The 57,671-nt window shown below is 45.0% G+C and carries 43 protein-coding genes, 1 pseudogene and 1 riboswitch (1 of these 45 running past the window's edge); of the genes and pseudogenes, 42 read left to right on the top strand and 2 right to left on the bottom strand.

Annotated features, from left to right (window positions below):
* The 40 genes and pseudogenes from NE671_RS09825 to NE671_RS09630 all read left to right on the top strand — a co-directional run.
* On the top strand, positions 1-925 hold the end of the coding sequence (locus NE671_RS09825) for a hypothetical protein (protein WP_256163928.1). The gene continues 1,970 nt to the left of window position 1, outside the view; 925 of the gene's 2,895 nt are visible here — the last part of the coding sequence; its start codon lies off the left edge, out of view; the stop codon is at positions 923-925.
* A gap of 27 nt (positions 926-952) precedes the next feature.
* The gene (gene rsmA / locus NE671_RS09820; protein WP_015526558.1) at positions 953-1,828 is read left to right on the top strand and encodes a 16S rRNA (adenine(1518)-N(6)/adenine(1519)-N(6))-dimethyltransferase RsmA; all 876 of its coding nucleotides are present in this window, start codon (positions 953-955) and stop codon (positions 1,826-1,828) included.
* Positions 1,829-2,253: 425 nt separating this feature from the next.
* Positions 2,254-2,721 (top strand): DUF1002 domain-containing protein, encoded by a 468-nt coding sequence (locus NE671_RS09815; protein WP_015526559.1) that lies wholly within the window; start codon positions 2,254-2,256, stop codon positions 2,719-2,721.
* A 988-nt stretch (positions 2,722-3,709) separates the two neighbouring features.
* Entirely contained in the window at positions 3,710-4,612 is a 903-nt protein-coding gene (locus NE671_RS09810; protein ID WP_256163927.1) for a 30S ribosomal protein S1, read from the top strand.
* Positions 4,613-4,641: 29 nt separating this feature from the next.
* Complete coding sequence (locus NE671_RS09805) at positions 4,642-6,312, top strand: putative manganese-dependent inorganic diphosphatase (protein WP_044961512.1); 1,671 nt, start codon at positions 4,642-4,644, stop codon at positions 6,310-6,312.
* 13 nt (positions 6,313-6,325) lie between these two features.
* Positions 6,326-6,913: pseudogene (locus NE671_RS09800) on the top strand (flavin reductase family protein); the annotation flags it as partial.
* A gap of 299 nt (positions 6,914-7,212) precedes the next feature.
* A complete protein-coding gene (locus tag NE671_RS09795) occupies positions 7,213-7,725 on the top strand; it encodes a shikimate kinase (protein ID WP_044961515.1) in 513 nt (170 codons plus the stop codon).
* A gap of 199 nt (positions 7,726-7,924) precedes the next feature.
* Positions 7,925-9,217: a UDP-N-acetylglucosamine 1-carboxyvinyltransferase gene (locus NE671_RS09790; RefSeq protein ID WP_092073580.1), complete on the top strand. Its 1,293-nt coding sequence runs from the start codon at positions 7,925-7,927 to the stop codon at positions 9,215-9,217.
* A 1,051-nt stretch (positions 9,218-10,268) separates the two neighbouring features.
* On the top strand, positions 10,269-10,973 hold the full coding sequence (locus tag NE671_RS09785) for a DNA-binding response regulator (RefSeq protein WP_256163925.1): 705 nt from the start codon (positions 10,269-10,271) through the stop codon (positions 10,971-10,973).
* Between the two features lie 80 nt (positions 10,974-11,053).
* On the top strand, positions 11,054-11,272 hold the full coding sequence (locus NE671_RS09780; RefSeq protein ID WP_044961618.1) for a helix-turn-helix transcriptional regulator: 219 nt from the start codon (positions 11,054-11,056) through the stop codon (positions 11,270-11,272).
* Positions 11,273-11,635: 363 nt separating this feature from the next.
* Positions 11,636-17,464, top strand: coding sequence for a SpaA isopeptide-forming pilin-related protein (locus tag NE671_RS09775; RefSeq protein ID WP_256163924.1), 5,829 nt, complete (start codon positions 11,636-11,638; stop codon positions 17,462-17,464).
* Between the two features lie 68 nt (positions 17,465-17,532).
* Positions 17,533-18,933 carry a SpaH/EbpB family LPXTG-anchored major pilin gene (locus NE671_RS09770; protein ID WP_256163922.1) on the top strand — a complete coding sequence of 467 codons (1,401 nt, stop codon included), beginning with the start codon at positions 17,533-17,535 and terminating at the stop codon, positions 18,931-18,933.
* Positions 18,934-19,074: 141 nt separating this feature from the next.
* Positions 19,075-19,935 (top strand): class C sortase, encoded by an 861-nt coding sequence (locus tag NE671_RS09765; protein ID WP_244095965.1) that lies wholly within the window; start codon positions 19,075-19,077, stop codon positions 19,933-19,935.
* Positions 19,936-19,938: 3 nt separating this feature from the next.
* On the top strand, positions 19,939-20,856 hold the full coding sequence (locus NE671_RS09760) for a class C sortase (protein ID WP_173740574.1): 918 nt from the start codon (positions 19,939-19,941) through the stop codon (positions 20,854-20,856).
* Positions 20,846-22,426 (top strand): pilin N-terminal domain-containing protein, encoded by a 1,581-nt coding sequence (locus NE671_RS09755; RefSeq protein ID WP_173740575.1) that lies wholly within the window; start codon positions 20,846-20,848, stop codon positions 22,424-22,426. Before NE671_RS09760 ends, NE671_RS09755 begins: the two co-directional genes overlap by 11 nt.
* Before the next feature lie 188 nt (positions 22,427-22,614).
* A riboswitch (SAM riboswitch) is annotated at positions 22,615-22,716 on the top strand.
* An 86-nt stretch (positions 22,717-22,802) separates the two neighbouring features.
* On the top strand, positions 22,803-23,990 hold the full coding sequence (metK, locus tag NE671_RS09750; RefSeq protein WP_015526574.1) for a methionine adenosyltransferase: 1,188 nt from the start codon (positions 22,803-22,805) through the stop codon (positions 23,988-23,990).
* A 474-nt stretch (positions 23,991-24,464) separates the two neighbouring features.
* Positions 24,465-25,622, top strand: a complete 1,158-nt coding sequence (locus tag NE671_RS09745) for a sensor histidine kinase (RefSeq protein WP_173740576.1) — start codon at positions 24,465-24,467, stop codon at positions 25,620-25,622.
* Entirely contained in the window at positions 25,615-26,304 is a 690-nt protein-coding gene (locus NE671_RS09740) for a response regulator transcription factor (protein ID WP_015526575.1), read from the top strand. Before NE671_RS09745 ends, NE671_RS09740 begins: the two co-directional genes overlap by 8 nt.
* A 100-nt stretch (positions 26,305-26,404) precedes the next feature.
* A complete protein-coding gene (locus tag NE671_RS09735) occupies positions 26,405-26,941 on the top strand; it encodes a Uma2 family endonuclease (RefSeq protein WP_022426158.1) in 537 nt (178 codons plus the stop codon).
* A gap of 66 nt (positions 26,942-27,007) precedes the next feature.
* Positions 27,008-28,447 carry an aminotransferase class I/II-fold pyridoxal phosphate-dependent enzyme gene (locus NE671_RS09730; RefSeq protein WP_173740577.1) on the top strand — a complete coding sequence of 480 codons (1,440 nt, stop codon included), beginning with the start codon at positions 27,008-27,010 and terminating at the stop codon, positions 28,445-28,447.
* Positions 28,448-28,459: 12 nt separating this feature from the next.
* Positions 28,460-29,047 (top strand): guanylate kinase, encoded by a 588-nt coding sequence (locus NE671_RS09725; RefSeq protein ID WP_092072411.1) that lies wholly within the window; start codon positions 28,460-28,462, stop codon positions 29,045-29,047.
* A gap of 101 nt (positions 29,048-29,148) precedes the next feature.
* Entirely contained in the window at positions 29,149-30,138 is a 990-nt protein-coding gene (gene holB, locus NE671_RS09720) for a DNA polymerase III subunit delta' (RefSeq protein WP_015526578.1), read from the top strand.
* Position 30,139: 1 nt separating this feature from the next.
* Positions 30,140-31,033 (top strand): PSP1 domain-containing protein, encoded by an 894-nt coding sequence (locus tag NE671_RS09715; protein WP_015526579.1) that lies wholly within the window; start codon positions 30,140-30,142, stop codon positions 31,031-31,033.
* On the top strand, positions 31,023-31,763 hold the full coding sequence (locus NE671_RS09710) for a tRNA1(Val) (adenine(37)-N6)-methyltransferase (protein WP_015526580.1): 741 nt from the start codon (positions 31,023-31,025) through the stop codon (positions 31,761-31,763). Before NE671_RS09715 ends, NE671_RS09710 begins: the two co-directional genes overlap by 11 nt.
* Before the next feature lie 830 nt (positions 31,764-32,593).
* Positions 32,594-33,457 (top strand): 16S rRNA (cytidine(1402)-2'-O)-methyltransferase, encoded by an 864-nt coding sequence (gene rsmI / locus NE671_RS09705; RefSeq protein ID WP_173740578.1) that lies wholly within the window; start codon positions 32,594-32,596, stop codon positions 33,455-33,457.
* A 379-nt stretch (positions 33,458-33,836) separates the two neighbouring features.
* A complete protein-coding gene (locus tag NE671_RS09700) occupies positions 33,837-34,790 on the top strand; it encodes a 3-isopropylmalate dehydrogenase (protein ID WP_173740579.1) in 954 nt (317 codons plus the stop codon).
* Between the two features lie 350 nt (positions 34,791-35,140).
* The gene (gene gyrB / locus NE671_RS09695) at positions 35,141-37,066 is read left to right on the top strand and encodes a DNA topoisomerase (ATP-hydrolyzing) subunit B (RefSeq protein WP_129975821.1); all 1,926 of its coding nucleotides are present in this window, start codon (positions 35,141-35,143) and stop codon (positions 37,064-37,066) included.
* Between the two features lie 14 nt (positions 37,067-37,080).
* Positions 37,081-39,633 carry a DNA gyrase subunit A gene (gene gyrA, locus NE671_RS09690; protein WP_092072417.1) on the top strand — a complete coding sequence of 851 codons (2,553 nt, stop codon included), beginning with the start codon at positions 37,081-37,083 and terminating at the stop codon, positions 39,631-39,633.
* A gap of 15 nt (positions 39,634-39,648) precedes the next feature.
* On the top strand, positions 39,649-40,278 hold the full coding sequence (locus NE671_RS09685; protein ID WP_021651690.1) for a hypothetical protein: 630 nt from the start codon (positions 39,649-39,651) through the stop codon (positions 40,276-40,278).
* Between the two features lie 23 nt (positions 40,279-40,301).
* The gene (locus tag NE671_RS09680) at positions 40,302-41,015 is read left to right on the top strand and encodes a lysophospholipid acyltransferase family protein (RefSeq protein ID WP_021651689.1); all 714 of its coding nucleotides are present in this window, start codon (positions 40,302-40,304) and stop codon (positions 41,013-41,015) included.
* Positions 41,016-41,198: 183 nt separating this feature from the next.
* The gene (locus NE671_RS09675) at positions 41,199-42,665 is read left to right on the top strand and encodes an alpha-L-fucosidase (RefSeq protein ID WP_256163919.1); all 1,467 of its coding nucleotides are present in this window, start codon (positions 41,199-41,201) and stop codon (positions 42,663-42,665) included.
* 67 nt (positions 42,666-42,732) lie between these two features.
* Positions 42,733-44,055: an alpha-L-fucosidase gene (locus NE671_RS09670; protein ID WP_059086493.1), complete on the top strand. Its 1,323-nt coding sequence runs from the start codon at positions 42,733-42,735 to the stop codon at positions 44,053-44,055.
* A gap of 95 nt (positions 44,056-44,150) precedes the next feature.
* Positions 44,151-45,449: a leucine-rich repeat protein gene (locus NE671_RS09665; protein WP_256163918.1), complete on the top strand. Its 1,299-nt coding sequence runs from the start codon at positions 44,151-44,153 to the stop codon at positions 45,447-45,449.
* Positions 45,450-45,658: 209 nt separating this feature from the next.
* Complete coding sequence (locus NE671_RS09660) at positions 45,659-46,201, top strand: helix-turn-helix domain-containing protein (protein WP_015526587.1); 543 nt, start codon at positions 45,659-45,661, stop codon at positions 46,199-46,201.
* Between the two features lie 2 nt (positions 46,202-46,203).
* Positions 46,204-47,010, top strand: coding sequence for a hypothetical protein (locus tag NE671_RS09655; protein ID WP_015526588.1), 807 nt, complete (start codon positions 46,204-46,206; stop codon positions 47,008-47,010).
* Between the two features lie 646 nt (positions 47,011-47,656).
* A complete protein-coding gene (locus NE671_RS09650; RefSeq protein WP_059086950.1) occupies positions 47,657-48,733 on the top strand; it encodes a LacI family DNA-binding transcriptional regulator in 1,077 nt (358 codons plus the stop codon).
* A gap of 257 nt (positions 48,734-48,990) precedes the next feature.
* Positions 48,991-50,016, top strand: coding sequence for a sulfate ABC transporter substrate-binding protein (locus tag NE671_RS09645; RefSeq protein ID WP_021651680.1), 1,026 nt, complete (start codon positions 48,991-48,993; stop codon positions 50,014-50,016).
* Between the two features lie 76 nt (positions 50,017-50,092).
* Positions 50,093-50,932 carry a sulfate ABC transporter permease subunit CysT gene (gene cysT / locus NE671_RS09640; protein WP_256163917.1) on the top strand — a complete coding sequence of 280 codons (840 nt, stop codon included), beginning with the start codon at positions 50,093-50,095 and terminating at the stop codon, positions 50,930-50,932.
* On the top strand, positions 50,932-51,768 hold the full coding sequence (gene cysW, locus NE671_RS09635; RefSeq protein ID WP_256163916.1) for a sulfate ABC transporter permease subunit CysW: 837 nt from the start codon (positions 50,932-50,934) through the stop codon (positions 51,766-51,768). Before cysT ends, cysW begins: the two co-directional genes overlap by 1 nt.
* Positions 51,758-52,816 carry a sulfate/molybdate ABC transporter ATP-binding protein gene (locus tag NE671_RS09630; protein ID WP_256163915.1) on the top strand — a complete coding sequence of 353 codons (1,059 nt, stop codon included), beginning with the start codon at positions 51,758-51,760 and terminating at the stop codon, positions 52,814-52,816. Before cysW ends, NE671_RS09630 begins: the two co-directional genes overlap by 11 nt.
* A 154-nt stretch (positions 52,817-52,970) precedes the next feature.
* Here the strand turns inward: NE671_RS09630 and NE671_RS09625 are convergent, their stop codons facing one another.
* Together NE671_RS09625 and NE671_RS09620 are read right to left on the bottom strand one after the other, a co-directional pair.
* Positions 52,971-53,918: a serine hydrolase domain-containing protein gene (locus NE671_RS09625; RefSeq protein ID WP_178688340.1), complete on the bottom strand. Its 948-nt coding sequence runs from the start codon at positions 53,916-53,918 to the stop codon at positions 52,971-52,973.
* A 22-nt stretch (positions 53,919-53,940) separates the two neighbouring features.
* Positions 53,941-54,777, bottom strand: a complete 837-nt coding sequence (locus NE671_RS09620) for a MurR/RpiR family transcriptional regulator (RefSeq protein ID WP_178688338.1) — start codon at positions 54,775-54,777, stop codon at positions 53,941-53,943.
* 259 nt (positions 54,778-55,036) lie between these two features.
* On the opposite strand from NE671_RS09620, the gene NE671_RS09615 reads away from it, so the two are divergent.
* Positions 55,037-56,383 (top strand): APC family permease, encoded by a 1,347-nt coding sequence (locus NE671_RS09615; protein ID WP_021653084.1) that lies wholly within the window; start codon positions 55,037-55,039, stop codon positions 56,381-56,383.
* A gap of 5 nt (positions 56,384-56,388) precedes the next feature.
* Positions 56,389-57,321, top strand: a complete 933-nt coding sequence (locus tag NE671_RS09610) for a serine hydrolase domain-containing protein (protein WP_165858209.1) — start codon at positions 56,389-56,391, stop codon at positions 57,319-57,321.
* Positions 57,322-57,671: the final 350 nt, after the last annotated feature.

Raw genomic sequence — 57,671 nt, 5'->3', positions numbered from 1 at the left:
CGCCTTTGACTTCCAGGAAGAGGATGATGAGGACTTTATCAGCAGTCTCATCGGTGATGATTCTGATGAAGCCATGGAAGAGGACGATGAGGAAGAGGAGCTCAGCGAGGAAGAGCAGCTTGAGAAATTTATCGCTACGATCCATCCGGAAAAGGATTCTACAAAGATCGTTTCCAGAAAGAAAGAGCTCACAGATGAAGAGAAACAGCTTTTCACCTATTTTGTTACAGTTCCCGGAATGAAGGAACAGCTGCTTGATGTACTCTGCGATGTGCAGATGGGCGCAGCAGACAAGACCTCCCAGACCGGAAATGTGATCGTTATGGGCGGCAGAGAAACAGGTAAGACGAGACTGATCTCAAGTCTGATCCCGGCAATCTGTAAAGAGCTGAATATCGAGGCTTCCAAGGTTGCCTATATATTTGCGGATGATCTCAACGGAAAGGATATTCCGGAGATCGTATCCAAGCTTGCCGGCGGTTTCCTTGTTATCGAGGATGCAAACCAGCTTTCCCAGGAAACAGCAGATGAGCTTGAGGAAGCTATGACCGGAAACACAAAGGGAATGATCGTGATCCTGGAGGATGAAAAGATCGGTATGCGTAAGCTGATCGCAAGATATCCGAAGCTTGCGAAGAAGTTTACATCCATGATCAACATTCCTGTATTTACAAACGATGAACTTGTTAATTTCGCCAAGGTCTATACCATGGAGAATGGATTCCGTATCGACCAGATGGGCATGCTTGCTCTGTATAATCTGATCGGGATCAACCAGAAGGAGGATCAGCCGATGTGCATCGGTACTGTGAAGACCATGCTGGATAAGGCTATGGAGAGAGCTCAGAGCGGATTGTTCAAGCGTTCTAAGAAGCGTGTGGACCGTGATGGCTACACGGTACTTTTTGAAAAGGATTTCAGCTGAAAATAAGAAAAAGCAGAGGTAAAAAATATGGCCAGACCTTATCTTGGTAACCCGAAATATACCATTGAAGTCCTTCAAAAGTATCATTTTGTTTTCCAGAAAAGGTTTGGTCAGAATTTTCTGATCGACGAGCATGTTCTGGAAAAGATCATTGAGTCTTCGGGTATCACGAAGGATGATTTTATACTGGAGATCGGTCCGGGTATCGGAACTATGACCCAGTATCTTGCGGAGGCTGCCAGAGAGGTGGCTGCTGTGGAGATCGACAGTTCGCTGATCCCGATCCTTAAGGATACGTTGAAGGACTGGGATAATGTTTCCGTGATCAATAACGATATCCTGAAAACGGATATCAAAAAGATCGCAGATGAGAAAAACGGCGGTAAGCCTGTGAAGGTGGTTGCGAATCTGCCGTATTACATTACGACTCCGATCATCATGGGGCTTTTTGAGAAGAATGTTCCTGTGGATTCGATCACTGTCATGGTGCAGAAGGAGGTTGCAGACCGTATGCAGGTTGGTCCTGGTACCAAGGATTACGGTGCGCTTTCCCTGGCTGTGCAGTATTATGCGAAGCCGGAGATCGTTGCGAATGTACCGCCGAACTGTTTTATGCCGCGGCCGAAGGTTGGAAGTGCGGTGATCAAGCTGACACGTTATGAGAAGCCGCCGGTGGATGTGAAGGATGAGGGGCTTATGTTCCGTCTGATCCGTGCATCTTTTAACCAGAGGAGAAAGACGCTTGTGAACGGGATCAGAAATTCCGGAGATTTTTCCCTGAGTAAGGAGGAGATCGAGGATGTGTTCAACAGGTGTGATCTTCCGCTGAATATCAGGGGTGAGGCGCTGACACTGGAGCAGTTTGCGATGCTTGCCAACTGTATTTATGATGAGAAAAATTAATATATGATAAATGCAAAAAGAGCCCGGGCAGCTGTTCCGGGTTCTTTTTGCGTTTCCGGACGGGAATGTTGGAGAGGTTTCCTGTCCGGACCTATATATTTGTCATAGAAAGGAGGTTATGTCTGAGGTGTCAGACATAAGTAAGTAATGAAAAATTTACATTTTTTATTTTACTGATGAGATGTTAGGAAAGTTTGTTTAAAATATGAAAATATTGTGAATATATTTTTGGCGATATACATAAAGTCTGAATGGTGTGGGTGGGAATGGGGAAAATTGAGGTTTACAGAGGGGTGGGGGTGTGTGGTATACTGAGGGGCGTCGAAAAGGTAATGATGAGGTAATAAAAAGGCAGTAAAAGATAATTAAAAATAGTAAAAGGTAATTTTTAATAAGGGCTGGTGCCCGTATGGAGGTTGAATATTATGAGAAGATTGAACAAGGTTACAGCTTTGGTTATTGCGGGTGTTATTTCATGTACATCTCCGATGATGGTTATGGCGTCTGATTCCGGTTCTGTTATGAGTCAGGCGGAGGAGATCCTGAAGGATAATGAGGTTGGGTCTCTTGCTTCTGATCCGGATAAGGTTGGGGATATCATTGTTTATGTGAAGGGGCTTTTTGATTCTAACCAGATCACGGATGATGAGATTTCTCAGGGGATCGATGAGGCTGCGGATCATTTTGGGGTGAGTCTTAATGAGGATGATAAGAGTTCGCTGGTTAATATTATCAGTAAGTTCCGTGGGATTGAGATGAGTGATGATCAGATCAAGGGGTATGTGAGTGATGCTTATAGTACTTTGAAGGATATGGGTGTTACGAAGTCTGATGTGAAGAATATTTTTGAGAAGGCGATTGAGTTTATTAAGGGGATGCTTTCACGGCGGTGATGGTGTTTGGATGGAACTTTTGATGAAGATTTAGGACATGGAGTTTTTGTTAGAGGGTGAGGGTTGTGGCTCTTTTGTTGGGGTTGTTGTTGGTTTGTTTGGTTGAGATGTACAATATGTACAATGTTTAGGGCTTTGGTTTTGTTTGTGAATGTGGTGTTTTTATAAATTGGGGGAGGGTGTTTTGAAAAAAAATTGTGCAAATGCGCTAATTGTTTACGAGATGTTCATTGTTTGTTCATATTTGTCTGGTAGTATAGGGATAGTTCGAAAGAACGTTACGAAAGACGCTGTAATGGTGTGTATCTGTATCATTACACATACAATTTTTTTCATAATAATCGCCCCGGTAAGCCACTACCGGGGCACTCCTCGTTTTTGGGCCTTTTTTGGGCTCTTTTTTTGTGGGTGGGAATGGATGGAGGGAGGGACGGACGGACTGCCGGAGGGGCGGCTGCATGGTCGTGCCTGGTGCGGTCGTTTCGCCGGGTCATACTAAGCGTCTGAGTCTTCTGCCGTGCAGGGCGCCCCATAACTCGCCATGTACGCTGATGCGTACCTGGCTCAGACAGATGGGGCTTACTCTGCGGCTTGTGGCCGCAGAGTACCTTCCCGTCAGAAGCCTCAGGCGCTAAGTATGACCAGCGGCTTACTCCGACGCACCGGGTCCCGACCATGTAGCCGCCCCTCCGGCAGTCCGTCCTGTGCGTTGGAGAGAAACAAAAAGGATGCACTACAAAGAAATTCTGGAATCGTACTAAGTCCGTCCTGTACGTTGGAGAGAAATAAAGAAAGCAACAAGGTTGTGATAAATGGGCTGATCTGAGTCCGTCCTGTGTGTTGGAGAGAAATAAAGGGGTTAAGAAATTTCCAGTGCAAAAAATATAGCGCGGGTGGGGTGTGCATGCTATAATGATTAGGATTATAGTGCTGTCGTCTGGTTTGGGGCGGCGGTGGTTGGGTTTTTGTTTGAATGGGAGGTCTGGATATGGCGGAGTCTATGAAGGATTTTGAGAGGGAGCTGGAGGCTTCTTTTAAGAGAATCGATGAGGGGGATATTATCTCAGGGACTGTTGTGAGTGTGGATGAGTCGGGGGTTGTTCTTGACCTTAAGTTTTATGCTGAGGGTTTTATTCCGGTGGAGGAGTTTTCCCGGGTGCCGGGGTTTAATATTAAAGAGGCTGTTCAGCCGGGGGATGAGGTTCAGGCGATGGTTCTTCGCAGGGATGATGGTCAGGGGAATATTCTTCTTTCTAGAGCGGATGCTGCGGATGTGCTTGCCTGGGACAGGCTGAAGGAGCTTCAGGATTCGGGTGAGGTGCTGGATGTTGTTGTGAAGGGGATCGTTAACGGGGGTGCCATTGCTTACGTTGAGGGTGTCCGTGGTTTTATTCCGGCATCCAGGCTTGCTTTGGAGTTTGTTGAGGATACTGAGGTGTTTCTGAATAAGCCGATCCAGGTGCGGGTGATCGAGGCTGATAAGGCGAAGAAGAGGCTGGTGCTTTCGGCGAGGGAGATTCTTCGTGAGAGGGCTGAGGTGGAGAAACGGAATAAGATTTCCAATATCCAGGTTGGCTTTGTGACTGAGGGTACGGTTGAGAGTTTGCAGCCGTACGGTGCTTTTGTGGAGCTTGGGAACGGGGTTTCCGGGCTGGTGCATATTTCTCAGATCTGTGATAAGAGGATTCGGAAGCCTTCTGAGGTTTTGAGTGTTGGGGATAAGGTTAAGGTGAAGGTTATCGCTATCAAGGATGGTAAGCTGAGCCTGAGTATTAAAGAGGCATCGGATCTGATGGCTAAGGAGGTTGAGGAGGAGTCTTTTGAGCTTCTGGAGTCGGGGGAAGAGGCTACTACTTCCCTGGGTGCTTTGTTTGCAAATATTAAATTATGATTATTTTGGATGAAAAAGGATGGATGTGTATGAAAAAACCGGAGAGAATATTTGTAATCGGACATAAGAATCCGGATACGGATTCCATCTGTTCGGCTATTGCTTATGCGGATATTAAGAACAGAACTACGCAGAATAAAAAATATATCCCGAAGAGAGCGGGGCAGATCAATGAGGAGACCAGGTATGTGCTGAACCGTTTTGGCGTACAGCCGCCGGCTTATCTGGGAAATATCGGTACGCAGGTCAAGGATATGGATATCCGGACCAGTCCGCAGGCGGATAAGAATATGTCGCTGAAGAATACCTGGGATCTGATGCAGGAGAACGGGATCGTTTCTCTTCCAATCCGGGATAAGGATGGGTGTCTGGAGGGGCTTGTGACGATTGGTGATATCGCAAAGACCTATATGGATACTACAGACAGTTATCTTCTTTCCAATGCGAGGACGCAGTATCAGAGAATTGCCGAGACTGTTGGCGGTGAAGTGGTGGAAGGTAACGGACACGGATATTTTGTGAAGGGGCGTGTGCTTGTCGGTACTGCCAACCCGAAGATGCTGGAGGGCTACGTTGAGGAGGATGATATGATCATCATGGGTGACCGTGAGGAGGATCATCTTCAGGCGATCAGCCAGAATGTCAGCTGTATCATCGTGGGGCTGAATATCGTGGTTTCCGAGAAGGTTATAAAGCTTGCTCATGAGAAGAATATCGTGATCATCCGGTCTCCGTATGATACGTTTAATATTGCGCGTCTGATCAACCAGAGTATTCCGGTCAGCTTTGTTATGAAGCGGGATAACATGGTTACGTTTAATACCGAGGATTTTACGGATGATATCCAGGATGTTATGATCAAAAACCGTCACAGGGCGTTTCCGGTGATCAATCCTCATGGTAAGTGTATCGGTACGATCTCCAGACGTAATTTTCTGGATATGCATAAAAAGAAAGTGGTTCTTGTGGATCATAATGAGGTGGATCAGGCTGTTGATAATATCGAGAAGGCGGAGATCCTTGAGATCATCGATCATCATAAGCTGGGTACCTTGCAGACCATGACGCCGGTTGCTTTTCGTAATGAGCCGGTGGGATGTACGGGTACGATCCTTTATGAGATCTACGGAGAGCAGAGACTGGAGATCCCGGAAAAGATCGCGGGGCTTCTCTGTGCGGCTATTATTTCGGATACATTGATGTTCCGTTCACCGACCTGTACGCAGACGGATAAGATCGCTGCCAGTGCTCTTGCGCTGATCGCGGGGATCAAGATCGAGGAGTTTGCCCGAGAGATGTTTTCTGCGGGAAGTAATCTGAAGGATAAGTCTCCGGAGGAGATTTTTTATCAGGATTACAAGAAGTTTATTGGTGAGGGTAATGTTTCCTTTGGTGTGGGTCAGATCAGTTCCATGGACAGCGAGGAGCTTAAGGAGATCAAGGAGAAGCTGATGCCGTTTATGGTGAGTGAGTGTGGCCGTCATGATATCACGAGAGTTTATTTTATGCTGACGAATATCCTGGAGGAGTCTACAGAGCTTCTGTTTTACGGGGAGGGCAGCCAGCAGATGGCGGAGATCGCTTTTGAGCGGAAACCGGATGGAGATACTTTCAGTCTGCCGGGTGTGGTTTCCAGAAAGAAGCAGCTGATCCCGGCTATGATGGAGGCTGCTCAGCTGATGAACAGCGATTATGCGTAAGAGGTGACGGAAAATGGCGAAACAGTTATGGAAGCCGGGGAACATGATCTATCCGCTGCCGGCTGTAATGGTGAGTGTTACCGATGGTGAGGGAAACGATAATATCATAACGGTTGCATGGACGGGTACGGTGTGTACCAATCCGGCGATGGCTTATATTTCTGTCCGACCTTCCCGTTATTCCTATGATATGATCCGGAAAACGGGTGAATTTGTGATCAATCTGACAACGGAGAAGCTGGCGTATGCAACGGATTTCTGCGGGGTCCGTTCGGGACGTGATGTGGACAAGTTCCGGAAGCTGAACCTTACGAAAGAGAAAGCGCAGTTTGTTTCTGCACCGATGATCGGGGAGGCTCCGGTTTCGATCGAGTGCAGGGTGCGTGAGGTGAAGGAGCTGGGGTCTCATGACATGTTTCTTGCGGATGTGCTTGCGGTCCATGCGGATGAAGCTTATATGGATAAAAACAACAGGTTTCGTCTTAATGATGCGGGTCTTCTGGTTTATTCCCATGGGGAGTATCTGGCGGGTGGCCGGAAGGTGGGAACCTTCGGCTACAGCGTAAAGAAGAAGCAGATGCAGAAGAAGTTGGATAAGAAATCAGACAGGGAAGCAGACAGGGAATCAAAGAAGGCAGGGATGTCAGAGAAGTTGAAGACGTCGGGAAAGCCAGGGATGTCAGGGAAATTGAAGATGTCAGGAAAGCCAGGGATGTCAGGGAAGTTGAAGACGTCAGGAAAGCCAGGGATGTCAGGGAAGTTGAAGACGTCGGGAAAGCCAGGGATGTCAGGGAAGTTGAAGACGTCGGGAAAGCCAGGGAGAGAGAAACGGTAGGTTCTGCGAAGCTGTAAGGTTTATTGAGATTTGGTGGCTGTTATGCTAAAATGAAAGGATACAGTATGAATAATATTACACTGATAGGGATGCCTGGTGCGGGGAAGAGCAGCATCGGTGTCGTTCTTGCGAAGGTACTTGGGTACCAGTTTATTGACTCTGATCTGCTGATCCAGAAGGCGGAGAAAAGGACTCTGAGTGAGATCATTGCGGATGAGGGTACAGAGGGCTTCAAGGCGATCGAGAATCGTGTGAATGCTTCAATCCAGGTGGAGAATACGGTGATCGCTACCGGTGGAAGTGTGGTTTACTGCGATGAGGCTATGCAGCATCTGAAGTCTGAGGGTGTTGTGGTGTATCTTAAGATCTCGCTGGAGCTTCTTTCCAGGCGTCTTGGTAATCTTAAGGGGCGTGGTGTTGTGCTCAAGGAGGGGCAGACGCTGGCGAGTCTTTATGATGAGCGTGTTCCTTTGTATGAGAAATATGCGGACATTGTGGTGGATGAAGAGGATAAGGATCTGGAGGGGAGTCTCCAGGTTGTGCTTGAGGCACTGAAGAACAGGGGAGATAAGGCGTAACTGTTGGCTTGTGGAAACGGTTTGCTGGAGTGTTTCGGGTCATGGGTTGTGACAGGTTTTCGTCATAAATTGTTTACAAATCTGAAATATGTGTTATAATATACAACTGACCTAAAAAACGGTATTGCGGAACGTTTGTTCCTGCAGTAAATTCAGAGAAAGTTTCTGCTCATAGAGGAGTAAATAATAGAGGTGTGTTATGGAACAGTATGTGATTAAAGGCGGCAATCCTCTGGTTGGAGAAGTGGATATTGCGGGTGCGAAGAATGCGGCGCTTGCGATATTGTCAGCAGCCATTATGACTGATGAAACTATATTGATCGAGAATCTGCCAGATGTTAGGGACATCAATGTTCTGCTTGAGGCGATCTCCGAGATCGGGGCTCAGGTTGAGCGTATTGATAAGTCTACTGTAAAGATCAACGGTTCTACTATCGGCAATCTCAGCGTGGATTATGAGTTTATCAAGAAGATCCGTGCTTCTTATTATCTTCTGGGTGCTTTGCTTGGTAAGTATAAGCATGCGGAGGTTCCGCTTCCGGGTGGATGTAATATCGGCAGCAGGCCGATCGACCAGCATCTGAAGGGTTTCCGTGCTCTTGGTGCGGATGTTGATATCTGTCATGGTGCTATTGTTGCCAAGGCGGAGAATCTGCATGGCAGCCATATTTTCCTGGATGTGGTTTCTGTTGGTGCTACTATTAATATTATGATGGCTGCTTCTATGGCGACTGGTCGTACGATCATTGAGAATGCTGCGAGGGAGCCGCATGTTGTTGATGTGGCGAATTTCCTGAACAGTATGGGGGCGAATATCAAGGGTGCCGGTACGGATGTGATCCGTATCCGTGGTGTTGAGACGCTTCATCGTACGGAGTATTCGATCATTCCGGACCAGATCGAGGCTGGTACGTTTATGTTTGCTGCTGCGGCTACTCGTGGTGATGTTACTGTTCGTAATGTTATTCCTAAGCATCTTGAGGCTACTACTGCTAAGCTTGAGGAGATCGGGTGTGAGGTTGAGGAGTTTGATGATGCGGTTCGTGTCCGTGCGCCGCATGTGCTTCATCGTACGCATGTGAAGACGTTGCCTTATCCTGGTTATCCTACGGATATGCAGCCGCAGATCGCGGTTACTTTGGCTTTGGCTGAGGGTACGAGTATTGTTACTGAGAGTATTTTTGAGAACCGGTTTAAGTATGCGGATGAGCTTTCCCGGATGGGTGCCAATATTAAGGTGGAGGGGAACTCTGCTATTATTGATGGTGTGAGGAAGCTTACGGGGGCGCGTGTGAGTGCGCCGGATCTTCGTGCGGGGGCTGCGCTTGTTATTGCGGGGCTGGCTGCTGAGGGTGTTACGGTTGTTGATGATATTGTTTATATCCAGCGTGGGTATGAGAATTTTGAGGAGAAGCTCAGGAGTCTTGGGGCTGAGATTGAGAGGGTTTCCAGTGAGAAGGAGATTCAGAAGTTTCGGTTGCGCGTTGGGTGATGGTTGGTGACAACTGGTAATGACTGGTAACGATTGATGATAATTGGATATTTGAGTTTTGGGAGAGTTCCCGGGTGTTTGGGCCTGGGAGCTCTTTTTTTGTGGGTGGGGATGGATGGAGGGAGGGACGAACGGACAGTCTGCCAGCGGGACGGCTGCATGGTCGTGCCTGGTGCGGTCGTTTCGCCGGGTCATACTAGGCGTCTGAGGCGCCTGTCGTGCAGGGCGCCCCATAACTCGCCATGTACGCTGATGCGTACCTGGCTCAGACAGATGGGGCTTACTCTGCGGCTTGTGGCCGCAGAGTACCTTCCCGTCAGAAGCCCCAGGCGCCAAGTATGACCAGCGGCTTACTCCGACGCACCGGGTCCCGACCATGCAGCCGCCCCGCTGGCAGTCTGTCCGTTCTGTTTTTTGGGGGTGTGAGGTGAGGTGGTCTGACGGGAGGGTGGTGGGCCATCAGCGCTGCGCTGGATGGCTGCAGGGGCTGAGTTTCCTTGTGGTGTGCCGGGAGGTGGTGGGGCATCGGCGCTGCGTTGGATGTGGGTGGGTGAGTTTTTTTGCGATTTGTCGTGAGGGGATTGGGGATAGAGGCTGTTTTGGATAGGGTGTGGTGTTTTTGTGTAATATTTAAATTTATTTTTGGAGTATTTTGGATTATAATTATGGAAAAAGATGGTTGCCTGATTGGTTGATTGGTTGACTGATTGACTGGTTGATTGATATCCGGAGTTTTGGTGACTGTTTTGTGGAACTTGAGAGATGAGCTTCGGATGTATGCTGATGAGGGTTGAGAGATGAGCTTCGGATGTGTGCTGATGAGGGTTGAGAGATGGGCTTCGGATGTGTGCTGATGTGGCTTGAGAGATGAGTTTCGGATGTGTGCTGATGTGGCTTGAGAGATGAGCTTCGGATGTGTGTTGATGAGGGGTGTGTGATGGGCTTCGGATGTGTGTTGATGTGGCTTGTGTGAGGGCTTCGGAGGTTTGTTGGTTTGGTTTTGAGGGTGGTCTTTTGGGGGCTGCCTGGGTTTTGGAGGGGAGTGGAGTGTATGTGTGATTATGTGGTTTTGCCGCTTTTGAATTCGTCTTTTGAGCCTGGGAGGGCTCGGGAGGTTGTTGAGGGGTTTGTGGATGTGGATTTGAGGAATATTGCGCGGGCTGAGCTTTTTTATTTTACGGGGCAGGCGGAGGAGTGTTGTGAGATCACGAGGGGGTATCTGTCCAGCAGGGTTATTGAGCTGAAGCTTTCGGCGTGTATTTTGTATGGGTATTCTAATCTGACGCTGGGGAATGTGGCGGCGGCTAAGCGGGGGATGGAGGGAATCCAGTCCTGTGTGAAGCTGGCTATGAAGAAGAAGGTTCCTAAGGATGTTTATGCGTCCTGTCTTCTGGCGGGGTATGTGGGGGCGGTTTTGCTTCATCTGCCTACGGATGGGATGCCTGCTTTTGGGGAGTACAGCAGGATGCTTCCTGAGGGACTGAGGCTTTTTGCCACGTATGTGATGGCTCACCATACTTATCTTAACGGGGAGATATGGAGTGCTTATGGGATGGGGAAGGCTGCTTTGTTTATGGCGGAGAGGTCGTATCCGATCAGTATGACGTATATCCACTGTATGATGGCGGTGTGTGCGATCAACCGAAAGCATAAGCAGGAGGCGCAGGAGGAGATGCTCCGGAGCTGGGAGCTGGCGAAGATGGATGGGTTTCTGGAGCCTTTTATTGAGCATCATGGGCTTTTGCGGGGGGGCTGATCGAGGCTTGTATCCGGAACCGGGATCCGGAGGCGTATCAGCGGATTACGGAGGGTGTGATTTCTTTCAGCAGGGGCTGGATGGCGCTTCATAATCCGGAAAACCGGAGAAAGGTTACGGGGGAGCTGTCGACGATGGAGTTTTCTATTGCCATGCTGGCAAGTGGGGGATGGACTAATAAGGAGATCGGAGAGCATCTGGGGATTTCCATTAATACTGTCAAGCATTACCTTACGGATATCTTTTGCAAGCTGAATGTCAAGAAGCGGGATGAGCTGAAAAAATTTATGTTAAAATAGTGACAGAGGCACTTTTTTTTGAAAAAACGGGCCTTACAAAACAACTGGTAGTGTTGTATAATAAATACCACAAATAGTCAGATTTTATTGGGAAATCAGACGAAAAGAACCAGTGAACGAGTAAGTTAAGAAGGAGGAGTTGAAGACTGATTCTCGATAGCATCTGATAATGTCAATATCCTTACCAAAAATGCCTGGTATATTGATATTACAATCACATAAGGGTAAAATATTGAAAAGGTGTAACCTGTTTACTCACCGGCTAAAAACATGAAGCTTTTTTAAGAGAAAGGAATATAAACAGAAGTAAAGTAATAAGAAATACAGTACACGTTAATGCACACATAGGAAAGCGGGAAAGGTATGAAAAAATTAAGGAATAATAAGATCAGAAAACTCCTGGCATTTATGGTGGCTTTGGCGTTGATGGTATCCTGTATGCCGAGTGCATATACGATCTCCGCGAGTGAGGCGTTCGGAGATGGAACGGAGGATATATTTACAGATGGCGAAATTACATCTGAACCAGCGGCCGAAGAATCGACACCGGATGTAAGCAGCGCTGACCAGGAGGAAACGGAACAGGCGCAGCAATCGACACTTACATATGAAAATGATTCTGTTAAAGTAACAGCAGAGGCACTGGAGGACGGAGCTCTTCCGCAGAATACAGCATTGAAGGCTGACAGCGTAAACGAGAATTCCTCCGTATCTTATGATACAGTTTCTCAGAAGCTTTCAGCAGCAGCTACAGACAAGGGCAGCAGCCTGAGAGGTTTTTTTGCGTATGATGTGTATTTTGCTGATGGCGACGGAAACAGAGTCGAGCCGAACGGCAGAGTCAGAGTAACTTTTGAGTACAAGACACCGGCAGCACCGGAGCTTACCGATGCAGCCAGTACGAGTGTAACCGTTGAGAAGCTTCATTATAACAGCAGTACCGGTGATACTGATGTTAACACCTTACAGGCCAACGAGGATCTGAAGGTTCTGAATGTCAACGAGGGCAAACAGATCCAGACACTTCAGGTTGAGACTGGCAACGCAGCTGTTTTTGCCGTTATGTGGGATTCTCCTGAGACAGCAGATGTCGAGACGGAAGCTGTTTCCGGTAATGAGGACGAGGTGCCTATCGCATCAGAGGAGCTTACGGACGGAATGGATATTTCGGACGAGCCTGAGCAGGATGCAGCTGAGACACCGGCAGCAGAGAATCCGGAGGTAACTCCTGAGGCAGAGCCTTCTGAGGAGCCAGCGGAGAATCCGGATGCTGAACCTACCGAAGCGCCGGCAGAGGATCCGGATGTGGTGGAAGAACCGGCAGAGGATATTGCGAGCCCGGAGGAAGTTCCGGCAGCAGATGAGAATGGTGAGACAAGCCTGATCGAGGTTCTGGGAGACGATACGAATCTTCGTGTCAGCCCATCTACCGAGGCAGAGGTTCTGGCAACTGTAAACGCAGGAACACAGCTCACACTTCTGGATACCGTAACAGCAGAGGACGGAGCAACCTGGTACAAGGTTTCCTGGGAAGGAACTGAGGCTTACATAAGAAGTGATATGGCACAGGTTGTTGAAAGCAGTGATGAGGCAGAAGAGCCTGAGGATGTGCAGGAAGAAGAAATTCAGCCTGAGATCACCAGATATGATTACACGAGTGACGAAGTCAATGTTAAGGTTACTCTTACCGATCCGGCAGACCTTCCGGACAATGCAGAGCTTTCCGTAACACCGGTAGAGCTCAGCCAGGAAGCGGAAGACCAGATCACCGAAGAAGCGATTAAAGAAAAGAAAGCCATCGAGAAAATCCACGCCTACGATATCAAATTCCTGGTGGACGGCGAAGAGGTTCAGCCAGGTGCTTCAGTGAAGGTATCTGTATCTCTGAATGATGAGAAGAAGATCAAGGATGCGGATGTATATCACGTAGACGAGAATGATAACGTTGAAAATATGGATGGCAGCGTTGCCAAGAATGGTGATGTTGAGTTCGAGACTACGCATTTTTCTACTTATGTAATTGTCCAGCAGGGAAATGACAACATCGATGTTACTGTTAAATATTGTGACGAAGGTGGAAATGAGATTTATGCAGCAGATGTCAAAACGCTTAATATTGCAGACAGACTTAAATTAAAAGAGCTTGCTAACTGGAATGTTACAAGAGTAAAGGTTGAAACAAAGTCCGGAAATAATTACGAAAAGCATGCTTCAGATGATACAGATGTTGAGAAGTCTATAGAACTGGCTGAGGATGCTACAGTTACAGCTTATTATAAAGCTACAGAGGGAACAACAACTGGAGATCCGACATTCTTTGATTATACGGTTAAGGTAAAAACTGGAAATGGTTACAAGGACAGGACTTCTATAAATAATCCGAACAATTATGAGGATAAGAATAGTCAAAAGTTAACAGTAGGTGGATCTGGCATTAATAGAGAATATTCATATAATTATGATGAGTATACCCAAGTGTGGCAGGATGATCAGAATCAATATCCAAATAGCTGGACTGGATTCTGGGAAAAGAAGGATGGAACAGAAACAGTAAAGGGATTATTAAATAATGTTGACGGAACGAACGTTACATTTAAGTATGCAGACCCAGGATTTTTTAAACAGGAAGATTTATCTGTAAAAGATAAAGATAACAATACAGTATATCTTAGAAAAGTATATAAGAATTATAAACTTAATTTTAGTAGAACTGGAGATACGTATAAGTTATCAACTGTTTATGATGGAAAGGGAGAATGGGCTGCAAACGCTGGTGCTAATTTCTTCCCACTGGATTCTGTTGGATATCAAGCCAATAGTAATGTAGAAGATGGTATGGAAAGTAATGGTGGTGGTGATAAATTCCATAACTATTTCTTTGGATTGCGTTATGATATTAAGTTTACGCTTGGAGATTATATTGGAAATCTTAAGTATAAATTTACCGGTGATGACGACTTATGGGTTGTTTTGGACGGAAAGAAAGTAGTTATTGACCTGGGTGGAATTCATAGTGCAACTACTGGTGAAGTAGATTTGTGGGAGGACTTATTAAATGGTAAGAAAAAAGCAGATTTAACAGATGCAGAGAAAAAAGCTGCGCATACATTAACAGTTCTTTATATGGAAAGAGGAGCTGTCGCTTCCAATTGTGAGATGGAGTTTACGCTTCCAAATGCAACTATTTCACAGGTTACAAAAGATCCACTTGGAACATTAGAATTACAGAAAGTAAATTCTAATAAAGAGCAAGGATTGAACGGAGCCCGTTTTACACTTTACGGAGATTCTGATTGTAAGAGTGAAATTGGAAGTGTAGAATCTGCACGAGTTGATAATGTGGATGGTAAAGTAATTTTCAGAAGTTTAAGAGAAGGAACTTACTATTTAAGAGAAACACAGGCTCCAGATGGTTATGTAAGATCTACGGAAACATGGACTGTAGAGGTAAAGAAAAACAGTGATAATACGGCAGCTTTAGTTACTTTGAAGGACCGTTCCGGAAAAACAGTTGAGGATAAGAAGATTGTTAACCAGACCCGGCAGGAAATTATTGACTCCAGTATGACGACTAGCAAAACGGCTAAAGTGAAAGACTGGGATCAGAGAACCTATGACATTACCATTAACGCAACATCCACAAGTACAAGTTCCATAATTGAAACGAAAACGCCTGTGGCAGATATCATGTTGGTATTGGATGTGTCCGGATCGATGGGATATAATATTACTTCTGATTCGTACACATATGTTGCTGATAATACTCCTGAAGCAAGGGATAACAAAAGGACTCTTCGTCGTGATAAAACGTATTATATTAATGTGAATGGTTCTTATAAGGAGATGAAGTATAGTAAAGGAGATATATTTACGAATCCAGGATGGCGTGTGAAAACCGGATATTATTCATCAGATGATGCAGCGGATTCTAAATACAATAATTGTAAAATATATACAAAAACTAGCTCAACAGAAACCCGGCTTAATGCACTTAAGAATGCTGTAAATCAGTTTATAGATGATACAGCGAAGAAATCTCCGAATAGTAAAATCGGTATTACTGTATTTAGCAGTACTAACAATAAGAATAATAATAAACCATATGGTGATCATGGAAAATTTGTAAATCTGGAAAAAGTAGGTGATGAAGATAGTGTAAACGTAAATGCGCTTAAAGACTTCGTTAATAGGTTGAATGCGGAGGGAGGTACGGATCCTGCGGTAGGACTTAAGGATGCAAAGAACAAGTTGGATGCTATGGATGATGAAAATCCTAAGTATGTGGTTCTGTTCACCGATGGTAAGCCAACTGGAGACGGTTCTGATTGGAATAGTACTGCACAAAAAAATGCTGAAACTCAGGCAAGCGAATTAAGAACAGGCCGAAGAAATAATGTGGATAATGCAAAAAATCCATATACAGTATACACCATAGGCTTTGCACTTAATGATGAAGGAGATCGCGCGAAGACGTTCTTGTCTGGTGGTGATTATAATGGCAAAACGTATCCAGGAATTGATTCATCAAAAGATTGCGCAAAAACAGCAGATGATGCAGCATCGCTTACACAAATTTTCCAGAGTATCAGTAGTACAATTAATAAGAACGTTGACATTACCGGTGCAACAATTACTGATGTGATCGACAGTAGATTTGAAATTGTAGATAATAATGGTGGAAGTGTAACAAAGCGTGATGACGGTACTTATCAGGTACAGTGGACTGATCAGACCATTAAACACACGACAGATGGTACAAATGGCTGGAGTAGAACCATTACTGTAAAAGCAAAAGATAGTTTCATCGGTGGTAACAATATTCCTACCAACGTCTCCCCTGATTCTAAGATTAGCGTAGGAGATTTGGAGAAAGTATTGAATCAGCCTACGGTTAATGTTAAGGTGAATCTGCTGATTCAGGACAAAGAAATCACTATCTACAAAGGGGATACAATAGTACCAGAAGTAACTGATATTCAAAATGCGATGTTTAATACTTCAGGTGCTACGTCTTATGCAAATGGTACGATAAGCGCCGATGATGCACACGATCGAATCACATATAAGTGGTACAAAATAGGTGCAAACGGAAGTAAAGTCGAGATTGCAGAAGATGAAGTAACGAACGTAATACAGACAGCACCTGCTGATACTACAGAGTATTACCTGGAAGTGATTTATAGCCCCGCTGAAAAGCCAAGTCCTGATAGCAATACCAATACTACCACTAGTGATGAAAAAGTACATTCTGTGGGAGATGAAAAAGCTCATAATAAAAATAATGAGAATTTATATGGCACTTATAAAATCAATGTCATCAGCGGTCAGATTCAGATTACAAAGAATGTAAAGGAAGCATCTGACACAGATAGAACATTTATATTTAATGTGAATGCGAAGAAAGGTCAGAATGTTTCAAAGAGCCAGGTAAGTGTAACAGTTAAGGCCAATGAAACAAGCGGAACAGTTACGCTGCCGGATCTTCCAAGAGGAGAGTATACGGTAACAGAAGACAATGCAGATGGATATTCCATTCAGGCATTCGATATTTTTACAGATGACAGTCAGACAGATTGTGAAAGCGCTAGATCAGATGCAGATAAATCACTTACGTTTACACTTGGTAATAATGTAGACAAAGCAAATGTTATTGCAACAGATTACACGTATACATCTGGTGGTGTAAAAGGTGTTGCATCTTACACAAACGAAGCAGTAACCAGTCTGGATCTGAAGAAAACAGATACAGATAATCATTCTTTAACAGGTGCTAAATTCAAATTAGAGATGAAAGATGGTAACAGCTGGAAATCTCTTAAGAATGACATAGAAGTAAATAATGGTGCTTCAGACATTGAACTGAATAATCTGAAGACAGGTATCTACAAGCTGACAGAAACAACTGCTCCAAAAGGATATTCATTATTAGGTAGCAGTATTTACTTCAAAGTCGAAACAGGAAATGTAACGCTTGTTGACGAAAATGGCGGTCCGGCACAGGATAGTAATATGTGGTCACTGAATACGGAGAATAAAGTATTAATAATTAAAAACACAAAACTTTATTCCTTACCAGAATCCGGTGGACCGGGAACCTATGGATTTACAATCAGTGGTGTAGCGATTCTTGCAACTGCACTCCTGTTGTTTATAAATAATAAACGAAGGGAGGAAGAAGCAAAGAGATCGTAACACATTAATTGTAAATGGCCGATGAAGGGCGAAAAAGAAAAATGCAGAGAAAGAAAGGAGCAAACCTTATGAAAAATTTATTTAAAAAGATTGGTGCATTATTAGTGGCAGCGGTTATGGTACTGTCTATGTGCACAGCGGTATTTGCAGACAAGGTAGAAAATGAATACACAAATGATATTACTGTTACAAATTTAGCAGCTGATGTAGATACTACATTGAATGTGTATAATATTATTTATCTTGATTTGACTGGTGGAAATCAGACATGGAAGGTCGTTGATTGGGCTAAAAATTATGTCTCAGAAAATACTGAAACCGGTGAATTCAGTATTACTAATTCTGATGGATTAAGAAATGCAGCAGATGCACAGGAAAGCGTAGATTTTACAGCAACAGAACCTGGAACAAGTCATGTATTTTCTGGACTTCCAATCGGTGCATATGTTATTCGTGCATTTGACACAAAAGGTACTTATAGTCTTATGGTAGCTAATACCTATGATAAAGACGGTAATACTTATATGGCTAGTAAATCAGCTGATGTAGTTGCTAAAATGTCAGAATATAAGGTTACAAAAGAGACAGGGGATAAGTTTGTTCACAGAGGACAGCGTGTAAACTTTACAGTAACTACACAGATGGCACCAAAAACAAATGCTGCTAATGAGACTTTAACAACTTTCAAAGTAATAGATACTTCAACAGGTCTGAAGGCAGACACCTTTGTTCTTGATAGTGTTAAAATTGCTGGAAACCCTGTAACTGTAGATAAATCAAAAGCAACTGCTGTTTCTAATGGAGATGGAACTGTAACATATACTGTAGATTTAAGTGATTTTATTGCAAGTACAGAAGCTGGTGCAACAATTGAAGTAAAATATAGTGCTATAGTAGAAAATGATCACACATATAACAACCGTGCTACAGCAAGTGCAGAGACTGTTGAGTATACTCCGAGTAGAGTAGATGGTTTTATGGGAAATGTTACTTTAAAGAAAGTTGATACAAAAGGAACTACACTGAATGGCGCAGAGTTCCAGTTATTAAAGGTAACTTCTGCTGAAAAAGAAGGTGCTGAGGCAACAAAAACACCAATTAGTGTTGTGAAAGTAACAAATGGTGAGTACAAGGTTGCTCTGGATGGAGAACAGAATGCTACAACTACATTAGTAGCAACAAACGGTACATTAAAAGTTACAGGTCTTGATGAAGGCAGCTATGAATTCAAAGAGACAAAAGCACCGACAGGTTATAAAGTAAATTCTGAGAATAAAGCATTTACAATTACAGCAGATGAGACGGATAAAGTAACTGTTGATGCAGGTAACTTTGTCAATACCAAACTTTCCTCCCTTCCATCCACAGGTGGCATGGGAACATACCTCTTCACTATCATCGGTGTTGTAGTTATGGCTGGCGCTGCTGGTGCTTTCTTCATCAGCCGCAGAAAAGGATCTGAGGAGTAATCGTTTGATTGCCGGATCGATTCAATTCAAAAATTATTTATAAGCAACGACAAAGCAAGTATTAAAACAAAGTAGTAAATCTTTTACCGCCCGGCCCCTTCGGGGGCCGGGAGTGGTAAATACAACAGTATGGAGAAACCTATGAGAAAGAATAAGAAGAAAAAATATATTGGACTTGGTTTGCTGTTTCTGATAGGGTTGTCCATACTGCTGTATCCAATGGTCAGTGATGCCTGGAACCGGTACAGGGACAGCCTGCTGATCAGTAATTATAGCAGCAGTGTTTCTTCGGATGATAATTCGGAGAAGATTGACAGTATGTGGAAGGCAGCTCAGGAGTATAACGAACAGATCAAGCAGGAAAGTGTGCCGGATGCTTTTTCCGTGAGGGATGGCCAGACGGACAGTACATATGAGTCTCTTCTGAACCTGAATGGTGATGGAATGATGGGGTATGTGGAGATTCCTGTGATCGATGTGAGCATTCCAATCTATCATTACACGACAGATGAGACTCTGGAGAAGGGCGCTGGTCATTTGTTCGGCAGCAGTCTTCCGGTTGGCGGCAAGAGTACCCATTGTATTTTGTCGGCACACAGAGGTCTTCCAAGTGCGAAACTTTTTACAGATCTGAATCTTGTGGAAGAGGGAGATGTTTTTTACCTGCATGTGCTGGGTAAGACGCTTGCCTACGAGGTGGATCAGATTCTTACCGTTCTTCCGGAGCAGACAGAGTCTCTGGGTATCACGGATGGGGATGATTATGTAACGCTGGTTACGTGTACGCCTTATGCGGTGAATACGCACAGACTTCTGGTGAGGGGACACAGAGTTCCGATGAAGGCTGCGAAGGCGGTTCAGAAAACAGAGAAGAAGGTTACCGGAATCACCAATCCGACGCTTCCGATGCTTGCTCTCTGTGTTGTGATCGGAATTGTGATCGCGGTGATCCTGGTTGCCGGTATCAATTCTGTTCAGAACAAAAAACGACGCAGGAAATGATTTATGGCTAAAAAGAAAAAAAAGAAAAAGAGTAATGTTGTCCTGAACATCATGATTGCCCTGGTGTTTCTGGCGGGGGCGAGTGTGTTCCTTTATCCCACGATCAGTGATATGTGGAACCAGTATCGAAATGCCCAGCTGGTCAGTAAGTACGAGGAAGCGGTAACGGAGCTTTCGGACAACGACTATGACAGGCTGTGGAAAGAGGCGAAGGAGTATAATGCCGAGCATCCGGTGAATGCCATTGTAGATGCTTTTGAGGAAGAGGATACTTATGAGCTGAGTCATCCTTATGACAGGGTTCTGGATCCGAACGGTGATGGTCTGATGGGGAGTATCGAGATCCCGAAGATCAAAGCCAGACTGGCGATCTATCATGGACTGAGCAAAACGGTCCTGGAAAAGGGTGTCGGTCATGTGGAGGGTACCAGCCTTCCCATCGGAGGCAAGAGCACCCATGCGGTTCTGGCGGCGCATCGAGGTCTTCCTAACGCAAAGCTTTTTACAGATCTGGATCAGATGGAAAAGGGAGATATTTTTATCCTGCACATTCTTGGCAAGCATCTGGCCTACAAGGTGGATCAGATCAAGACGGTGCTTCCGGATGAGACCAGTGACTTGGATATTATCGAGGGTGAAGATCATGTGACTCTGATCACGTGTACCCCTTATGGAGTTAACACCCACAGGCTTCTTGTCCGGGGAGTGCGGACGAAATATGTGGTGGAAGATACAAAGAATGACGAAACGATACCGCAGAAGCTTGCTGTTGTGGATCCGAAGAGGGTTCTGGCCGGCGGCGCTGCAGTGCTTGTTGTTCTGATCCTGCTGATTTATCTGATCGTCCGTCATAGGGACAAAAAACGGAAAAAGAAGCAGCTTTCAGAAAGGAAAGAGGAGGCAGAGAGCGATGAAAAATAGAAGAAAGCAAGGGAAAATATTCCGGAGCCTTCTGGCTGTTCTGATGCTGACGGCTATGCTGGTCACGAGTGTTTTGCAGCCGGTTTTCGCCGGGGATTATGAAGCTGGAAAAACAGGTAATCTGACGTTGACGGTTCAGCAGGCGGATGAGGAGGGAAACCAGACTCCGCTGCCGGATGTAGGGCTGACGATCTACAAGGTTGGCAGTGTGAATTTTGATGGCAATGTGCATTTCGTGCTGGATGAGGCACTGGCTGCCGCAGCAATCGATTTTGATTCCATCACGACGGCTGACGGCTGGTATGAAGCGGCAGAGAAGCTGGCGGCTATGATCGTCAGCGGAAGCGTGGATGTGTGGGGTATGTCCAAGTCCTCTGATGCAGAGGGGAATATGACTTTCGCTGATCTGGCTGAGGGTATGTACCTGGTGGTGCAGACAGATGGAAACAGCAGTGTTATGGTTTCACCGATGCTGATCTCCGTTCCTTTTGCAGATCAGGAGCAGGGCTGGATGTACGATGTACAGGCTTATCCGAAGTCTGTAAGTAATCCGCAGAAGCATACACAGATCCAGGTTACGAAGAGGATCTATAATGTTGATGAGAACGACAATGTGATTCCTCTGGAAACGAAGGAGGATGTAACTTATAATGTTGGGCTTTACCTTGATCCGGATGGAGAGGCACGTTACGGAGAAATGCAGAAAATCCATATCCAGAATGCTTCCAGTGGTACAGCTACATGGACGGATGTTCCGGATGGCACCTATTATGTATTTGAGCTGGATGAGGATGGAACGCCTCTTCAGCAGAATACGAAAATCAAGGTGGATGATGAGAATCTTTACTACTACAATGTAACGAAGCCGAATGGTGAGAGTGAAGAGAAGTCCAATCAGGTTGTGATCGGTGGAGATAGTGGTGCTACTGAGGCAGCGGCTTATGTAAATAACTATTATACAAAGATTTCCGATATATTCAGCCGTAACGGATTTATCAACATTAAGAAGAATGTGATGATCGATGGTGTTGCTTCTACTGTGGATGATACGTTCTATGCAGGTGTGTTCTCCACTGAGAGTAACGGTGAGCTGACGCTTGAGAAGGTAGTGACTCTGAAACAGAATGATAGTGTTCAGGTAATGTTGGATCTTCCAAAGGATCAGGAGATCAACAGTGTTACGTATACTGTTCTGGAGACGGATAAGGATGGAAATCCGGTTGATGATGATACCTTTAAGTATACAGTTACCGGTCAGGGTGAGGTTACACTGAATAATGATAACCGATATACTGTAACAAAGGAGATCACCAACAGTCTTTCTTCCGAGCCGACACCGATTCCGACTGCTACACCTGGAGCAAATCATGGTGGAAATGATCGGATCACTCCGATCCCGAATAATGGTACAGCGGGCGGAACTGCTCCGAACGATACCAGCGGTACAGCAAGACGTTCTGTAAAGACCGGCGATGATACACCGATCGGCGTATGGGTTGGAATCCTTGCAGCAGCGATCATTGTTGGCGGTGGTGCAGCTTATGGAGTTAAGAGAAAGAAGAAAAAATAAATAACGGATCATTTTGAAGGATGATCAATGGAAGAACCGGGCGATGTGGATGCCCGGTTCTTTTTTTGGAATATTTACGTATTGGGGATGAAAAAGCAGCGGGTGATATTTTTTATCGAAAATTGCTCTTGACATTTTGGTATGATAAGTATATTGTATGTGTTGCAGTAAATTTCATAAAAGATAGCCTTTTATTCAGAGTGGTGGAGATACAAAGGATCTGTGAAGCCACGGCAACCCCGGATAACCCAGGAAGGTGCCAACCTGAGCGAGCAATCGAACAATAAGAGGATTGTTTACAGAATTTAAACAGTCCGGATTGTACGGGCTGTTTTTTATGTATATAACCATTGTTTTATTACAAAAGGAGAAGATCATGGAGAAAATTTTATTTACATCTGAATCTGTAACTGAGGGTCATCCTGACAAGGTCTGCGACTCTATTTCCGATGCGATCCTTGATGCTATGATGGCACAGGATCCGATGAGCCGTGTTGCATGTGAGACTGCTACTACAACAGGTCTTGTACTTGTTATGGGCGAGATTACAACCAAGGCTAATGTTGATATCCAGAAGATCGTTCGCGATACTATCCGTGAGATCGGATATGACAATGCGGATTATGGTTTTGATGCAGATACCTGTGCGGTTATCACATCACTTGACAAGCAGTCTACAGATATCGCTATGGGTGTTGACAAGGCTCTTGAGCAGAAAGAGGACGATATGAATGAGGACGAGCTGGATTCCATCGGTGCCGGTGACCAGGGTCTTCAGTTTGGTTATGCTTCCAATGAGACTGAGGAGTATATGCCATATGCCATCAACATGGCTCACAAGCTTGCTCAGCAGCTGACAAAGGTTCGTAAGGACGGCACTCTGAAATATTTAAGACCGGATGGAAAGACTCAGGTTACTGTTGAGTATGATGAGGCCGGCAAGCCGAAGAGAATCGATGCTGTTGTATGCTCTACACAGCATGATCCGGATGTTACTCAGGAGCAGATCCATGAGGATATTAAGAAGTATGTTTTTGATGCGATCATTCCGGCTGATATGGTTGATGCGGATACGAAGTATTTCATCAATCCGACAGGTCGTTTTGTTATCGGCGGACCTCACGGTGACAGTGGTCTGACAGGTCGTAAGATCATCGTTGATACCTACGGCGGAACAGGACGTCACGGCGGCGGTGCTTTTTCCGGTAAGGACTGCACAAAGGTTGACCGTTCTGCTGCTTATGCTGCACGTTATGTTGCAAAGAACATTGTTGCAGCAGGTCTTGCTGACAAGTGTGAGATCCAGCTTTCCTATGCGATCGGTGTTGCGCATCCGACTTCTGTCAGTGTGAATACCTTCGGAACAGGTAAGCTTTCTGAGACTAAGCTTGTTGAGATCGTTCGTGAGAATTTTGATCTTCGTCCGGCTGGTATCATCAAGATGCTTGACCTTCGCCGTCCGATCTACAAGCAGACTGCTGCTTATGGTCATTTCGGCCGTACAGATGTTGATCTTCCATGGGAGCATCTGGACAAGGTTGAGACTCTGAAGAAGTATCTGTAAGAGAGTCAAAAAAAATATTTATATATCCTTTTGGCAGGAATATTGATTTTAAGAAATGCATATGATATAATGCCATTAGGCAAAAGAGATAGTAATAGTTCCAAAAGAACAAAGAGTGAAGCCCCCGGTAGTGCCAATACCGGGGGCTTCTTCTAATTTTTTATAGTGGACAAGAAACCACTAGGTTAGCGTTGTCCTACTTGTTGCCGTCTAGCCATTTGCAAACGTAATAGGCAGTTATGTTTGCCATGCAGGAAACAAGAAAAGAGATAATAATTTCCAAAAGAACTCACCTCCTCCCGTTGCCGGGTATCGGGTGGACAACAAAAATATGATAGCATAGTTTAGAATAAAATGGAATAATACTGATGCTGGAAGATGGGGTTTTTTATAGAAAATTTAGAGATAGGGAATATAGTTTATGTTATAATACGTGTATGTGAATGTGTGAATTTATAAAGGACGGAGATACAGATGAAGTTAAAAACACGTATTATTGTGGGCTTCGTTGCGATCATCCTGCTGCCGCTGCTTCTTTTTTCCGCAAGTCTGTACGGGTTCAGCCAGACGCAGGCGAGGCATGTGCAGGAGAGCAGCAGCCAGGCTTCGGATTCCAGCCAGATGGTCTATGATATTTCGCTGCCGCAGTCTTCCAGCAGCCAGGTGAAGCTGATGGCCAAGGATATGATCCTGACCGCAACGATCATCCTTGTTTTTACCGCGTTGTCCGTAGGGTTGTGGATCTATCGGAGCATTGCGGTTCCGCTAGTGAAGCTTAAGAAGGCTACCAAGAACATCAAGGAGGGGAATCTGGATTTTGTGCTGGAGGTTGAGGGGAATGATGAATTTTCCCAGCTTTGCCAGGATTTTGAGGAGATGCGTAAGCGTCTGAAGGAGTCCACGGAAGAGAAGATCCTGATGGATAAGGAGAATAAGGAGCTGATCAGTAATATTTCCCATGATCTGAAGACGCCGATCACTGCGGTGAAGGGTTATGTGGAGGGGATCATGGATGGTGTGGCGGATACGCCGGAGAAGATGGACCGGTATGTGCGTACCATTTATAATAAGACTAATGAGATGGATCATCTGATCAATGAGCTGACCTTTTATTCCAAGATCGATACCAACCGTATTCCGTATACGTTCAGCAAGCTGAATGTGGAGGATTATTTTTCGGATTGTGCGGAGGAGCTTGGGCTTGAGATGGAGACCAGGGGGATCGAGCTTGTGTATGCCAATTATGTGGAGAAGGGTGTGCAGGTTATTGCGGATGGTGAGCAGATCCGCCGTGTGATCCATAATATCGTGAGTAATGCCATTAAGTATATGGAGAAGCCAAGGGGGATCATCCAGCTTCGTGTGAAGGATGTGGGTGATTTTATCCAGGTGGAGATCGAGGATAACGGCAAGGGTATTGCCGCCAAGGATCTGCCGTATATTTTTGACCGTTTTTACCGTACCGATGTTTCCAGAAATTCTTCCAAGGGAGGAAGCGGTATCGGACTTTCCATCGTAAAGAAGATCATGGAGGATCATGGTGGAAAGGTCTGGGCCACAAGCCGGCTGGGGATCGGAACGATCATGTATTTTGTTCTCAGAAAATATCAGGAGGTACCGATGAATGAGTAGGATTTTGATCATAGAGGATGAGGAAGCAATCGCGGATCTGGAGAAGGATTATCTGGAGCTTTCGGGTTTTGAGGTGGAGATCGAGAACCGTGGTGATACGGGGCTTGTACGTGCCATGAAGGAGGAGTTTGATCTGATCATCCTGGATCTGATGCTTCCGGAGGTGGACGGCTTCGATATCTGCCGGCAGGTCCGTGAGGAGAAGAATACGCCGATCATTATGGTTTCGGCCAAGAAGGATGATATCGATAAGATCCGCGGACTGGGTCTTGGTGCGGATGATTATATGACCAAGCCGTTCAGCCCAAGTGAGCTGGTTGCACGTGTGAAGGCGCATATGGAGCGTTATAACCGGCTGGTTGGTTCCAATGTGCATAAGAATGATGTGATCGAGATCCGTGGTATTAAGATCGATAAGACGGCCAGGCGTGTGTGGGTCAATGGTGAGGAGACGACGTTTACTACCAAGGAGTTTGATCTTTTGACTTTTCTGGCTGAGAATCCGAACAGGGTTTTTACAAAGGAGGAGCTTTTCCGGGAGATCTGGGATATGGAGTCTGTGGGTGATATCGCTACGGTTACGGTGCATATCAAGAAGATCCGTGAAAAGATCGAGTTTAATACGGCCAAGCCGCAGTATATTGAGACGATCTGGGGTGTGGGGTACCGGTTTAAGGTGTGAGTCTGTGGGGAAGGCTTCGGATGGAGCTGCTGCAGGTGTATGAGTGCAGATCGGAATGATGGTGTATGATCTGCCGGGTGCTTTTGAGAGGAGTGGAGATATGCCGCTGTTGAGGGAAAGAATTTATACGATAGAGGATATTTATGCTTTGCCGGAGGGTGAAAGAGCGGAACTGATCGATGGACATATTTATTATATGGCGCCGCCGAATACGATGCATCAGAGGATTTCAAGTATTTTGTCCAGAAAGATAGGTAACTATATAGATTCTAACAAGGGCAAATGTGAGGTGTTTGCCGCACCGTTTGCGGTGTATCTGGATGAGAAGACGAATACTTATGTGGAACCGGATGTTTCTGTTATCTGTGATCCGGATAAGCTGGATGACAGGGGATGTAAGGGGGCTCCGGACTGGATCATCGAGATCGTTTCTCCGGCGAGCAGGCGTATGGATTATTATACCAAGCTGTTTAAATACAGGACTGCCGGTGTGAGAGAGTACTGGATCGTGGATCCTGTGAAGAAGCTGGTAATGGTGTATGATTTTGAAAATGAGGATACGGAGCAGTATACATTTCAGGATTCGATCAAGGTGGGAATCTATGAGGAGCTGAGGATCGATTTTGCTGAGATGTGATAAAAATGGAGGGGAATATCGTCTGGTGATAGCCCCTCCTTGTTTTTAGGATGAAAAGGACGAACTATGGAAGACAGATTATACAAGAAACTGGAAGCGTACGGTAAGAGTGATTTTTATCCGTTTCATATGCCGGGGCATAAGAGAAATCCGCTGGCTGTGGAGGGGGATTTTCCGGTGGAGATGGATATTACGGAGATTGACGGGTTTGATAACCTGCATCATGCTGAGGATATTTTGAAAAGGGCCCAGGAGGATGTCGCACGGCTTTATGGTGTGCCGGAGAGTTTTTATAGTATTAATGGAAGCTCCGGGGCGATCCTGGCGGCGGTGTCTGCGGCTGTGGATAAGGGGGGACAGATCCTGGTGGCAAGGAACTGCCATAAGGCGGTTTACCATGCGATTTATCTGCGGGAGCTGAGTGCCACGTATATTTATCCACATGAAGATCCGAAATTGGGGATAAACGGAGGGATTTCACCCGGTCGTGTGGAAATGTATCTGGCGGAAAATCCGGAGATCCAGGCGGTGCTGATCACTTCACCGACTTATGACGGGATCGTGTCGGATGTGGCTAGGATCGCGGAGATCGCGCATCGCTATGGTGTGCCGCTGATCGTGGATGAGGCTCACGGGGCGCATTTTCGGTTTTCGGATTATTTTCCGGTGTCTGCGGCGCAGCTTGGTGCGGATGTGGTGATCAACAGTGTGCATAAGACGCTGCCCTGTCTGACCCAGACGGGGGTGATCCACCTGTGCAGTGATCGTGTGAGCCGGGAAAAACTGAAGCGTTTTCTGGGAATCTATCAGAGCAGCAGTCCTTCTTATATTCTTATGGGCAGCATTGATGCGTGCATGGATAAGCTGGAGCGTGAGGGGGATGAGATGTTCCGTGTGTTTACGGAGAATCTGGAAAAAGCACGCAGGCGTCTTTCCGAGTGTAAGTATATCCGGCTGGTAACGCCGCAGGCCTGTGAGTGCCAGAGAGTTTTTGATTTTGACAGATCCAAGATATTGCTTTCTACTGTGAACAGTTCGCTGAACGGCCGGGAGCTGCACAAGATCCTCCGGAGAGAGTTTCATCTGGAAATGGAGATGGAGGCGGAGAATTATGTGCTGGCGCTGGCGGCTGTGGGTGATACGGCGGAGGGTTTTGAGAGGCTTTGTGATGCTATTGAAGAGATCGACCGCCGTGAATCGTTAAAATACAGAGAAGAGGCTGTGGAGAAGGAGCCTTTGAAAAACGGAAAAATGAAGCAGATTATGCGGATCTCCCAGGCTATGGATGCGGAGAGTGAGCGGTGTCCGCTGGATGAGTGTATCGGACGTACGTCCGGGGAGTTTGCGTATCTTTATCCGCCGGGGATCCCGCTGATCGTTCCGGGGGAACAGATTTCTGGACATTTCGTAAAAAATGTGAGAAGATACCTGGAACAGGGCTTTGAGGTCCAGGGTCTGAGCGACCAGACCAGTGAGACGGTGTGCGTTGTGAGAAATGAGATGTAACAGAGGAGACATATGGGAAAGATTTTTTACATTATGGGAAAAAGCTCTTCCGGTAAGGACAGTATTTACAGACAGCTGGAGGGGAATCAGGAGCTGGGGCTTAAGCGGCTTGTGATCTATACTACCCGTCCGATCCGGGATGGAGAGGAGAACGGAAGAGAATATTTTTTTGCAGATGAGAATAAACTGAAGGAGTTCCGAAGAAACGGGAAGCTGATCGAGGCGCGTACTTATCAGACAGTTTACGGGCCGTGGACATATTTTACTGCGGATGACGGGCAGGTGTCTGTGGGTAATGACAGCTATCTGGGGATCGGTACACTGGAGTCTTTTGTGAGGCTCCGGGAGTATTACGGCAATGAAGTGATGTGGCCGGTTTATATAGAGGTGGAAGACGGAGAGCGTCTGGAGCGTGCGCTTGCCAGGGAGAAGACCCAGGAGGTGCCGAAGTACGAGGAGATGTGCAGGCGTTTTCTTGCAGACCAGAATGATTTTTCCGAGGAAAATATTCTTAAAGCAGGTATATGGAAGCGTTTTGAGAATCATAATCTGGATGAATGTGTGAAGGAGATCGTAAATTATATAAAATCTGTACAATAAGGAAAAATAGTTTTTTTTATACAGAAGATTATGTTATAATTAGTTGAAAGATGTCCGCCGGGTATAACGGAGGGCACAAAAGGCAGAAAGAGGTGATTCTTATGGCAGGATTTCATGACATCATCGGCCATGACGATATAATCAGGCATTTGAAGAATGCGATAGAGACAGGGAAGGTATCCCACTCTTATATTTTTACAGGGGAACCGGGATCCGGCAAGAAGCTTCTTGCGGGGACTTTTGCGGCAGCGCTGCAGTGTGAATCGGGAGAGTCTGAACCGTGTATGACTTGTGATTCCTGTAAGAAGGTGATCGGCAAGAATCATCCGGATATCATTACAGTAACTCATGAGAAGCCTGGAAGCATCAGCATTGACGAGGTGCGTGACCAGGTTGTGCGTGATGTGGATATCAAGCCGTACTGCAGTCCGTATAAGATCTATATCATTCCGGATGCGGAGATGATGACGGTGCAGGCGCAGAATGCCATTTTGAAAACTATCGAGGAACCGCCGGAATATGCGGTGATCATGCTGCTGACAAGCAATATCGACAGTCTTCTTCCTACGATCCGTTCCAGATGTGTGCGTCTGGATCTGAAGGTGGTGGATGACAGTCTTGTGAAGGAATATCTGATGGAGCATCTTCAGGTGCCGGATTATCAGGCTGAGATCGATGCGTCTTATGCGCAGGGCAGTATCGGCAAGGCGAAGGAGGCTGCGACTTCTCAGGAGTTTGCAGATATGACTGCCAATGCCCTGAAGATTTTGAAATATGCCAATTCCATGGAGGTTTATGAGCTGACAGAGGCGATCAAGACTTTGACTGCTGATAAGAATAATATCAATGATTATCTGGATATTTTCCAGTTCTGGTTCCGCGATGTTCTGATGTTTAAGGCAACAAGGGAAATTGACAACCTGGTTTTTAAACAGGAGATTAATTTTATCAGAGAGCAGGCCAGCGAGCGTTCTTATGAGAATATCGAAAAAATCCTTGAGGCACTGGAGAAGACGAAGGTGCGTCTCCGTGCCAATGTTAATCTCGAACTTGCCCTGGAGCTCCTGTTCCTGACAATTAGGGAGAAATAGAATGGAAAAGGTAGTTGGAGTCAGATTTCGTAACGTTGGTAAGATTTATTATTTTAATCCTAAGAATTATAAGGTGAAGGTCGGCGATCATGTGATCGTGGAGACTGCCCGTGGTGTGGAGTATGGCCGTGTTGTCCTGGAGCCGCGCAGCGTGAAGGAGGACGAGGTGGTCCATCCGCTGAAGGAGGTTCTCCGTGTTGCAACGAAGGAGGACGAGGATCATGAGGCTGAGAACCGCCAGAAGGAGAAAGAGGCTTTTAAGATCTGTAAGAAGAAGATCCGTGAGCATGAGCTTGATATGAAGCTGATCGATGCGGAGTATACCTTTGATAATAACAAGGTGCTGTTTTATTTTACAGCGGATGGCCGTATTGATTTCCGGCAGCTGGTTAAGGATCTGGCGTCTGTGTTTAAGACCAGGATCGAGCTTCGTCAGATCGGTGTCCGTGATGAGACGAAGATCCTTGGCGGTATTGGTATCTGTGGAAGGACGCTTTGCTGTCATACGTATCTTTCGGAGTTTGCGCCGGTTTCCATCAAGATGGCGAAGGAGCAGAATCTTTCTCTGAACCAGACGAAGATTTCTGGTGTCTGTGGTCGTCTGATGTGCTGTCTGAAGAATGAGCAGGAGACTTATGAGGAGCTGAACCGGAATCTTCCGGGTATCGGTGATATGGTAACGACGCCGCAGGGTGTTTCGGGTACGGTCCAGAGTGTGAATGTTCTCCGGCAGATGGTTAAGATCGTGGTTGAGGTGAATGACGAGAAGGAGATCCAGGAGTTTCCGGTCCGTGATCTGAGGTTCCGCCCTAAGAGAAAAAAGGGTAAGGGTGGTTCTGCTGACCACGAGGAGAAAGAGGTTAAAAAGGGAGATTCGAAGCCGAATGAGAAGTGATCTGGTTTATTGCGGTGAGCGTGTGGATGATCTTCAGAATGGGTTGTTTGTGATCCAGGATCCGAAGAAGTTTTGCTTTGGGATGGATGCGGTTCTGTTGTCTGGCTTTGCCCGGGTGAAGAGGGGTGAGGTTGCGCTGGATATGGGGACCGGTACGGGGATCATTCCGATCTTGCTTTCGGATCGTACGGATGGGGAGCATTTCACGGGGCTGGAGATCCAGCATGAGTGTGCGGAGATGGCTGACCGTAGTGTGAGGTATAATGGTCTTGAGGACAGGGTTCGGATCGTTGAGGGTGATATCAGGGAGGCTGCCGGGATTTTTGGGGCGGCTTCTTTTGATGTGGTGACGTGTAATCCGCCGTATATGATCGGGCAGCATGGGTTGACGAATCCGCATCTTCCGAAGGCGATCGCGAGGCATGAGATTTTGTGTTCGTTTGATGATGTTGCTTGTCAGGCTGCCCGGGTCCTGAAGGACCGGGGGCGGTTTTTTCTGGTGCACAGGCCGTTTCGGCTTGTGGAGCTGATGGCGACTTTGACGAAGTATAAGCTGGAGCCTAAGAGGATGCAGCTGGTGTATCCTTTTATTGATAAGGAGCCGAATATGGTGTTGATCGAGGCTTGTAAGGGCGGGAATTCCAGGATCCGGGTTGAGCGGCCGCTGGTGGTTTATGAGCGGCCTGGGGTTTATACGGAGGATGTTTTGAAGTTGTATCGGATGGTGTGAATGTTGTGATGTTGTGGCTTAGGGTGGCTGCCTGGTTGGTTGTTTGGTTGGTTGTGAGAGATTGGGTGGCTGCTCGGGAGGGTTTGGGCCATCGGCGCTGCGCTGGATGGCTGGGAGGTAGTGGTGGCTGTGGTACTTCGGTTGGTGAAGGGACGGCGAGGGGAGGCAGGCTGCTGGTGGTGACACGCTGCGCCCCCTGCTCGGCTGCGGCGCCGGTTTGCTGCCATTCGCGCAAACTCGCTTCGCTCAAACAGTGCGCTCGGTGGCAGCAGCTATCCTCACCTCGCTGACGGGGGCTCCGCTAACGTCACCACCAGCAGCCTGCCTCCCCTCGCCTGAGATTCAAAGCGAGAGATCGCAACGCGTAGCGCATTGAGTATCGAAGAATACAGACACCTTGCCAGAAGTGAATCACTGAGAAAGTGAAGAAATAAAACAACATCGGCATAGCGTAGCGTACTGAGTATCGAAGCATACAGACACCTTGCCAGAAGTGAACCACAGAGAAAGTGAAGAAATAAAACAACATCGGCACAGCGTAGCGCGCTGAGTACCGAAGAATACAGACACCTTGCCGGAAGTGAATCACAGAGAAAGTGAAGAAATAAAACAACATCGGCACAGCGTAGTGCGCTGAATACCGAAGCATACAGACACAAGTCAACAAATAAGAACAACGAATCCCTTGCACTACTTAAAAAAAGCCCAAGGGGTGTGCAGAGGGGGCGCGGCTTTGCGGCCCCTTTGCGGTTTTCAAAGTTTCCAAACTTAAACAAACCCCCGCGGTTAAGCGAAATATCCCCCGCGGTCAAGCGAGAAAAGAGGAAAATATGAAACAAAACGGAAAACTATACTTATGTGCCACCCCCATAGGAAACCTCGAAGACATCACCCTTCGAGTACTAAGAACCCTTCGGGAAGTGGACTTAATCGCTGCGGAGGATACCCGCAACAGCATAAAACTTCTGAATCATTTTGATATAAAAACCCCCATGACCAGCTACCACGAATACAATAAGATCGATAAGGGCCATGTCCTCGTGGAAAAGCTGCTGGCGGGTACAAACATTGCGTTGATCACAGATGCAGGTACTCCGGGTATCTCAGACCCCGGGGAGGAGCTTGCCGCCATGTGTTATGAAGCCGGAATTGAAGTGACTTCACTTCCGGGTCCTGCTGCCTGTATCACTGCTCTGACTTTGTCAGGCCTGCATACCAGGCGTTTTGCTTTCGAGGCTTTTCTTCCGGCGGATAAGAAAGAACGAAAAACGATCCTGGAGGAGCTTTCCTGTGAAACCAGGACTATTATCCTGTATGAGGCACCTCACAGGCTTGTACGGACTCTTGGTGAGCTCAGAGAGGCGCTTGGCAACCGCCGGATGACTCTTTGCAGAGAGCTGACCAAGAAGCATGAGACGGCATTCCGGACTACGATCGATGATCTGATGGATTTTTATAAAGATGAGAATCCGCTGGGTGAGTGTGTTCTTGTGATCGAGGGCAGGAGCCGCAGTGAGATGGAGGCGGAGAAGCGTGCTTCCTGGGAGGAGATTTCCATTGCGGAGCATGTGGCGATGTATGAGCAGCAGGGGAATTCCAGGAAGGATGCCATGAAGCTTGCTGCCAGGGATCGTGGTGTTTCCAAGCGGGATATTTATAAGGCGCTTCTGGATGGAGAAGGTTCTGCTGAATGATCAGGTGTAATTGTGGTACGGATCGTAGGTAACGTGATCGTGGATGATTGAATAAGCTGCATACTGTGACCAAGGATTTTTGGGAACGTATGTGGCTTTTTTTTGTGGTAATAAAAAGTACTGTGCGGATTTTGTCGAAATGATTTGCTTGCAGCATAGACCATATTGTGGTAAGCTGATCTTATCAAAAATAAAAAGCAGTTCCGGGATTCTATGGAAATGCTGTAAAAGCATATTTTTCTAAAAATAATCTTATTTTTCTATTACATTTCATATATCAGGCAGATTGCCTGTCATCTCAGAAAATTCATGCTTTTTTCCATTTTTCAGCAGGAGTTTTCAGATGAGGCTCCTTGAAATCAAAATAGAGGAGTCGTGTATGATCGTAAACAAAAACAGAACAAACAGCTCTAATCTGCGGCAGTGGCATCCTGCATTTTTTGCTGATATCCAGATAGAACTGGAGTCAGAAAGGGAGAATCTGATTTTTGAGAATGAGCATCAGCTTGGGACGAAACCAATGGAGATCGATGCGCTTGTGATCAAAAAGAAGACCGATATCCCCATTAATAAAAACATCGGAAGGATATTCCGGAAATATAATATCATTGAGTATAAGAGTCCGACGGATTATATAAGCATCAATGATTTTTATAAGGTGTGTGGATATGCATTTTTTTATAAAGCAGATACGGTAACTGAGGATGAAATCCCAATTGAGCAGATTACGATCTCTTTGGTAAGCAGGGCATATCCCCGGAAGATGCTCCGGCATTTGAGGGAGTTTTGGAAATGCCGGATAAAAAAGATAGAAGAAGGAATTTATTACGTAACAGGGTCTAAGATCCCAATTCAGGTTATTGTAACGGAACAGTTGTCGAAGAAGAAAAATCTGTGGCTGAGAAGTCTGACTGATAGAATAAAAGATAAGGAAGATATGAAACGACTTCTCAATGAATACAGAGAAAAGCAGAAAAATCCTTTGTACGAATCAGTCATGCAGATGATCGTAAGGGCTAATGAAGAAAAATTCAGGGAGGCGGATTGTATGTGTGAAGCATTAAATCGGATCATACAGGATCAGATCGAGGAAAAGATAAGAAAAAGTTTACAGGCTGGCTATGATGAAGGTTATGGAATTGGAATGCAGGATGGAATAAAGGATGGGATGCAGCAGGGAATGCAGCAGGGAATGCAGCAGGGAGAACATAGTATTAACAGTTTGATCCTCTGCCTTGCTGAGCTGGGCAGGACGTCTGATATTATAAAATCTGCATCAGATCCGGAATACCAGAAGAAATTGTTAAAGGAATTTGGGCTTTTACTGGAGTAGCTGAATATTCCATATATTTTAAGCGCATATTGTGCTATGTAATTTGAAATTGCATTTAATAAGATACTTTTTTGCCTGTATTTCCTATGATTTTGCGTGGAAATACAGGCTTTTTTGTGCTATAATAAACTCTGTATTCGTATGTAAAAAATATTTATTTTACAGGTATAAATGACACTTCCGGAGCGGGTTTGAGAATTGCTTTCTGCAAAATGAAAATACAGTATTTCCTGAAATTAACAGATCAGTTTATCTTGCTCAGGATTTGATGTAATGATTTCTGAAGCTGCTATGGTTCTGCAGAAATGAATTTTCAAACACGTCCGGACGACAAGAACAGGAGGAATGACATGGGCGCAGAGAATACAGAATACGGCGCGGATCAGATCCAGATCCTGGAAGGACTGGAAGCCGTACGTAAGAGGCCTGGAATGTATATCGGAAGTACCTCCAGCCGTGGACTTCATCATCTCGTATATGAGATCGTGGATAACGCAGTCGATGAAGCACTGGCTGGTTTTTGTACGGAGATCCATGTAGATATCAATCCGGATAATTCCATTACAGTTACAGATAATGGTCGTGGTATTCCGGTTGGTATCAATCATAAGGCTGGTATTCCGGCAGTTGAGGTTGTATTTACCATTCTTCACGCAGGCGGTAAGTTCGGCGGTGGAGGATATAAGGTTTCCGGTGGTCTTCACGGTGTTGGTGCATCTGTTGTAAATGCACTTTCCGAATGGCTGGAGGTTACCATCTACCGAGAGGGTAAGGAATACAAACAGAGATATGAGCGTGGCAAGACTATGTACCCGCTGAAGGTGGTAGGTGACTGTGATCCGGGGCTTTCAGGAACGAAGGTTTATTTCCTTCCGGACAAGGAGATCTTTGAGGAGACTGTTTATGATTATGATATCCTGAAACAGAGACTTCGTGAGATGGCTTTCCTGACTAAGGGTCTTCGTATCGTTCTGGAGGATAAGAGAGAGGGACAGGAGCGCGAGAAGATATTCCACTATGAGGGGGGTATCCGTGAGTTTGTAAGCTACCTGAACAGAAGCAAGGAGGCTCTTTACCCGGAGATCATTTACTGTGAGGGTGAGAAGGACGGCGTGTCTGTAGAGGTTGCGCTGCAGCATAATGATTCCTATACAGAGAACACCTATGGCTTTGTAAACAATATCAATACACCGGAGGGCGGTACACACATTACCGGTTTCCGTAATGCGATCACCAATACATTTAATGATTATGCACGTAAGAACAAACTTCTCAAGGACAGTGAGCCGAACTTAAGCGGTGATGATATCCGTGAGGGCCTGACTGCGATCGTCAGTGTTAAGATCGAGAATCCGCAGTTTGAGGGTCAGACCAAGCAGAAGCTTGGAAATAGTGAGGCCAGAGGTGCGGTAGACAGTGTTGTAAGTAAACAGCTGGAGATTTTCCTGGAGCAGAATCCTGCAGTTGCCAAGGCTACCGTTGAGAAATCTGTTCTTGCACAGAGAGCCAGAGAGGCAGCCAGAAAGGCACGTGACCTTACAAGAAGAAAATCCGCACTGGACAGTATGTCACTTCCGGGAAAGCTTGCAGACTGTTCTGACAAGAATCCGGAGAACTGTGAGATCTATATCGTAGAGGGAGATTCCGCGGGCGGTTCTGCCAAGACAGCGAGAAACCGTGCCACACAGGCAATCCTTCCGCTGCGTGGTAAGATCCTGAATGTTGAGAAGGCACGTCTGGATAAGATTTACGGAAACAAAGAGATCAAGGCAATGATCACTGCCTTCGGAACCGGAATCCATGAGGATTTTGATATTTCCAAGCTTCGTTATCACAAGATCATTATTATGACCGATGCCGATGTTGACGGTGCACATATCGCAACACTGCTTCTGACCTTCCTGTATCGTTTCATGCCGGAGCTGATCAAGCAGGGATATGTATACCTGGCACAGCCTCCTCTCTATAAAGTGGAGAAGAACAAAAAGGTATGGTATGCATATGACGATGATGAGCTGAACAATATCCTTACCGAGATCGGACGTGACGGAAACAATAAGATCCAGCGTTATAAAGGTCTGGGTGAGATGGATGCCGAGCAGCTCTGGGAGACTACTATGGACCCTGAGAAGAGAATCCTTCTCCGTGTGACCATGGACGAAGCTGCCACATCTGAGATCGATCTGACATTTACCACTCTTATGGGAGACAAGGTAGAGCCAAGACGTGAATTTATCGAAGAAAATGCAAGATTCGTTAAGAATCTTGATATCTAGGAGAATAAAGAAGAATGGAAGATAATATTTTTGACAAAGTCCACGAAGTGGATCTGGAAAAAACGATGAAGGAATCTTACATCGACTATGCCATGAGTGTTATCGCCTCACGAGCTTTGCCTGATGTAAGAGACGGTCTGAAGCCGGTACAGCGCCGAGTTCTGTACTCTATGATCGAGCTGAATAATGGTCCTGACAAGCCACACAGAAAATGTGCGCGTATTGTCGGTGATACCATGGGTAAATATCATCCGCACGGTGACAGCTCCATCTATGGTGCGCTGGTCAATATGGCTCAGGAATGGTCCACAAGATATCCGCTGGTTGACGGACATGGAAACTTTGGTTCTGTGGATGGTGACGGTGCGGCTGCCATGCGATATACAGAGGCACGTCTCAGCAAGATATCCATGGAGATGCTTGCTGACATCAACAAGGATACGGTTGATTTTCAGCCGAACTTTGATGAAACAGAGCGTGAGCCGGTTGTGCTTCCGGCACGTTTTCCGAACCTTTTGGTAAACGGTACTACAGGTATTGCGGTAGGTATGGCAACCAATATTCCGCCGCATAACCTTCGTGAAACTATCAATGCAGTTGTTAAGATCATTGATAACATTGTAGAAGAAGACAGAGAAACAGCTATGGAGGAGCTTCTTGAGATCGTAAAGGGACCGGATTTCCCTACAGGAGCGACCATCCTCGGAACGAGAGGGATCGAGGAAGCTTACCGTACCGGACGTGGCAAGATCCGTGTCCGTGCGGTGACGAATATCGAGACTTTGCCAAACGGTAAATCCCGTATCGTGGTTACCGAGCTCCCGTACCTTGTAAACAAGGCACGTCTGATCGAGAAGATCGCAGAGCTTGTCCGTGACAAAAAGATCGACGGGATCACAGACCTGAACGACCATTCCAGCCGTGAGGGTATGCGAATCTGTATTGATCTTCGTAAGGATGCCAATGCCAACGTGATCCTGAATCTGCTCTACAAGCATACACAGCTGCAGGATACTTTTGGTGTGATCATGCTTTCTCTTGTTCCAAATCATGGAAATATGGAACCGAAGGTTCTGAACCTGAAAGAGATGCTGGAGTACTATCTGGAGCATCAGGAGAATGTAGTTCGCAGAAGAACACAGTATGATCTTAATAAGGCACAGGAGAGAGCCCATATTTTGGAGGGTCTTCTGAAGGCACTTGATAATATTGACGAAGTGATCCGCATCATCCGTGGCTCCCGCAACGTACAGATCGCCAAGCAGGAGCTGATCGACCGTTTTGAGCTGACAGATGTGCAGGCACAGGCGATCGTGGATATGCGTCTCCGTGCATTGACAGGTCTGGAAAGAGAGAAGCTGGAGGCTGAGTATGCAGAGCTTATGGAGAAGATCCGCAAGTTCCAGGCAATCCTTGCTGACCGCAAGCTCCTTCTCCGGGTGATCCGTGAGGAGATCCTTGCCATTGCAGAGAAATACGGCGATGACAGAAAGACTTCCATCGGATACGATGTATATGATATCTCTACAGAGGATCTGATCCCGAGAGAAAATACAGTGATCGCAATGACAAAGCTTGGTTATATCAAGCGTATGACCGTTGACAACTTCCGCAGCCAGAACCGTGGCGGCAGAGGAATCAAGGGTATGCAGACGATTGAGGATGACTATATCGAAGAGCTTTTGATGACGACAACGCACCATTATCTCATGTTCTTTACTAATACAGGACGTGTATACAGACTGAAGGCATATGAGATCCCGGAGGCCGGTCGTACAGCCAGAGGAACTGCGATCATCAATCTTCTGCAGCTTGCACCGGGAGAAAAGATCACAGCTGTGATCCCGCTTCGTAAATATGAAGAGGGTCATTATCTGATGATGGCCACCAAGAAAGGCCTTGTGAAGAAAACTCCGATCAAGGATTACGAGAATGTCCGTAAGACAGGTCTTACAGCAATCGTTCTTCGTGATGATGACGAGCTGATCGAGGTTAAGGCTACTGATAATAATAAAGATATTATTCTTGTGACCAGGGACGGACAGTGTATCCGCTTTAAGGAAACGGATGTCCGCAGCACAGGCCGTGCGTCCATGGGAGTAAGAGGTATGAATCTTACTGACGGTGATGAAGTTGTTGCCATGCAGCTGAACACTCAGGGAGATTATCTGCTTGTAGTTTCCGAGAACGGAATGGGTAAACGTACAGCTATGAGTGAGTTCGTTGTCCAGAACCGTGGCGGTAAGGGTGTGAAGTGCTACAAGATCACCGAGAAGACCGGAAATGTTGTCGGCGCCAAGGCTGTCAACGAAGAGAACGAGATCATGATGATCACTACAGAGGGTATCATTATCCGTCTGCAGTGTGCGGATATCTCTGTTCTTGGAAGGATCACCTCAGGTGTGAAGATGATCAATCTTACAGAGGGTGTAACCGTTGCAAGTATCGCCAAGGTAAGAGATAAAGATCCGGAAGCAGATACAACTACCGAAAAAGCTGACGGAGAAACCGGCGATAACGAAGAAGGCTCTGCAGAGGAAGCTGTCACAGGCAGTGAAGAGGAATAAGGTCGAGGATAAGTCATGACGACGACAAAGAAAAAACGCAGAAAAAAATCAGTAAAGAAGCTGAAATACTCTAATAAAAAACTGAATTTTGTCCACATTGCGACACTGGCGGGGATCATTCTGATCCTGCTGGTGATCGTTCTGGCGGCCAGAGGCTGCGGAAAGATCAGCCACAGAACTCCGGAGGGGGTTGTGGAAGGCTACATCAAAGCGGCAGCAGCAGGCAAGAATAAAAAGATGCAGAGCTGTTACAGTGCGGATAAGTTATCGGATGAGGCGAAAACAGAGATTTCCTCCACGATAAAATATTTTCAGGCCCATGGAGTAAAGGATGTAAATATCGACAGCTGTGGCTCCATTTCTGAAAACAAAAATTATTCTTATGTTTATATCCGCTATAATCTTGTTCTGGAGAACGAGCAGGAATATCCATGTATCAGTACCTATCTTGTAAAGGTCCAGGACAAAAAGTATTATCTGTATGCGCCTTCTGAGATTTCAGATAAGATCAGCCAGCAGGCTGCTAAGGATTATCAGAAATTTATGACTACGAAAACCTATACAGATTATACAAAGGCTTATGAGGTTTTTCTGAAAAAGAATCCGGGATACGAGGATAAGATCGCAGGGAAACTGAACGGATAAAGCAGAGGCGGGAGGATGTAAGAATGAAGCGGATTTTGCTGATGGTGCTCAGAAATATAGTCTTTGTTCCTTACTGGTGGATCAAGCTTTGCTGGTATGCAGCGCATACAGATGATTATCCGGAAGAGAAGAAATACGCATTCCTGAGACTGGTAGATGAGCATGCCATCGAAGGCGGAAATATCCATATTGATGTGCATGGAGCTGAAAATATCCCAAAAGAAAAGGGGTTTATGTTTTTTCCGAATCACCAGGGACTGTTTGATGTGCTGGCGATCATCCGGGCATGCCCGGTTCCTTTTTCGGTAGTTGCCAAGAAGGAAGTTGGAGAGATTCCTTTTCTGAAGCAGGTTTTTGCCTGTATGAAGGCCTTTATCATTGACAGGGAAGACCTGAAGCAGTCCATGCAGGTCATTGTCAATGTAATACGGGAAGTGAAGGCTGGTCGTAATTATCTGATCTTTCCGGAGGGAACCAGAAGTAAAAACGGAAATCATCCGGGGCCGTTCAAGGGCGGCAGCTTCAAGACTGCCACCAAGACGAAATGCCCGATCGTTCCGGTTGCACTGATCGATTCCTTTAAGGCTTTTGATACCGGCTCTACAGAGAGGATCACCGTACAGGTGCATATCCTTCCTCCGATGTATTATGAGGAATACAAAGATATGCATACCACAGAGCTCGCAGAAGAAGTGAAGAGACGGATCGAAAAGGTGATCGAAGAGAATATTATGTAAAAAAGAAAAGACTTTGATGAAGTTGGAACAAAAACATCATCAAGGTCTTTTTTTTTGTTGTATGTTTTATATAAAAACGAAACGTTTTATTTGTGAATTGTTGGGCATATACAACCAAAAGGTTTGATGATAACATAGAGACATCCATACAATATAAATAAAAGATGTAAAGAGGACGAACAGATGAAAAAAGAAGAATACCTTTCTCTGATCGATGAGGTGATCGCACAGGGACCGTACACGGATACCTGGGATTCTCTCTGTGAGCATCCTACGCCGAAGTGGTATGCAAGAGATAAATTCGGAATTTTTATCCACTGGGGTGTTTACAGTGTTCCGGCTTTCGGAAACGAATGGTATCCCAGAAATATGTATGTGAAAGGCTCTAAGGAGAACCTGCATCATACAGAGAAATACGGAACTCTGGATAAATTCGGCTACAAGGATTTTATTCCTCAGTTTAAGGCTGAGAAGTTTGATCCGAAGGAATGGGCGGCCTTATTTAAAGAGGCGGGGGCGAAGTTCGTAGTTCCGGTAGCGGAGCATCACGATGGATTTCAGATGTATGCCAGTGACCTTTGTCGCTGGAACGCTGCTGAGATGGGACCGAAAAGAGATATTCTCGGAGAGCTGAAGACAGAGGTTGAGAAAGAGGGAATGGTTCTCGGTGCTTCTTCTCACAGAGCAGAGCATTACTGGTTCTTTAATGGAGGGCGTCAGATCCCGGAGGCTGATGTCAATGATCCGGAATATGCGGATCTTTATGGGCCGGCAGCAGGAATCACCAGAGATATGAGTGATATTTATGACAATCCTCCGATAGAGGAGCATATGCAGGACTGGCTTGTCCGCACCTGCGAGATCGTGGATAAATATCAGCCATCCATCGTGTATTTTGACTGGTGGATCCAGCAGTATGCATGGAAACCGTATCTTCGTAAATTTGCAGCATATTATTACAACCGTTCTGCACAGTGGGGAAAAGAAACAGCTATTGATGCCAAATTTGACGCATATGTTTATGGCAGCGCAGTGAATGATCTGGAAAGAGGTCAGTTAGATCATATCACACCGGATCTGTGGCAGAATGATACGTCTGTAGCTAAGAACTCCTGGGGCTATACCATTGGAAATGATTATAAGAAGCCTTCCGATGTAGTGCTGGATCTGATCGATGTAGTCAGCAAAAATGGTGCACTTCTTCTTAATATCGGACCGAAGCCGGATGGAACAATTCCGGAAGAGGATGCACATATCCTGAGAGAAATGGGAAAATGGCTGAAGGTAAACGGAGAGGCGATATACGGAACCAGATACTGGAAGATATTCGGAGAGGGACCGACGGTGGTTCCGGAGGGACATTTCACGGATACCTATGATAAGCACTTTACTTCTGAGGATATCCGTTTTACAAGTAAGAGCAATCATATTTATGCGACTGTTCTGCACTGGCCGGAGGATGGAGAGATCCATATCAAAGCTCTTGGCAATGATATGAAGCTTTTGAAATCCACGATCCGGGATATTGAGATCCTCGGAACAGATCTGCATCCGGCATTTGCGAGAAATAAAGAACTGGATATTTCCTGCGGAAGAGGGGTTATTGAGGCGGGAGATATGCCGGTGGTATTGAAGATCACAGTAGAATAGCTGTTGGGGGAAGCGAGTAAATTATAATGTCTTTTTGAAAGGACAGAAAGGATAAGGTATTTTAATTATGGGAGATGTAAGATTCACAGGAAACTGGAACTCTGTAAATGCACACACAGTTCCAAAATGGTATGAGGATTGTAAATTTGGAATTTTTATCCATTGGGGAATTTATTCCGTGCCGGCATTTGCACCGCATACATGGGAGTTGGGAGAGGTTGATTCCAAGGAATGGTTTGCGGATAATCCGTATGCAGAATGGTATTACAATTCTCTGAACATTGGAAAAGGCCCTACATATAAGCATCATATAGAAAAATACGGAAAAGATTTCAAATACGAAGATTTTATTCCTATGTGGAAAGCTGAAAACTGGGATCCGAAGCAGTGGGCAGAGATCTTCAAAGAAGCAGGTGCGGAGTATGTTGTTCTGACAACCAAGCATCATGACGGATTCTGCCTGTTCCCAAGTAAATATACACATTTCAATTCCGTAGAAATGGGACCGAAGAGAAATATCACCGGTGAGCTGACAGAAGCTGTCCGTGACGCAGGAATCCGCATGGGCTTGTATTATTCCGGACTGATCGACTGGCAGTATGCAAACGATCCTATTTTTGAGGATGATGATCTGTTTGGAACAGCCAGCCCGACATTTGCATATGCAGATTATTCCTATAATCAGATGAAAGAGCTTGTAGATGATTATGCACCGAGTGTGTTCTGGAATGATATCGGATGGCCGACACAGAGTGAAGAGATGATGCCGTATTTCTTTGCACATTATTACAATAAGGTTCCGGAGGGTGTGGTAAATGACCGTTTCAACGGACGTTATCACGATTTCCTTACTAAGGAATATAAATCCGGTTCTGTAAACAGAAATGAGAAATGGGAGATGTGCCGTGGAATGGGCTTATCCTTCGGTTATAATGCCAACGAAGGCGATGACAAGCTGATCTCTGTTCCGGATCTGATCTCACTTCTTGTCGGAACAGTGGCAAATAACGGAAATCTTCTCCTGAACATCGGCCCGAAGGCAGATGGAACTATCCCGGAGGAGCAGGTAAGAAGACTGAAGATCCTGGGTGCATGGCTGAAGGTAAACCATGACGGTATTTACGGAACACGCTGCAGTGACCGTGAATCTGAGCTGCTTGAGAGTGGAATCGAGCTCCATTATACACAGAAAGACGGAAATCTGAATGTGTTTGCAGATCATCTGAAGGAAGGTGCCAATGAATTCCTGATCAAGGGCTATCACGGGGCGCTGAGACCATTTGACCCGGCAGTGAAGGTAGAAACTGAGGATACTGCAGAGGGACTTCTTGTGAAGATCCCGGAATATAAAGAAGATATGTATGTGGTTGGATTAACCAACAGATTCTAAATAATGAATAGGAGGACCGGATGTATGCCGGTCCTTTTGTTGCTGCATGGGAGAAGATCGTGGATATCCGATCGATTCTCAGGGAGGGAGTTTTTATGTTTGGGAAAAAAATCGCAATACTGTTATCAACGGCAATGATCCTGACAGGGTCCTGTGTATCTTCTGTGGCTGTACATGCACAGACTGGTTATGCGGCTGAATATGCACAGGAAGCATCGGCAGCAGGTGTGCAGAGCACTGCAAAGCTTGTTGCGAAGGGCTCCTGTGGAAGCAAAGCTGTTTACCGGTTGTACTCCAATGGAAACCTGCAGATACAGGGAAAAGGGGAGGTTAAGGTTACCGATGATTTTTCATACAGATCAGCAATGATAAAAACAGTAACCGTTGCATCTGGGATCACGGGAATCGGTGACAGAACCTTTTCAGGCTGCAGAAATATGAAGAGGATTTCGTTGCCGGGAACTCTGCGGAGTATTGGAGTAAGAGCATTTGGAGATACTGCGATCACCAGGATCAAGCTTCCTGATGGACTGAAAAGCATTGGTGCATATGCTTTTTACCAGAGTAAGCTTATGAGCCTGGATGTACCGAAAACTGTGACAAAAATTGATGAATATGCTTTCAGTTACTGTAACAATCTGGAATCTGTCAGCATTCCGGGAAGTGTGAAAATATTACCGGAATCGTTATTTGAGGCGGATATGAAGCTGAAAAAGGTTACGCTTGGACAGGGCGTTTCCAGGATAGAAAGAGCTGCCTTCCGGCATTGCGGTTTGACAGGAGTAAGCTTTCCGGACAGTGTTACGGTTATTGGTGAAGGTGCGTTTTCTTTTTGTACAGATCTCAGAAAGGTGTCGTTGCCGAAGAAGCTTACAGAGATCGGGAACGGTGTATTCAGTAATTGTCGAAAACTGGGGAATATTACAGTACCTGCCAGTGTGAAAAAGATCAGAAGCCATGCTTTTTATGATTGCCTGGCAATGAAAAAGATTACGATCCTCAACAGTAAAACAGTGATAGAAAAAGAAGCGATCGGCTATAATTTCAATAGTGGAAAAAATAAAACTTTTGTCATTGCCGGAAAAAAGGGTTCTACTGCTCAGACTTACGCAAAGAAAAATGGGTTCCGTTTTTTGAACAATACTGCCGCAGTAAGGACCGCAAAGATGACCGGCGTGCCCAAAACAAAAACCATACTTCGTGGAAAAACATATACGATCCAGGCAGTGACCGTGCCGTATTACAGCGACGAAAAGATTCTTTTCCGTTCCTCGGATTGCAGGATCGCTACGGTAAATTCCAAAGGTGTTGTAAAGGGAATCCGAAAAGGGACGGCCGTGATCACCGTGCAGAGCGGAGCGAAAAAACTGAACTGTAAGATAACGGTGAAGTAACGATGAAGCAGGCGTACGTAAAATCGCCATAACAGTGAAAGAATACAAAAGAAAATAAAAACAGAAGCCCGGCAGATGAAACATGGAGATTTTTCACATGTGCAGCTGCCGGGTTTTTTATAAATATAGAAAACCCTTAAAATAAGGAATAAAATAGCTTGTTATACCCTTAAAATAAGGGTATATTAATAAAAAAGGGGGAATCTAAAATGACAGGATATGCTGTGAAACATTCGATACGGGCAGAAGATATACGAATTTTAAGGAAGAAATTGAAGCTTACACAAAAAGATTTTGCAAAGTTAGTAAATGTATCTCAGAAAACAATAGAAAGATGGGAAAGTGAAAATCGGGATATTACAGGACCGGTTACGACATTAGTTCATATTTTAAACGAGTATCCTCAGATAGAGGAAAACCTCCGCGTGCCGGAAAAAGAATATCCGATACGCTTATGGTACATGTTTAAGAGTGAAATATGTACGATTATTGATGTGGATGAGAGAGGCAGAAAAGTAAAAATATATAATTATACAAACAATTTTATTAAAAAAGCATTTGGCCGAAATGAAAAACCAACCTTTGAAGAATACGAGGAATTTCTGGAATCTCGTTGTTTCCCGAGACAACGAGACAAAATAAAATTGGTATTAGAAGATTTGAATCTGCCATTCTATGATCCGTTTATGATTATAGAAAAGACCGAAGGAAGAATGGCAGAGGATGATTTCTGGATCAGGATTGAGAGGTAAAGATGGTACAGCTTTTTGAACAGGATATCAAAACAAATGACAGACAATCGTCAAAAGGAAACCAATTGAAATGGTGCAGGAATAATGTATGGTATAAAGCTGATTATATGGGATATGAGGGATTGGTGGAATATGTTGTTTCACGTTTGTTGGAAAAATCTTCACTGAAACAGGAAGAGTATGTTTTATATAAAACAGAAGAGATTAGTTATAAGAGAAGAAAATATCTGGGATGTAAAAGTGAAAATTTTTTGCCTGAGGGATGGCAGCTTATTACATTAGAAAGACTTTTTTATGGATTTTATAATGAAAGTCTTTATAAAAAATTATTCACGATTCCAGAACATTCGGAAAGACTGGAATTTATAGTAGATCAGACGGAACGCATTACGGGAATTAGCGATTTTGGAAAGTATATGAGTAAGATCCTGGCAATTGATACATTTTTTATGAATGAAGATCGGCATATGCATAATATTGGAGTTTTAATGGATGCAGAAGAAAAATATCATTTATGTCCAATATTTGATAACGGTGCAGGACTGCTATCAGATATACAGATGGATTATCCGATGGAAGAAAACATAAATAATCTGATGGAGGAGGCACGATCGAAAACTCTGTGTGAAGATTTTGATGAGCAGATCGAGATTGCGGAAGAATTGTATGGTCAGCAGATAAGTCTGGAATTTACTAAAAAAGACGTAAAAGAAATATTGGATATGGAAAGTTATTATCCGCAGGAATATAAAGAAAGAGTATTTGAGATTATTATGAACAGGAGAAGAAAGTACAGATATTTATTTTGAATAACTGTGCGTCGTATTCTTGGCATTTTGGTAATAAAGCAGGTGCAAAAGTTTTCACATGTGCAGCTGCCAGGTTTTTATAGTAGAAAAAATGTTAAAAAATGTCTGTAAACAGACAAAATATGACGAAAATATTCTAAACAAAGTTTGATTAAATGTGATGGGAAATTTATAATTTTAGTATAAATGTGAATTGGAAAATGGGGGAACGGTCACATCCAAAGGTGTTGTAAAAGGCATCAAAAAAGGAACTGCAACCATTACCGTTCAGAGTGGTTCCAAAAAACTGACCTGTAAGGTAACGGTTAAATAATTCAAAGGATATTAGTAATCAGCATTTGTTATTTACTCATAGTTATATCTTATATGTTTGAGTACGCAAAACAGACTGGAGCTTGATAAGAATATATATCAGGTTCTCAGTCTGTTTTTATATATTGCAGGCAAAAAAAGAACACGTTTTCACAAAATAAGATTGACTTTTTTTAAAACTCTTATTATCATATAAAACATATTTAATTACTATGAAATAAGGAACGATAAAAAATTCTGTTACACTGATGATACTGAGTTATACAGATGACGTTGAGCAGCTTACAGGACTGGCAGCGGGCAGACTTTTTTTTCAGAGGGAGGGGACGGGGATATGTCCATCAAGAAGATTGCAGAAAAGGCAGGGGTTTCACCGGCGACGGTTTCCAGAGTTTTGAATAATCCCAATTATAAATGTTCTGTTTCCGGACTCAGGGACAAGATATGGAAAACAGCTATCGAGATGAATTATGTGCCCAACGAGGCGGCCCGGAATCTGAAAAAAGGCGTTTCCGCAAAGCAGGAGAAAACCTGGTACATCAATATCCTGATGACAAGAACCGATTCTTCCACAACGGATCCGTTTTTTGCGGAGCTCCTTCGGGTGATCGAAAGTGAGATCCATGATAAAAACTGCATTCTTTCCAAAGTATGGTATATGTCTGTGTTTTCCGATGACCGGAAGTGCCGAAGGGAGAATCTGGACCGGCTGATCGACGGAATGTATGATGAGGTGGAAGGGAAAAGGGACGGACTGATCATCATCGGTAGATGTAATAAAGAGGCTTTGAAGAAGCTGAATAAGAAGTATAAGAGTGTGGTATCGGTGAACCGGAATTCTACCAATTATGAAGTGGATGAGGTCCTTTGTGATGGGAAAAAGATCGCAGCAGCGGCAGTGGAATATCTGATCTCCCTGGGGCACAAAAATATCGGTTATATTGGCCAATGTCACAGCGAGGACCGGTATAACGGGTATCTGGAAACACTGAAGAAGCATGATCTGGATGTGATACCGGAGTATGTTATCGAAACAAAGCAGACTGAGGCCGAGGGCTACGAGGCCATGGAAAAGTTCTTTCAGTCGGACGACATGCCAACCGGAATCTACTGTGCCAATGATATTTCGGCGATCGGAATGCTGAAGTGCCTGAATAAATTTCGGAACCGGTATTATATGCCTTCGATCATATCCAGCGATGATATACAGGAGGCACAGTTTACCAGACCGATGCTGACAACGGTGAGCCTGCCCAAGGAGGATATGGGAAAATTTGCATTATACCTGCTGCTGGACCGACTGAAGGGCGGACATTCCGGTATTGTGCGAATGGAGCTGGAAGGCAGACTGATGATACGGAACAGCTGCAGCAGTGTGGAGGACAGTATGTGGAGCGATTATTGTATCTGAGGATTGCGGATGCGCAGATATAGTGACAGACAGGATGCAGTTGCGCTATGACCAGAGTATTTTTGTGAAAACGTTTTCAGATATTCCTATTTAATTAATGGGAATAATATGGTTTAATGTATTCAATTCAAATAAAAAAATTACAGAACCACAGTAAACGGAAAGAACAGGTATGATTTGACAGCGAAATGAAGCAGTTACATTGTTGGGAAAAAGATTTCTAAATAAAAATGTGGTTGTAAAGGAGTACACAGATCATGAAAAGAAAACGCATTGCAGGTGTCTGTATCACACTGGCAGCAGTGGTACTGGCAGGAACTTTTGCAGTATCGGGAAACAATACAAAGGATAAAAATCATGTGGAGATCATCAATGTGTCCTATGATCCGACCAGAGAATTTTATGAAGCATATAATAAGATTTTTTCAAAATATTGGAAAGAGGAAACAGGTCAGAGTGTGGATGTGATCCAGTCTCATGGCGGTTCCGGAAAGCAGGCTCTTGAGATTTCCAATGGACTTCCTGCGGATGTGGCGACACTTGCTCTGGAATATGATATTGATGCGATCCGGAATGCCGGTCTGATCGACAAGGGCTGGATTGATGAATATCCGGATGACAGTGCTCCTTATACTTCCACCATTGTATTTCTTGTTCGGAAGGGAAATCCGAAGAATATCCACGACTGGGATGATCTGACAAAGGATGGGGTGGGGGTGATCACTCCCAATCCGAAAACCTCCGGTGGTGCCCGCTGGAATTACATGGCAGCCTGGGCTTATGCCAATGAGAAATATAACGGCAACGAGACAGAGATGAAAGCCTTTATCAAGAAGCTTTACAAAAATGTCCTGGTTCTGGATTCCGGTGCAAGAGGTGCCACAACCTCTTTCGTGGAAAACGGGCAGGGTGATGTGCTGATCGCCTGGGAAAATGAAGCGTTTCTTTCTGTAAGGGATAATCCGGATGATTACGAGATCGTAACGCCGGGCATCAGTATCCTGGCACAGCCATCCGTTGCTGTTGTAGATGAAAATGTGAAAAAGCATGATAATGCAGAAGCTGCGAAAGCATATCTGAAATATCTGTATTCCGATGAAGCTCAGGAGCTGATCGCGGAGAATTACTATAGGCCGGTTGATCAGACGATCCTGAAAAAGCATGCAGATACTTTTGATCTGAAGGTGAAGCTGACAACGATCAAAGATTTTGGAGGCTGGGATGCAGTTCAGAAAAAGCATTTCGCAGACGGCGGAGTGTTTGATGAGATCTATGAAGAGTAGAAGAGCCAGAGATTTGCAGCAGATCGGGAATTTGTAACAGATCAGAAACTTAGAATAGAAAAGCGGGGAGACAGAAATGAAGAAACAACAGAGTAAACGTGTGATACCAGGCTTTGGACTGACAATGGGAGTGACTTTGGCGATGCTGAGTATCGTAGTTCTGATCCCTCTTGCGTCTCTGGCAGTATATTCGGCGCGGCTGGGTTTTCGGGAATTTATTGAGGTGATCACACGGCCGAGGGTTTTGTCCGGATTCTATGTAAGCTTTATTACCGCATTTGCGGCCACAGTGCTCAATGCTATTATGGGCCTGGTCCTTGCGTGGGTGCTGGTAAGATATGATTTTCCGGGAAAAAGGATCATGGATGGAATGATCGAGCTGCCTTTCGCACTGCCGACTGCAGTTGCCGGTATCTCACTGACATCCCTGACATCCGATAAAGGTCTGGTGGGAAGCTTTTTTGCAAATTTCGGTATTAAGATCGCATATACCAGAATCGGTATCACGGTGGCATTGATCTTTGTGGGAATCCCTTTTGTAGTCAGGGCCATTCAGCCGGTTCTGGAGAAACTGGACGGTTCTTATGAGGAGGCGGCTCGTGTCATGGGTGCAAAGCCATTCACCGTTTTTCGCAGGGTTATTCTTCCGGAGCTTCTGCCGGCAATGCTTTCCGGGGCGGGACTTGCCTTCGGACGCTGCCTGGGAGAATACGGAAGTGTTGTTTTTATTGCAGGAAACAAGCCTTATTATACAGAGATCACGCCGCTGATCATCATGTCAAAGCTTCAGGAGTTTGACTATGAAAGCGCAACAGCTATCGCACTGGTTACACTGGCAGTATCATTCCTGATCCTGTTTGGTGTGAATCTGGTGCAGGCAAGAAATACGAAACGTATCAGAGGGAGGGATGCATAATGGATGAAAAAAAGAAGCAGGCTTCCGGGCCGGTGAAATGGATCCTTATCGGGATTTCCGTGATCTTTCTTTTTGTGATGCTGGTACTGCCTCTGGTGGTTGTTGTAACCCAGGCGCTGAGCAAGGGCTGGCAGTGCTATGTGCAGGCGGTGACAGATGAGTACACGCTGAAAGCGCTGGAGCTGACCATTGAGGCGACGGCTGCGGCTGTTGTATGCAACACGATCTTTGGTCTGTGTGCGGCATGGGCAATGACCAGATTTCATTTTCGGGGAAAAAAGCTACTTACCACTTTGATCGATGTTCCGGTTACAGTATCACCGGTTATCGCAGGTCTTATCTATATCCTGGTTTTTGGAAAGCAGAGTCCTCTTTATTCTGTTCTTGAAAGTGCAGGGATACAGATCGTGTTTGCAGTTCCGGGAATTATCCTAGCAACGATCTTTGTCACGTTTCCATTTGTGTCCAGAGAGATCATACCGGTTCTGGAATCCATAGGGTCCGATGAGGAAGAGGCGGCAGCACTGATGGGAGCAAAAGGCTGGACGATTTTTACCAAGGTGACATTTCCACATATCAAGTGGGCATTTCTCTATGGTGTTGTGCTGTGTACAGCCAGAGCCATGGGAGAGTTTGGAGCTGTGTCCGTACTGTCCGGACATCTCCGTGGAAAAACAAATACACTTCCGCTTCATGTGGAAATTCTTTATAACGAATTCCAGTATGTTCCGGCATTTGCGGTTTCTTCGATCCTGGTGATCCTGGCGGTGGTCCTTCTGATCGCAAGAAATGTTCTGGAGCATAAAGGAAAGGGGGAAAAAGGCGATGTACGTTGAGTTAAAAAATATCAATAAAACATATGGGGATTACAAGGCATCTGATAACGTAAGCTTTGGTATCGAAAAGGGGAAGCTGATCGGTCTTCTGGGGCCCAGCGGAAGCGGAAAAACTACGATTCTCCGTATGATCGCCGGTCTGGAGCAGCCAGACAGCGGGGAGATCATCATCGACGGAAGAGTGGTCAATGATGTGCCGGCCAGCGAGCGAGGCATTGGATTTGTGTTCCAGAATTATGCTCTTTTCCGGTATATGACGGTGTATGATAATATTGCATTTGGCCTGAAGGTACAGAAGGCGGATAAGAAGTATATTAAGCAGAGGGTTATGAAACTGGTAGAGCTGATCGGGCTGAAGGGCCTGGAGAAAAGATATCCGAGTCAGCTGTCCGGTGGTCAGAGACAGCGAGTTGCTTTTGCCCGGGCTCTGGCTCCGAATCCGCAGCTTCTCCTTCTGGATGAGCCTTTTGCGGCGATCGATGCAAAGATCCGTACGGAGCTTCGAAGCTGGCTGAAGGATATGATCGAGAAGCTGGGGATCACCAGTATTTTTGTTACCCATGACCAGGATGAGGCTATTGAGGTGGCGGATGAAATTATTATTACCAACCGTGGACGGATCGAGCAGAAGGGAACTCCACTGGAGGTTTATCAGAATCCGGATACTGCGTTTACGGCGGGATTTTTCGGGCAGACTTCTGTGATCGATGATTATCAGGTGTTCAATCACTTCGAGGAAGTTCCGGGAGGCGAAAAAGCCATTGTCCGTCCGGAGTTTGTAAAAGTGACAAAGAAGAACGAGGAGCAGAAATATAAAAGCTCCGCAACAGAGGGCATCGTAGAACGAGTCGCGTTCCGCGGCAGCAGCCTGGAACTGAAAGTCCGTGTAGGAAACACCACACTCAGCGCCAGAAGAAGCCTTGACGAAGAACCCGTCCGGGAAGGCGAAGTTGTGGATGTGTTTGTGCAGAGGATTTTTGTAACAAAGGGAAATGAGGCAGTACTGCTACATAATACAGCTATGGTTGAGGATTGGTTAGTGATATAAAAAAATGCCGCGGGAGCGGCATTTTTTTATGAGCAAGTAGCGTTAGCGGATTGCGAATATCATATGATGTGGCCGCGGAGTGGCATTTTTTTATGAGCAAGTAGCGCTAGCGGATTGCGAATATCATATGATGTGGCCGCGGAGTGGCATTTTTTTATATATGTGAAATTTTCACACCGTAATATTCTGCAAGGGAATCTACCAGATCATCACGGATTTTTTTGTGGTCATTGCCATCTAGGGACATGACACAGGATACCATCTGACGTTTTTTGTCAATGACGCAGTATTGGCCGTAATTGCCGGACAGGATCAGTGTATCTTCCATAGGTCCCATATATATGAAATATCCATAACCATAGCTCTGGTAATCCGGATGTTCCGTCAGTGGATTGTAAGAATCGATATGTTTCTGACAGGCATCAATCACGAATTTTTTTGGGACGATCTGTTTTCCGTTCAGGGAACCCTCATGCAGAAGCAGATGTCCAAAACGAGCCAATTCATCAATCGTCAGATACAGTCCGTTAGCTGCCATACAATGTCCCTGAGGGCAGAGGGTCCAGTCCGGATTCGGAATGCCAACCGGTTCAAAGAAACGATATCGCAGATAATTCAGCAGACCCGTTCCGGATTTCTCTTCCAGAAGAACAGATAAAATATAGGAACAAAAATTGCTGTACACAAAATGAGTACCGGGTGTATATGGAAAAGAATCATTCTGAAAGAAATATCTCACCCAGTCCTTTTCTCTGTATCGCTCTGGTCCATCGCAGAAAAAGAGCGGATCTTTCTGACCGGATGACATGGTAAGAAGATCACGGATCTTTATTTTGTAAAGATTTTCGGAAGGATTTGACGGGAAATATTTTTCAAACCAGGGATAAATATATTCATCAAGAGTGATCAGTCCTTCACGTTCTGCGATACCTGCGGCCATTGCAACAAAAGGCTTGCTGATAGACCATATATTTAAACGGGTTTTGACCGGAAAAAGTCTGAATTCTTCTTTTAGAAGATCATTTTTATATATCTGTGCGTAGATGATATTGGAATGATGTTGCTTTGATTTCTCAAGAAAAATATCTAAAATTTCCTGCATGATAATCCCCCCCCTGAAATTATTATTCGTAAAAAAGATCAAAGTCTGAATAAAGTTCTTCCAGGTCATGAAGTCGTGTACTGATGGATTTGCACCTGGTTTTGCGGATTTTTGCAACAATACTGTCAAACAGACAATAGAGGCATGAGAAGGAGTTAAATCCCATTTCATTGAGATTGATCTCTGTAATGATAGCGTGGTCTGCCAGCGCCCATGCCGGTGATGAAATGCTGTCTGTGATGGCGAGTATCTTTGCACCATGATTTTTGGCAATCTGTGCATATTTCAGAGACCATTTGGTATAGCGGGCAAAAGAGATCAGAAGAACAACTGTATCCTCGGATGCTTCTGTGAGATATTCGAAATTGGAATCGTAAAATTCGTGAACCACCTTGGTATTTCCAAGAAGCTGATTCAACAGAGTTCCCATCCAGAGAGCGGCACTGTAGGAAGAGCGTGCACCAACAATGAGGCGTTTTTTGGCATTGCTCAGATGGGTAACAATCTGATCCATATCTTCCTGATTCAGATGAGATGCCCAGCTTTCCATGGAATGGAGTTCATTGGCAATGATGTTTTGATAAAAATTTCCGCTATCCAGCAGTGAATCGTCTGTTATAACCGTAGGAACGGAAAGAATATCATTCTGTACAGTACGCTGCATTTCAGAAAAACTTTCAAATCCCAGGGAATAGGCAAGGCGTATGATAGTGGTTTCGCTTACGGAAATTTCCTTGCTGAGTTTCGCAAGGGTGGAATAACTGAATGAATCAAGGTGTTGTAATATATATTCGGCGACTTTCTTCTGACCGGCAGAAAGGAAAGATACTTTTTCACGGATCAACTGTTCTATTTTCATGAAAACCTCCTGTATTGTACGATTAGTATAATAAATTATAACAGGTGTAAAGTTTGATTACAATATAATGGAGCAAAAAATTCTTCTTGACATAAAAAAGATGTAAATAATGCACAAATTAAAGTGTGTATTTTTAATAATATTGTCAATAGAAATCTTGAAACCTAGATGCTAATATAGCATTAAATAATTCACATGACGTCAGAAAAAGAATTAATTACACTATTAATGTTAAAGTCAATAAAAAAGGGGGGCTTTTATGTCGTCAACAGTAAAGGAAATAAAAGAAAAAACAGGTTACCTGAAACGAAGTGATCTTTATACAATCGGTGTAGGACAGGCGATTGGATCGGGTGTTCTGACACTGATCGGACCGGCAATTCTTTTGACTGGTCAGTCAGCATGGTTGGCATATGTAGCTGCATGTATCTGGGGATTTATGATGATTGCACCAATTCCATGGATCACATCTACACTGAAACTTGGAGGAGGATTTTATTCTCTGGTAGGAGATATGGCCGGCAAACGAGTTGCCGGTATGTATGCAGTAGGATTTTTGCCACAGACGATCAATCTGGCGACTTATGGTGTGGCAATTGGTATGTATGCAAATTCCCTGTGGCCGCAGATTAATGCGAAATGGTTTGGAATTGCAGCCCTGAGTGTGTTCTTTGCCATCAATCTGTGTGGTGTGGATGTAATGGCGAAGGTACAGAAAATTCTGGTTATCCTGCTGTTTGTTGCACTTGGTCTGTTTATTGTTCTGGGATGCCTCCAGCTGAAAAATCCGGTGTTTGAGTTTACAGCACCAGACTTTTTCTCCAATGGTCCATCCGGATTCTTTTCCGCAATCATGCTGTATGTATATTCAACAAACGGATATTCCTGCATTATGAATTATGGTAAACAGGCAAAAGAAGCGCATAAAGATATTCCAAAGGCACTTCTGTACTGTATTCCGACACTGATGGTTGTATATGGCGGTGTTGCAATTGTAGCAAGTGGTGTGCTTCCTCTGGATCAGGTAGCCGGACAGCCGCTTACCCTGGTTGCAAAAAATATTTTAAATCCGGCACTTTTCACAGTATTTATGATTGGTGGTCCGGTACTTGCACTGTCTTCATCCATTAATTCAACAATTTCCAATAACTGTATTCCGGTTGCACAGTCCTGTAAAGATGGATGGCTTCCGAAATCATGGGCAGCTCAGAACAGAAGAGGGGCTTACTGGAAACTGATGACATTTACTTATCTTATGGGAATATTACCTGTGTTACTGGACTTTTCTATCAGTGATGTTGTAAATAATATTATGCTTCTGGCATCAGCATTGGCATTTCTGCAGATTTATGCGTATTTCCAGCTTCCGAAAAAACATGCAGAAGCATGGGAAAAATCACCAATGCATATTTCTAACGGAAAATATTATTTCCTCTGCTGTTTGAGCCTGTTTGCATATATCTGCATTTTTATCAATTCTTGCAGAAGCCTGAAACTTCCGGTAGTAATCATCAGTCTGATAGCCATTGTAGTATGCATGGCTTACGGATGGTTTAGAAGTGTAAGTCCTGATGTAAAGATGGAAACAAGTGTGTGGGAGGATTAATGTTTATGAATAAAGACCAGAACCTGATCAATGAATTTGCTATCAAAACTTTAAAAGAAAATCTCAATGTTATGTATGCGCAGATATGGCGTGAAGGACAGTTAACGGCAGAATATAAAAGAATGCCGGTCAAGACACGCCTTAACACCTGGTCTGCCTGCAAGGGTGTTGTGTCCTGTGCGGCAGGAATCGCACTTGATGAAGGGCTGATTCGACTTGATGAGAAGATTGTGGATATTTTTCCAGAGTATGCACCGGAGAATCCGGAAGGATATCTGGGGGATGTAACGCTGGAAAATATGCTGACAATGACTACAGGTTTGGAAAGCTCTCTGTTTTTCTGTGACTGGCCGGAGCGTTACACAACTCCGGACTGGATCCGATATTTCTTCGAGAATGCGAAAGTGATAAAAAAACCGGGAACAGAATGGCTGTACAGCAATTTTAATACTTATATGATCAGCTGCGCGATTGAAAAACGTGCGGGAGTTAATCTTCTGGAATATTTGAGAAATCGCTTTTTTGAACCGCTGGGAATTGGAAATCCAGACTGGACTTTGTGTCCGAAAGGGCATGTGCATGCGGCTAATGGACTTTATGTGAATATTGATGAGTTTACCCGGTATGGACAGATGATTCTTCACAAGGGAAATTATAATGGAAAACAGCTGGTGCCAGAGTCGTACATGAAGATGGCAACGTCCAATCTGGTGGATAATTCAGTGGCAGGAAGTCCGGGAAATCTTTATTCCGGTTTTGGATATGGATATCAGTTTGTCATGAATCCGGAAGCCGGTTCCTATCGATCCGATGGAAATTATGGTCAGTTCTGCCTGGCGTTTCCTGACAAGGATGCAGTAGTAACTGTAATGTCTCTGGAGGGGGATTTCCAGAAAATAGGAAATCATCTATGGACTACAGTGGTTCCGGAATTATAAGAATTCTGTCTGGCAAATCAGACAGTGTAAGAGGGCTTAAATCTTTCTGGCTTGACATTGGTCAGAAACCGTTTTATACTCCTGTCTTTGACAGTTGCTAAACAAAAAAATCGCTGTACCTTTTGATTTTACTGGGGTTCGGCGATTTTTTTGTGTCGTTTTGGAATATAGTATTTTATCCAATGCGTCGTAAAACCCCCTGCTTCAACTATGGGGATATAAGACGCGTCCATCGAATTTATGCAAGTAATTGAAGAGGGACAAAATAGTAATTGTATTAACTAATAAACCATAATATAATATAAATATGAACACAACATATAAATCAAACAACAATGTCGTCTATTCCT

Origin of the sequence: Blautia sp. DFI.9.10 (assembly GCF_024461705.1) — a bacterium.
GTDB classification, from domain to species: Bacteria; Bacillota; Clostridia; order Lachnospirales; family Lachnospiraceae; genus Blautia_A; species Blautia_A fusiformis.
This window is presented reverse-complemented; position numbering and strand designations above follow the sequence as displayed.

Coding starts and splice junctions, on each gene's coding strand:
- NE671_RS09610 (WP_165858209.1), top strand. CDS start 56,389: ATGAATAAAGACCAGAACCTGATCAATGAATTTGCTATCAAAACTTTA.
- NE671_RS09630 (WP_256163915.1), top strand. CDS start 51,758: ATGTACGTTGAGTTAAAAAATATCAATAAAACATATGGGGATTACAAG.
- NE671_RS09815 (WP_015526559.1), top strand. CDS start 2,254: ATGAGAAGATTGAACAAGGTTACAGCTTTGGTTATTGCGGGTGTTATT.
- NE671_RS09620 (WP_178688338.1), bottom strand. CDS start 54,777: ATGAAAATAGAACAGTTGATCCGTGAAAAAGTATCTTTCCTTTCTGCC.
- gyrA (WP_092072417.1), top strand. CDS start 37,081: ATGGAAGATAATATTTTTGACAAAGTCCACGAAGTGGATCTGGAAAAA.
- NE671_RS09730 (WP_173740577.1), top strand. CDS start 27,008: ATGGAAGACAGATTATACAAGAAACTGGAAGCGTACGGTAAGAGTGAT.
- cysT (WP_256163917.1), top strand. CDS start 50,093: ATGAAGAAACAACAGAGTAAACGTGTGATACCAGGCTTTGGACTGACA.
- NE671_RS09670 (WP_059086493.1), top strand. CDS start 42,733: ATGGGAGATGTAAGATTCACAGGAAACTGGAACTCTGTAAATGCACAC.
- NE671_RS09760 (WP_173740574.1), top strand. CDS start 19,939: ATGGCTAAAAAGAAAAAAAAGAAAAAGAGTAATGTTGTCCTGAACATC.
- NE671_RS09650 (WP_059086950.1), top strand. CDS start 47,657: ATGTCCATCAAGAAGATTGCAGAAAAGGCAGGGGTTTCACCGGCGACG.
- NE671_RS09715 (WP_015526579.1), top strand. CDS start 30,140: ATGGAAAAGGTAGTTGGAGTCAGATTTCGTAACGTTGGTAAGATTTAT.
- NE671_RS09685 (WP_021651690.1), top strand. CDS start 39,649: ATGACGACGACAAAGAAAAAACGCAGAAAAAAATCAGTAAAGAAGCTG.
- NE671_RS09710 (WP_015526580.1), top strand. CDS start 31,023: ATGAGAAGTGATCTGGTTTATTGCGGTGAGCGTGTGGATGATCTTCAG.
- NE671_RS09655 (WP_015526588.1), top strand. CDS start 46,204: ATGGTACAGCTTTTTGAACAGGATATCAAAACAAATGACAGACAATCG.
- NE671_RS09795 (WP_044961515.1), top strand. CDS start 7,213: ATGAATAATATTACACTGATAGGGATGCCTGGTGCGGGGAAGAGCAGC.
- holB (WP_015526578.1), top strand. CDS start 29,149: ATGGCAGGATTTCATGACATCATCGGCCATGACGATATAATCAGGCAT.
- cysW (WP_256163916.1), top strand. CDS start 50,932: ATGGATGAAAAAAAGAAGCAGGCTTCCGGGCCGGTGAAATGGATCCTT.
- gyrB (WP_129975821.1), top strand. CDS start 35,141: ATGGGCGCAGAGAATACAGAATACGGCGCGGATCAGATCCAGATCCTG.
- NE671_RS09645 (WP_021651680.1), top strand. CDS start 48,991: ATGAAAAGAAAACGCATTGCAGGTGTCTGTATCACACTGGCAGCAGTG.
- NE671_RS09790 (WP_092073580.1), top strand. CDS start 7,925: ATGGAACAGTATGTGATTAAAGGCGGCAATCCTCTGGTTGGAGAAGTG.
- NE671_RS09785 (WP_256163925.1), top strand. CDS start 10,269: ATGTGTGATTATGTGGTTTTGCCGCTTTTGAATTCGTCTTTTGAGCCT.
- NE671_RS09805 (WP_044961512.1), top strand. CDS start 4,642: ATGAAAAAACCGGAGAGAATATTTGTAATCGGACATAAGAATCCGGAT.
- NE671_RS09615 (WP_021653084.1), top strand. CDS start 55,037: ATGTCGTCAACAGTAAAGGAAATAAAAGAAAAAACAGGTTACCTGAAA.
- NE671_RS09780 (WP_044961618.1), top strand. CDS start 11,054: ATGGCGCTTCATAATCCGGAAAACCGGAGAAAGGTTACGGGGGAGCTG.
- NE671_RS09735 (WP_022426158.1), top strand. CDS start 26,405: ATGCCGCTGTTGAGGGAAAGAATTTATACGATAGAGGATATTTATGCT.
- NE671_RS09775 (WP_256163924.1), top strand. CDS start 11,636: ATGAAAAAATTAAGGAATAATAAGATCAGAAAACTCCTGGCATTTATG.
- NE671_RS09770 (WP_256163922.1), top strand. CDS start 17,533: ATGAAAAATTTATTTAAAAAGATTGGTGCATTATTAGTGGCAGCGGTT.
- rsmI (WP_173740578.1), top strand. CDS start 32,594: ATGAAACAAAACGGAAAACTATACTTATGTGCCACCCCCATAGGAAAC.
- NE671_RS09740 (WP_015526575.1), top strand. CDS start 25,615: ATGAGTAGGATTTTGATCATAGAGGATGAGGAAGCAATCGCGGATCTG.
- NE671_RS09660 (WP_015526587.1), top strand. CDS start 45,659: ATGACAGGATATGCTGTGAAACATTCGATACGGGCAGAAGATATACGA.
- NE671_RS09810 (WP_256163927.1), top strand. CDS start 3,710: ATGGCGGAGTCTATGAAGGATTTTGAGAGGGAGCTGGAGGCTTCTTTT.
- NE671_RS09765 (WP_244095965.1), top strand. CDS start 19,075: ATGAGAAAGAATAAGAAGAAAAAATATATTGGACTTGGTTTGCTGTTT.
- metK (WP_015526574.1), top strand. CDS start 22,803: ATGGAGAAAATTTTATTTACATCTGAATCTGTAACTGAGGGTCATCCT.
- NE671_RS09680 (WP_021651689.1), top strand. CDS start 40,302: ATGAAGCGGATTTTGCTGATGGTGCTCAGAAATATAGTCTTTGTTCCT.
- NE671_RS09755 (WP_173740575.1), top strand. CDS start 20,846: ATGAAAAATAGAAGAAAGCAAGGGAAAATATTCCGGAGCCTTCTGGCT.
- NE671_RS09725 (WP_092072411.1), top strand. CDS start 28,460: ATGGGAAAGATTTTTTACATTATGGGAAAAAGCTCTTCCGGTAAGGAC.
- NE671_RS09625 (WP_178688340.1), bottom strand. CDS start 53,918: ATGCAGGAAATTTTAGATATTTTTCTTGAGAAATCAAAGCAACATCAT.
- NE671_RS09700 (WP_173740579.1), top strand. CDS start 33,837: ATGATCGTAAACAAAAACAGAACAAACAGCTCTAATCTGCGGCAGTGG.
- NE671_RS09675 (WP_256163919.1), top strand. CDS start 41,199: ATGAAAAAAGAAGAATACCTTTCTCTGATCGATGAGGTGATCGCACAG.
- NE671_RS09665 (WP_256163918.1), top strand. CDS start 44,151: ATGTTTGGGAAAAAAATCGCAATACTGTTATCAACGGCAATGATCCTG.
- NE671_RS09745 (WP_173740576.1), top strand. CDS start 24,465: ATGAAGTTAAAAACACGTATTATTGTGGGCTTCGTTGCGATCATCCTG.
- rsmA (WP_015526558.1), top strand. CDS start 953: ATGGCCAGACCTTATCTTGGTAACCCGAAATATACCATTGAAGTCCTT.